General features: G+C 69.1%; 47 protein-coding genes, 1 tRNA gene and 1 riboswitch (2 of these 49 running past the window's edge). Of the genes, 30 read left to right on the top strand and 18 right to left on the bottom strand.

Annotation, left to right across the window (positions count from 1 at the left end):
* The 10 genes in view from BW730_RS11430 to BW730_RS11390 are tightly spaced (at most 49 nt apart) and all read left to right on the top strand, a layout consistent with a single transcriptional unit that may run on beyond the window.
* Positions 1 to 869 carry the 3' portion of an ABC transporter substrate-binding protein gene (locus BW730_RS11430; protein ID WP_226997223.1) on the top strand. It extends 421 nt beyond the left edge of the window, so the window shows 869 of its 1,290 coding nt (coding positions 422-1,290); its start codon lies off the left edge, out of view; it ends in the stop codon at positions 867 to 869.
* Positions 870 to 884: 15 nt separating this feature from the next.
* Positions 885 to 1,826: an ABC transporter permease gene (locus tag BW730_RS11425; RefSeq protein ID WP_077686345.1), complete on the top strand. Its 942-nt coding sequence runs from the start codon at positions 885 to 887 to the stop codon at positions 1,824 to 1,826.
* The gene (locus BW730_RS11420; protein ID WP_077686344.1) at positions 1,823 to 3,622 is read left to right on the top strand and encodes a dipeptide/oligopeptide/nickel ABC transporter permease/ATP-binding protein; all 1,800 of its coding nucleotides are present in this window, start codon (positions 1,823 to 1,825) and stop codon (positions 3,620 to 3,622) included. The genes BW730_RS11425 and BW730_RS11420 overlap by 4 nt, the downstream gene beginning before the upstream one ends.
* Positions 3,619 to 4,482, top strand: coding sequence for an ATP-binding cassette domain-containing protein (locus BW730_RS11415; protein WP_077686343.1), 864 nt, complete (start codon positions 3,619 to 3,621; stop codon positions 4,480 to 4,482). Before BW730_RS11420 ends, BW730_RS11415 begins: the two co-directional genes overlap by 4 nt.
* A 1-nt stretch (position 4,483) precedes the next feature.
* The gene (locus BW730_RS11410) at positions 4,484 to 5,836 is read left to right on the top strand and encodes a GH1 family beta-glucosidase (protein ID WP_077686342.1); all 1,353 of its coding nucleotides are present in this window, start codon (positions 4,484 to 4,486) and stop codon (positions 5,834 to 5,836) included.
* Positions 5,833 to 8,265: a beta-glucosidase family protein gene (locus BW730_RS11405; protein ID WP_077686341.1), complete on the top strand. Its 2,433-nt coding sequence runs from the start codon at positions 5,833 to 5,835 to the stop codon at positions 8,263 to 8,265. The genes BW730_RS11410 and BW730_RS11405 overlap by 4 nt, the downstream gene beginning before the upstream one ends.
* 49 nt (positions 8,266 to 8,314) lie before the next feature.
* Positions 8,315 to 9,754 (top strand): glycoside hydrolase family 43 protein, encoded by a 1,440-nt coding sequence (locus BW730_RS11400; RefSeq protein WP_237267962.1) that lies wholly within the window; start codon positions 8,315 to 8,317, stop codon positions 9,752 to 9,754.
* Entirely contained in the window at positions 9,754 to 12,588 is a 2,835-nt protein-coding gene (locus tag BW730_RS11395) for an alpha-L-rhamnosidase (RefSeq protein WP_077687638.1), read from the top strand. The genes BW730_RS11400 and BW730_RS11395 overlap by 1 nt, the downstream gene beginning before the upstream one ends.
* Positions 12,588 to 13,097 carry a nucleoside hydrolase-like domain-containing protein gene (locus BW730_RS19985; RefSeq protein ID WP_250637749.1) on the top strand — a complete coding sequence of 170 codons (510 nt, stop codon included), beginning with the start codon at positions 12,588 to 12,590 and terminating at the stop codon, positions 13,095 to 13,097. Before BW730_RS11395 ends, BW730_RS19985 begins: the two co-directional genes overlap by 1 nt.
* Complete coding sequence (locus BW730_RS11390; protein WP_250637748.1) at positions 13,094 to 14,014, top strand: nucleoside hydrolase-like domain-containing protein; 921 nt, start codon at positions 13,094 to 13,096, stop codon at positions 14,012 to 14,014. Before BW730_RS19985 ends, BW730_RS11390 begins: the two co-directional genes overlap by 4 nt.
* A 90-nt stretch (positions 14,015 to 14,104) precedes the next feature.
* Here the strand turns inward: BW730_RS11390 and BW730_RS19375 are convergent, their stop codons facing one another.
* Complete coding sequence (locus BW730_RS19375; protein WP_226996748.1) at positions 14,105 to 14,413, bottom strand: hypothetical protein; 309 nt, start codon at positions 14,411 to 14,413, stop codon at positions 14,105 to 14,107.
* A 69-nt stretch (positions 14,414 to 14,482) separates the two neighbouring features.
* Between BW730_RS19375 and BW730_RS11385 the strand changes: the two genes are divergently transcribed.
* Entirely contained in the window at positions 14,483 to 16,423 is a 1,941-nt protein-coding gene (locus BW730_RS11385; protein ID WP_226996746.1) for a heavy metal translocating P-type ATPase, read from the top strand.
* Between the two features lie 84 nt (positions 16,424 to 16,507).
* Complete coding sequence (locus BW730_RS11380) at positions 16,508 to 17,728, top strand: NAD(P)/FAD-dependent oxidoreductase (protein WP_077686338.1); 1,221 nt, start codon at positions 16,508 to 16,510, stop codon at positions 17,726 to 17,728.
* Here the strand turns inward: BW730_RS11380 and BW730_RS18585 are convergent.
* The 3 genes from BW730_RS18585 to BW730_RS11370 all read right to left on the bottom strand — a co-directional run bounded on the left by BW730_RS18585 (position 17,715) and on the right by BW730_RS11370 (position 18,981).
* A complete protein-coding gene (locus tag BW730_RS18585; RefSeq protein ID WP_237267961.1) occupies positions 17,715 to 17,882 on the bottom strand; it encodes a DUF805 domain-containing protein in 168 nt (55 codons plus the stop codon). The two genes, BW730_RS11380 and BW730_RS18585, sit on opposite strands and share 14 nt — an antisense overlap.
* Positions 17,816 to 18,382, bottom strand: a complete 567-nt coding sequence (locus tag BW730_RS18580) for a DUF805 domain-containing protein (RefSeq protein ID WP_158522621.1) — start codon at positions 18,380 to 18,382, stop codon at positions 17,816 to 17,818. Before BW730_RS18580 ends, BW730_RS18585 begins: the two co-directional genes overlap by 67 nt.
* Before the next feature lie 119 nt (positions 18,383 to 18,501).
* A complete protein-coding gene (locus BW730_RS11370; protein ID WP_158522619.1) occupies positions 18,502 to 18,981 on the bottom strand; it encodes a flavin reductase family protein in 480 nt (159 codons plus the stop codon).
* Positions 18,982 to 19,142: 161 nt separating this feature from the next.
* Here BW730_RS11370 and BW730_RS11365 point away from each other — a divergent pair, with 161 nt between their 5' ends.
* Complete coding sequence (locus tag BW730_RS11365) at positions 19,143 to 20,540, top strand: sodium:proton antiporter (RefSeq protein ID WP_077686335.1); 1,398 nt, start codon at positions 19,143 to 19,145, stop codon at positions 20,538 to 20,540.
* A gap of 26 nt (positions 20,541 to 20,566) precedes the next feature.
* Here the strand turns inward: BW730_RS11365 and BW730_RS11360 are convergent, their stop codons facing one another.
* The 5 genes from BW730_RS11360 to BW730_RS11340 form a co-directional block, all read right to left on the bottom strand.
* On the bottom strand, positions 20,567 to 22,615 hold the full coding sequence (locus tag BW730_RS11360; RefSeq protein WP_077686334.1) for a hypothetical protein: 2,049 nt from the start codon (positions 22,613 to 22,615) through the stop codon (positions 20,567 to 20,569).
* Between the two features lie 30 nt (positions 22,616 to 22,645).
* Positions 22,646 to 23,461, bottom strand: a complete 816-nt coding sequence (locus BW730_RS11355) for a carbohydrate ABC transporter permease (RefSeq protein ID WP_077686333.1) — start codon at positions 23,459 to 23,461, stop codon at positions 22,646 to 22,648.
* Entirely contained in the window at positions 23,461 to 24,363 is a 903-nt protein-coding gene (locus BW730_RS11350) for a carbohydrate ABC transporter permease (RefSeq protein WP_077686332.1), read from the bottom strand. The genes BW730_RS11355 and BW730_RS11350 overlap by 1 nt, the downstream gene beginning before the upstream one ends.
* Positions 24,364 to 24,452: 89 nt before the next feature.
* Positions 24,453 to 25,748: an ABC transporter substrate-binding protein gene (locus BW730_RS11345; protein ID WP_077686331.1), complete on the bottom strand. Its 1,296-nt coding sequence runs from the start codon at positions 25,746 to 25,748 to the stop codon at positions 24,453 to 24,455.
* Positions 25,749 to 25,763: 15 nt separating this feature from the next.
* The gene (locus tag BW730_RS11340; protein WP_077687637.1) at positions 25,764 to 26,903 is read right to left on the bottom strand and encodes a DUF4185 domain-containing protein; all 1,140 of its coding nucleotides are present in this window, start codon (positions 26,901 to 26,903) and stop codon (positions 25,764 to 25,766) included.
* 104 nt (positions 26,904 to 27,007) lie between these two features.
* Between BW730_RS11340 and BW730_RS11335 the strand changes: the two genes are divergently transcribed.
* From BW730_RS11335 to BW730_RS11325, 3 genes are all read left to right on the top strand, one after another.
* Positions 27,008 to 28,057, top strand: coding sequence for a LacI family DNA-binding transcriptional regulator (locus BW730_RS11335; protein WP_077686330.1), 1,050 nt, complete (start codon positions 27,008 to 27,010; stop codon positions 28,055 to 28,057).
* 94 nt (positions 28,058 to 28,151) lie between these two features.
* Positions 28,152 to 29,906, top strand: coding sequence for a class I mannose-6-phosphate isomerase (locus BW730_RS11330; RefSeq protein WP_077686329.1), 1,755 nt, complete (start codon positions 28,152 to 28,154; stop codon positions 29,904 to 29,906).
* Positions 29,906 to 30,769, top strand: coding sequence for an ROK family protein (locus BW730_RS11325; RefSeq protein ID WP_077686328.1), 864 nt, complete (start codon positions 29,906 to 29,908; stop codon positions 30,767 to 30,769). Before BW730_RS11330 ends, BW730_RS11325 begins: the two co-directional genes overlap by 1 nt.
* 84 nt (positions 30,770 to 30,853) lie before the next feature.
* Here BW730_RS11325 and BW730_RS11320 read toward each other — a convergent pair whose 3' ends face one another.
* Positions 30,854 to 32,305 (bottom strand): uracil-xanthine permease family protein, encoded by a 1,452-nt coding sequence (locus tag BW730_RS11320; RefSeq protein ID WP_077686327.1) that lies wholly within the window; start codon positions 32,303 to 32,305, stop codon positions 30,854 to 30,856.
* A 248-nt stretch (positions 32,306 to 32,553) separates the two neighbouring features.
* Between BW730_RS11320 and BW730_RS11315 the strand changes: the two genes are divergently transcribed.
* Complete coding sequence (locus tag BW730_RS11315) at positions 32,554 to 33,627, top strand: FAD-dependent oxidoreductase (RefSeq protein WP_077686326.1); 1,074 nt, start codon at positions 32,554 to 32,556, stop codon at positions 33,625 to 33,627.
* A gap of 351 nt (positions 33,628 to 33,978) precedes the next feature.
* Here BW730_RS11315 and BW730_RS11310 read toward each other — a convergent pair whose 3' ends face one another.
* Positions 33,979 to 35,532 (bottom strand): dolichyl-phosphate-mannose--protein mannosyltransferase, encoded by a 1,554-nt coding sequence (locus BW730_RS11310; protein ID WP_193432340.1) that lies wholly within the window; start codon positions 35,530 to 35,532, stop codon positions 33,979 to 33,981.
* 26 nt (positions 35,533 to 35,558) lie between these two features.
* Here BW730_RS11310 and rsmI point away from each other — a divergent pair, with 26 nt between their 5' ends.
* Genes rsmI through BW730_RS11285 form a run of 5 tightly spaced genes read left to right on the top strand, consistent with a single transcriptional unit; the run spans position 35,559 to position 39,545 of the window.
* Positions 35,559 to 36,407, top strand: coding sequence for a 16S rRNA (cytidine(1402)-2'-O)-methyltransferase (gene rsmI, locus BW730_RS11305; RefSeq protein ID WP_077686325.1), 849 nt, complete (start codon positions 35,559 to 35,561; stop codon positions 36,405 to 36,407).
* Complete coding sequence (locus BW730_RS11300; RefSeq protein WP_077686324.1) at positions 36,404 to 37,270, top strand: TatD family hydrolase; 867 nt, start codon at positions 36,404 to 36,406, stop codon at positions 37,268 to 37,270. Before rsmI ends, BW730_RS11300 begins: the two co-directional genes overlap by 4 nt.
* The gene (gene rsmA, locus BW730_RS11295; RefSeq protein WP_077686323.1) at positions 37,263 to 38,147 is read left to right on the top strand and encodes a 16S rRNA (adenine(1518)-N(6)/adenine(1519)-N(6))-dimethyltransferase RsmA; all 885 of its coding nucleotides are present in this window, start codon (positions 37,263 to 37,265) and stop codon (positions 38,145 to 38,147) included. The genes BW730_RS11300 and rsmA overlap by 8 nt, the downstream gene beginning before the upstream one ends.
* 10 nt (positions 38,148 to 38,157) lie before the next feature.
* Entirely contained in the window at positions 38,158 to 39,060 is a 903-nt protein-coding gene (locus BW730_RS11290; RefSeq protein WP_077686322.1) for a 4-(cytidine 5'-diphospho)-2-C-methyl-D-erythritol kinase, read from the top strand.
* A complete protein-coding gene (locus BW730_RS11285) occupies positions 39,057 to 39,545 on the top strand; it encodes a MarR family winged helix-turn-helix transcriptional regulator (RefSeq protein WP_077686321.1) in 489 nt (162 codons plus the stop codon). The genes BW730_RS11290 and BW730_RS11285 overlap by 4 nt, the downstream gene beginning before the upstream one ends.
* Before the next feature lies 1 nt (position 39,546).
* Here the strand turns inward: BW730_RS11285 and BW730_RS11280 are convergent, their stop codons facing one another.
* Complete coding sequence (locus BW730_RS11280; protein ID WP_077686320.1) at positions 39,547 to 40,254, bottom strand: TetR/AcrR family transcriptional regulator; 708 nt, start codon at positions 40,252 to 40,254, stop codon at positions 39,547 to 39,549.
* 1,217 nt (positions 40,255 to 41,471) lie between these two features.
* The gene (locus BW730_RS11275; protein WP_077686319.1) at positions 41,472 to 42,056 is read right to left on the bottom strand and encodes a DNA-3-methyladenine glycosylase I; all 585 of its coding nucleotides are present in this window, start codon (positions 42,054 to 42,056) and stop codon (positions 41,472 to 41,474) included.
* A 148-nt stretch (positions 42,057 to 42,204) separates the two neighbouring features.
* Between BW730_RS11275 and BW730_RS11270 the strand changes: the two genes are divergently transcribed.
* The 4 genes from BW730_RS11270 (at position 42,205) to BW730_RS11255 (ending at position 45,445) form a co-directional block, all read left to right on the top strand.
* Positions 42,205 to 42,286 (top strand) — tRNA-Gln (locus BW730_RS11270).
* Positions 42,287 to 42,313: 27 nt separating this feature from the next.
* A complete protein-coding gene (locus BW730_RS20175; RefSeq protein WP_158522731.1) occupies positions 42,314 to 42,838 on the top strand; it encodes a hypothetical protein in 525 nt (174 codons plus the stop codon).
* A 221-nt stretch (positions 42,839 to 43,059) separates the two neighbouring features.
* A complete protein-coding gene (glmU, locus tag BW730_RS11260) occupies positions 43,060 to 44,466 on the top strand; it encodes a bifunctional UDP-N-acetylglucosamine diphosphorylase/glucosamine-1-phosphate N-acetyltransferase GlmU (RefSeq protein WP_237267960.1) in 1,407 nt (468 codons plus the stop codon).
* A 37-nt stretch (positions 44,467 to 44,503) separates the two neighbouring features.
* Positions 44,504 to 45,445, top strand: a complete 942-nt coding sequence (locus tag BW730_RS11255; protein ID WP_237268047.1) for a ribose-phosphate diphosphokinase — start codon at positions 44,504 to 44,506, stop codon at positions 45,443 to 45,445.
* A gap of 36 nt (positions 45,446 to 45,481) precedes the next feature.
* Here the strand turns inward: BW730_RS11255 and BW730_RS11250 are convergent, their stop codons facing one another.
* Entirely contained in the window at positions 45,482 to 45,733 is a 252-nt protein-coding gene (locus BW730_RS11250) for a DUF6457 domain-containing protein (protein WP_077686316.1), read from the bottom strand.
* 245 nt (positions 45,734 to 45,978) lie between these two features.
* Positions 45,979 to 47,181 (bottom strand): Nramp family divalent metal transporter, encoded by a 1,203-nt coding sequence (locus BW730_RS11245; RefSeq protein ID WP_077686315.1) that lies wholly within the window; start codon positions 47,179 to 47,181, stop codon positions 45,979 to 45,981.
* Here BW730_RS11245 and BW730_RS11240 point away from each other — a divergent pair.
* From BW730_RS11240 to BW730_RS11230, 3 genes are read left to right on the top strand one after another with little or no spacing between them, the layout of a single operon-like run.
* Complete coding sequence (locus tag BW730_RS11240) at positions 47,165 to 48,076, top strand: ABC transporter ATP-binding protein (protein WP_418082015.1); 912 nt, start codon at positions 47,165 to 47,167, stop codon at positions 48,074 to 48,076. The two genes, BW730_RS11245 and BW730_RS11240, sit on opposite strands and share 17 nt — an antisense overlap.
* Complete coding sequence (locus tag BW730_RS11235) at positions 48,076 to 49,728, top strand: FtsX-like permease family protein (RefSeq protein WP_077686313.1); 1,653 nt, start codon at positions 48,076 to 48,078, stop codon at positions 49,726 to 49,728. Before BW730_RS11240 ends, BW730_RS11235 begins: the two co-directional genes overlap by 1 nt.
* A 41-nt stretch (positions 49,729 to 49,769) precedes the next feature.
* A complete protein-coding gene (locus tag BW730_RS11230; protein WP_077686312.1) occupies positions 49,770 to 50,480 on the top strand; it encodes an ABC transporter permease in 711 nt (236 codons plus the stop codon).
* A 754-nt stretch (positions 50,481 to 51,234) separates the two neighbouring features.
* Here BW730_RS11230 and BW730_RS18570 read toward each other — a convergent pair.
* The 3 genes from BW730_RS18570 to BW730_RS11215 form a co-directional block, all read right to left on the bottom strand.
* Positions 51,235 to 53,799: an FGGY-family carbohydrate kinase gene (locus tag BW730_RS18570; RefSeq protein ID WP_226996742.1), complete on the bottom strand. Its 2,565-nt coding sequence runs from the start codon at positions 53,797 to 53,799 to the stop codon at positions 51,235 to 51,237.
* Between the two features lies 1 nt (position 53,800).
* Positions 53,801 to 54,967, bottom strand: coding sequence for an L-rhamnose isomerase (rhaI, locus tag BW730_RS11220; RefSeq protein WP_077686310.1), 1,167 nt, complete (start codon positions 54,965 to 54,967; stop codon positions 53,801 to 53,803).
* Between the two features lie 220 nt (positions 54,968 to 55,187).
* Complete coding sequence (locus BW730_RS11215; RefSeq protein WP_077686309.1) at positions 55,188 to 56,207, bottom strand: LacI family DNA-binding transcriptional regulator; 1,020 nt, start codon at positions 56,205 to 56,207, stop codon at positions 55,188 to 55,190.
* Between the two features lie 229 nt (positions 56,208 to 56,436).
* Positions 56,437 to 56,631, top strand: a riboswitch (cobalamin riboswitch).
* A 118-nt stretch (positions 56,632 to 56,749) separates the two neighbouring features.
* Between BW730_RS11215 and BW730_RS11210 the strand changes: the two genes are divergently transcribed.
* A protein-coding gene (locus BW730_RS11210) for a ribonucleoside-diphosphate reductase subunit alpha (protein WP_077686308.1) crosses the window boundary here: on the top strand, positions 56,750 to 57,671 show its beginning. The gene runs 1,661 nt beyond the window's last position; only the first 922 of its 2,583 coding nucleotides appear in the window; the start codon lies at positions 56,750 to 56,752; its stop codon lies beyond the right edge, outside the window.

The raw sequence follows: 57,671 nt of genomic DNA, 5'->3' as shown, positions 1-57,671 counted from the left end.
AGCACTACGAGAAGATCGTGATGCGCGTCTTCCAGGATCCGACGTCGATGCTCAACGCGCTGCGCGCCAACGAACTCAACTACGCCAAGCTCGCCGTCGCCGACACCTTCGACCAGGCGAAGGCGGCAGGCTGGACGCTGAACAAGAACGAGCTCGACTTCCAGGGCCTGCTGCTGTTCGACCGCGCGGGCACCCAGGTCAAGGAACTCGGCGACGTCCGCGTCCGCCAGGCCATCAACCACGCGATCGACCGGCCGGCGTTGCTGCAGGCCGTCGCGCTCGGCTTCGGCACCGTCTCCACGCAGGTCTTTCCGACCACCTCGGTCGCCTACGACAAGTCGCTCGACGAGCGCTACCCCTACGACGTGGCGAAGGCGAAGTCCCTGATGAAGGAGGCCGGCTACGAGGCCGGGTTCAACATCACGATGCCCAGCTCTGCGGTGCTCGGGACCACCGTGTACGCGCTGATCACCCAAGCCCTGGGCGAGATCGGCATCCGGGTCACGAATGAGGACCCCGGCTCCAACTTCATCGCCGACATGCTCGCTCCCAAGTGGTCAGCCTGTTTCATGGCGCTCGAGCAGAACCCGGACTGGCAATTGACGCAGTTCATGATCGCGAAGGACGCGGTGTTCAACCCGTTCAAGTACGCCGATCCGGACGTCGACGCGATGCTCAACGAGTACCGCACCGCCGCACAGGACCGCCGAACCGAGATCATCAAGGAGCTCAACAAGCACATCGTCGAGCAGGCCTGGTTCGCGCCGTTCTACCGGGTCGAGGGCGTCGTGGCCACCGACCCCAAGACGGCGGTCAAGATGCTGCCGACGAACACCCTTCCCAACATCTACGACATCACCCCCGCCTGAGCCAGGGTCACACTGATGCTCGGATTCCTTGGACGCAGGATCGTCTCAGGGGTGGTGCTGGTGTTCGCCATCACCACCCTCGCGTTCCTGCTGCTCTACCTCGGCAGCGGCGACATCGCGCGCCGCATTCTCGGACAGACCGCCACCCAGGAACAGGTGACGGCAAAGGCGCACGAGCTAGGACTCGATCGTCCCATCTGGGAGCAGTACACGGGCTGGTTGGGCAACGCTCTCTCCGGCAACCTCGGCCGCTCCTGGTTCTCCGGCCAACTCGTCATTGACGGCGTGACAAACCGTCTGACGGTCACCCTCTCGCTCGTCATCGGGGCCACGATCATCACGGCGCTCATCGCCGTCGTGCTCGGGGTCTGGGCGGCGCTTGCAGGGGGCTGGGTCGACCGCACCATCCAGTTCCTCACCGTCCTGGGCATGGCCGTCCCCGGCTTCCTGATCGCCGTGGCCCTCGTGGTGGTGTTCGCCATCAACCTTGGCTGGTTCAACGCGACGGGCTATACGAGCATCGCCGACGACGCGTTCGCTTGGGCGCGCTCGGTCACGCTCCCCATCGTGGCCCTGTCGATCGGCGGCGCGTCCGCCGTCACACAGCAGATCCGCGGCTCCGTCGTCGACGCGCTGCAGCGCGACTACGTCCGCACCCTCCGTTCGCGGGGGCTCAGCACCCGCAGCGTCGTCTTCAAGCACGTCCTGCGTAACGCCGTCGGGCCAGCGTTGGCAGTGCTCAATGTGCAGTTCGTCGGCATGCTCGGCGGCGCCGTGATCGTGGAGCAGGTCTTCCAGATGCCTGGCCTCGGCCAACTGGCGGTCGGTGCGACCACCCAGGGCGATGTCCCCATCGTGATGGGGTTGGTCGTCACCACGGCGATCATCGTCATCGTCGTCAACCTGGTGATCGACATCGCCCAGGGTCTGCTCAATCCGAAGGTGAGGCTCGCATGAGTGAGGTTCCAGTCCTGGCGGTCCCAGTGACGCCCGTGCGCAAGGCGGGCCTCGTGCGCCGAGTGCTCCGCAACCCCGTCGGTCTCGCGGCGGTCGCCGTGCTGGCCGTCATCGGCCTTGCCGCGCTCCTCGGAGGAGTGCTGGCCCCCTTCGACGCCAACCAGGCCGACGCCTACAAGATCCTGGCCGACCCCGGCGATGGTTCGCTGCTCGGCCGCGACAGCGCTGGGCGCGACATCTTGTCCCGGTTGCTTGTCTCTACTCAGATCTCCGTCGGCGCCTCCATCGTCGCGCTCGTCGTGGCGCTGATCATCGGGGTCACCGCGGGACTGTACGCCGGCTACTACAAGGGATGGGTCGACTCGGTGTTCAGCTGGGTCGCCTCCCTGACGATGGCGCTGCCTGGCATCATCGTCCTGCTCGCCGCCCGCTCCGTCGTCGGCCCGTCGGTCTGGTGGGCCATGGTGATCTTCGGTGTGCTGATGAGCCCGGGCTTCTATCGGCTCGTCTACGCCTCCGTCAGCACCGTCCGCGAGGAACTCTATGTCGACGCCGCACGGGTCGCGGGTCTCTCGGACACTCGCATCATCGCGCGCCACATCCTCGGCGTCGTCAGGGCACCCATCATCATCCAGGCGGCCATGGTGCTCGGCATCGCGATCGCCATCCAGTCCGGGCTCGAGTTCCTCGGCATCGGCGACAGCCAGACGCCCACCTGGGGCTCGATGCTGAAGGATGCGTTCGACTCGATGTACCGCAAGCCCCTCAACATGTTGTGGCCCGCGCTTGCCATCGGGCTCGCCACGGTGTCGCTCACGCTGCTGGCCAACGTCATGCGTGACGCGTTGGAGCGCACCGTCTCCAGGGTCAAGCGACGCAAGCGGCAGGCCGCGGGCGACAAGGTCGCCGCTCGCAATGCCGCGGTCCTCACGCATCAGGACGACGCCCGCGCCGCCGTCCGCCAAGGCGAGGTGCTGCTGGCCGTCGACGACCTGCGCGTCGGCTACGACCAGCCGAACGGCTCGGTAACCGAGGTCGTGCACGGGGTTGGCCTGACGATCCGCCGCGGCGAGGTCCACGGGCTGATCGGCGAATCAGGCTCCGGCAAGTCGCAGACGTCGTTCGCAGTGCTCGGCCTCCTGCCGACAGGTGGGCGGGTGCTGTCCGGCTCGATCGTGTTCGAGGGCGTGGACCTGGTGGACGGGTCCGCGCGCCAGCACGCAGCGGTCAGGGGAAAGAAGATCGCCTACATCCCGCAGGAGCCGATGAGCAACCTCGACCCGATGTTCACGATCGGCAGCCAGCTCACCGAGCCGCTGCGCGTCACCATGGGCCTCAGCAAGGCCGACGCCAGGCGTCGCGCCCTCGACCTGCTCGCGCGGGTCGGCATTCCCGACCCGGAGCGCACCTTCAACGCCTACCCGCACCAGGTCTCCGGCGGCATGGCGCAACGAGTCCTGATCGCCGGCGCAGTGTCCTGCGACCCCGACCTTCTCATCGCCGACGAGCCCACCACGGCGCTCGACGTCACCATCCAGGCCGAGGTGCTCGACCTGATCCGCGACCTGCAGGAAGAACTGCAGATGGCGGTGTTACTCGTCACGCACAACTTCGGCGTCGTCGCTGATCTGTGCGACCGGGTCTCGGTGATGAAGGACGGACTGATCGTCGAGACGGGCCCCGTCCGGTCGATCTTTGCCAACCCCTTGCACGACTACACCCGTTCACTCCTCGACGCGATGCTCGACGAGGACGGCCCGGTCAGGGCTCCACTCACGGAAGGAGAAGCGTCATGACGGCACCTCTGCTCGAGGTCTCCGACCTCGACGTCATCTATCCGGGCGGCCGCGGGCGCAAGCCGTTCCACGCGCTCAAGAAGGTCTCACTGGAGATCCGACCAGGCGAGACCGTGGGGCTCGTCGGGGAGTCGGGGAGTGGCAAGACGACGCTTGGACGCGCGGTACTTGGGCTCGCCCCGGTCAGCTCGGGCGCCATCACGTTCGACGGGAACGACATCTCGCACCTGACGCGCCGCGAGCGCAGGGCCGTCGCCCGCGACATCCAGGTCGTCTTCCAGGACCCGTACTCGTCGCTGAATCCTTCGATGACGATCGAGCAGATCCTCGCCGAACCACTCACCGCGAACGGCGTCGACTCGAAGGCCGCGCGGGCAAAGGTCAAGGACCTGCTCGACAAGGTGCGGCTGCCTGCCGATGCGGCCGGTCGGCTCCCGAAGGAGTTCTCCGGCGGCCAACGTCAGCGCATCGCGATCGCCCGGGCGCTCGCCCTCGATCCGCGGTTGATCGTTGCCGACGAGGCGGTCTCGGCCCTGGACCTCTCGACTCAGGCACGCGTCCTCGACCTGTTCGTCGAGATCCAGGAGGCGACCGGGGTCGCCTACCTCTTCGTCACGCACGACCTGGCGGTGGTGCGCCATGTCAGCCATCGCGTCGCTGTGCTGTACCGCGGCGAGATCGTCGAGCAGGGCAACGCCGACCAGGTGACGAAGCGGCCGGAACACCCGTACACCCAGCGGCTGTTCATGGCCGCGCCCGTTCCGGACCCCGACCTTCAAGAGCAACGCCGGGCCGAGCGGCTGCGGCTACACGAACAACAGCGCGAACAGGCCGAGCAGGCCGGCGCGGGAGGGATGTGACATGTCGATCACCTGGGGCGTCGCGACCGCGGCCTTTCAGATCGAGGGCGCGACGGCGGAAGGGGACCGCGGCCCATCGCATTGGGACACGTTCCAGAAGAAGCCGGGAGCGATCTTCCATGGCGAGGACGCCGACGTCGCATGCGACCACTACCACCGCTGGGCGGCGGACCTGGACCTGATGGCGGAACTCGGTATTCCGGCGTATCGGCTCTCCCTGTCGTGGGCGAGGCTCCAGCCTGCCGGCCGTGGCCCGCTGAACCCGGAAGGGGTCCGGTTCTACCGGGACCTGCTGATCGGCTGCCGGGAGCGAGGTATCGAGCCATACGTGACGCTCTACCACTGGGACCTGCCCCAACCGCTCGCCGACGAGGGTGGCTGGCCAGAGCGCTCGACCGCCGAGGCGTTCGGCGCCTACAGCGCCATGGTGATCGACGAACTCGGGGGTCTCGCCGAGAACTGGATCACCATCAACGAGGCCATCTGCGCGTCCTTCCTGTCCTACGACTGGGGCATGCAGGCGCCCGGGCACACGGATGAGGACGAGGCGATCCGCGCCGCTCACCACCTGCTGCTCGCCCATGGCCTCGCCCTGGCCGAGTTCAGGGCAAGGCGGCCCGAGGCGAAGGTCGGGATCACCAACCTGCTCTCCCGGATCCGCCCGTACTCGCAGGAGGCGGCCGACATCACGAAGGCCACTGAGGCGCGGGCGCGGATGAATGAGGTGTTCATGAACCCCGTCTACCGCGGGGCCTATGGCGAGGCCGTCGAGGCGCTGTTTCCGCAACTGCGCGACCCAGACCTGGTCCGCGATGGTGACCTCGCACTGATCTCAGCACCCGGCGACTTCGCCGGCGTCAACCACTACACGAACGTGCTCATCAAGGCCGATCCGGCATCGCCCTTCCACGGTTACCAGATGATCCAGGTGGAGCCGACCCCGACCAGCTTCGGCTGGTCCGACACCCCGGAGGCGCTGCACGCACTCCTGGTGCACGTGGCGGAGGACTACACGGGTCTGCCGCTGATCGTCACGGAGAACGGCGCCACCTTTCACGACTACGTGACGCCGGACGGCGAGGTCCACGACCCCGAGCGGGTCCAGTACCTCGCCGGCTACACCGATGCGGTGCTCAAAGCCAGGGCGGACGGCGTCGACGTCGTCGGCTACTTCTGCTGGTCCTTCATGGACAACTTCGAGTGGTCCTGGGGCTACTCGATGCGCTTCGGGCTGGTCTACGTCGACTTCGCCACCCAACAACGAATCCCCAAGGACAGCGCCCACTGGTACCGCGAGTTCATCGCGGCTCAGCGCGACGCCACCCACACCCACGAAACAGGAGAACCCGCATGACCGCCACCGCCGATCGGCAGACCCACATCGACGCCCTCGTCGCCGCGCTGGATCTCGAGACCAAGGTGCGGTTGCTCACCGGTGAGGACTTCTGGACGACCAAGGAGGTCCCCGAGATCGGCCTGCGCGCGATGACGCTCTCCGACGGCCCCTCAGGAGTCCGCGGCCCCGTCTGGGACGAGCGCTCGCCGTCGCTGAACCTGCCGTCGGCCACGGCCCTCGCCTCCTCGTGGGACGTCGCGCTCGCGCATGAGTTCGGCGCGGCGGCTGCGTCCGAGGCCCGACGCAAGGGGGTCGACTGGGTGCTCGGCCCGACGATCAACATCCATCGCTCGCCGCTGGGCGGGCGCCACTTCGAATGCTTCAGCGAGGACCCCGCCCTGACGGGCGACCTCGCGTTCGAGTATGTGAGGGGGCTGCAGGACAACGGAGTAGCCGCCACCCCCAAGCACTACGTCGCCAACGACTTCGAGACCGACCGGTTCACCGTCGACGTCGTCGTCGACGAGCGCACGCTGCGGGAGGTGTACCTCGCGCCGTTCGAGCGGGCCGTCGAGGCGGGCGCCTGGTCGATCATGAGCTCCTACAACAGCGTCAACGGCGTCACCATGACCGAGAACGACCTGCTGCGTGACCCGTTGCGCACCGAATGGGGCTGGGACGGCGTGGTCGTCTCGGACTGGACCGCCGTCCGCTCGACCGCGGCGGCGAACGCCGAGCAGGACCTCGAGATGCCCGGCCCTGGCGTCTGGGGCGACGCGCTCCTCAGGGCGGTGCGGGCAGGTGACGTCGAGGAAGCGGCGATCGACCGCCACGTCGCCCGGCTGTTGCTGCTGGCCGACCGCGTCGGGGCCCTCGGAGGCTCGCACGTGCAGCCGGTTGCCGCGCTGGACGGCGTTGAGTTTGTGCGGCGCGCCGCGGCCGAGGGCAGCGTGCTGCTCTCCAACGCTGGCCTCCTCCCGCTCGACCCGCAAGGGCTCTCACGGGTCGCTGTGATCGGCCACAACGCCGACGAGGCGCGCACCCAGGGTGGCGGCAGCGCCACGGTCGTGCCCGAGCACGTGGTCAACCCGCTCGACGGTCTGCGCCAGGTACTGCCCGGCGTCGACGTGGTCTACTCCCTCGGCGCGATCGTCCAGGAGGGCGTCGGCCCGCTCGACCCGCGACGACTGACCAATCCCACCACCGGTGGCGCGGGGCTGACCGCGACGTTCGTGGCGCCCGACGGCACGCGGATCCACAGCGAGGACCGCTTCGCCACCTCGCTCACCTGGTTCGGCGGCGGAGAGGAGTACATCGCCAGCGCGGCCATGCTCGTGCTGGAGACGATCTTCACGCCCGCCGCGACCGAGGTTCGGGAGCTGGGGTTCGCCACCTCCATGCGGGGCCGGGTCTTCGTCGACGACGAACTCCTCTTCGAGGATCAGCCGAAGGCGACCGGGGCCGACCTCGGCGCCGCGCTGCTTGCGCCCCCGTCTGAGACCCGACCGGTGTCGCTTACCGCAGACGTCCCCGTCCGACTGCGCGTCGAGTTCGACCTGGGCTCCTCGCAGTTCCAGGTCGCGGGTGCCATCGGCCTCACCTTCGGCACCGCGCCCCTCTCACTCGATCCGACGGCGCTGATTCAGGAGGCGGCCGCGAACGCGGCGGCCTCGGAGATCGCCATTGTGGTGGTGGGGACCAACTCGCGGGTCGAGTCCGAGGGCTATGACCGCGACGACCTCGACCTGCCCGGCCATCAGGACGACCTCGTCAGGGCCGTGGCGGCCGCGAACCCCAACACGATCGTGGTGGTGAACTCGGGATCGCCAGTGCTGATGCCCTGGCGCGACGAGGTAGCGGCCATCCTGGTTGGCTACTTCGGAGGGCAGGAGTTCGGCAACGCCATCGCCGACATGCTCACCGGCGCCGTCGAGCCCGGCGGCAGGCTCCCCACCACCTGGCCGGCCAGCATCGAGGACGTCCCGGTGCTTGACTGCACGCCGACGGACGAGGGCAAGGTGGCCTACTCCGAAGGGATCCACGTCGGCTACCGCGCGTGGCTGAAGGCGGGACGCAAGCCCGCGTTCCCGTTCGGGTTCGGGTTGGGCTACACCACGTGGAAGATCGCAGACGTCCAGTGCCAGGTCGAGGGCGACGAGGCCGTGCTGACGGCAACGGCCACCAACACCGGCACGCGCGCAGGAAAGCACGTCGTGCAGGTCTACGCGTCCCGGCCAGGGAGCACCGTCGATCGGCCGGCCCGCTGGCTCGTCGGCTTCGCGGTCGCAAGGGCTGGCGCAGGGGAGGCGAGCGAGGTGTCGATCCGGGTACCCCGGCGACGCTTCGAGCACTACGCGGACGGCTGGCAGGTGGAGCCGGGCGGGTTCGCACTGCACGTCGGCGGAAGCGTCGCAAGCACCGAGGCTGATGCGGAGGTGACCTGGTGACGACGCTCCCAAACCCCTGATCCCGGGCTTCAACCCCGACCCGAGCGTCGTGCGCGTCGGCGACGACTTCTACCTGGCCACCTCCACGTTCGAGTACCTGCCTGGCATCCCCATCTACCACTCCACCGACATGGAGAACTGGACCCAGATCGGCAACGTCGCCACCCGCGACGGGCAACTGGGGGTGCCGGATGCGCCGACCAACCTTGGTGTGTGGGCGCCGACGATCCGCCACCGCGACGGCGTCTTCTATGTCATCGTCACCGACACGGCGGGTCGCGGCACTTGCGTCTTCACGGCCAGCGACCCCGCCGGCCCGTGGAGCGACGGAGTCGTCATCGATCTGGAGGGCATCGACCCTGACCTGGCGTGGGACGATGCCGGCACCGCGTACGTGACCTACTCAGGCCTCGTGCTGTCCGGTCCCGACATCGGGGCGCATCGCGGGATCGAGCAGGTCACGGTCGATCTCGACACCGGTGCCGTGCTCGGAGCGAAGCGATCCTTGTGGTCCGGTGATGGGGGCATGTTCCCCGAGGCTCCACACCTGTACCGCCATGGCGGATTCTGGTATCTGCTTGTCGCGGAGGGCGGCACCGAGCGGGGCCACTCGGTCTCGATCGCGCGGGGAGGCGCCCCCGATGGCCCGTTCACGTCCTGCCCGTCGAACCCGCTCGTCACGGCCCGCGGCACCGCCCGGCCGGTGCAGTGCACCGGCCACGGGGACCTCGTCGAGGGCCCGGACGGCCGCTGGGTCGTGGTGCTGCTCGGCACCCGTCCACGAGGAATGGTCCGATCGTTTTCTGCCCTCGGCCGGGAGACCTTCGCCACACCGGCCCGTTGGACGAGCGACGGTTGGCTCGAGATTGACCCGGTCGAACTGTCCCCGCGCGCCGCGTTCGGCTGGGAGGCTCCACTCGACGCGGCCCCCGGTCCGGAATGGATCGGGGTGCGTCGCCGACCCGATCAGGTCTGGGACAACAGCCCGAGGCCCGGCTGGCTGACCCTTCGTGGGCAGGACGAGGGAATGGGGGCGCTGCGCCCCGTCTTCGTCGGCCGCAGGCAGCAGCACCAGACCTGCGAGGCGCGAGTCGTTGTGGATGCAGCCGTCGGAGTTGGGGGACTTGCGGTGCGCTACGACGAGGGACTGCACTACGAGGTCGAGGCGAGCGACGGCGTCGTCACGGCGCGCGCCGTGATCCCAGGGTTCACCCGGGAGGCGTCGGCGAGGGTGCCCTCCGGCGCCGTCGAACTGGTCCTCGGGTCGCGGGTGCCGCCCGCTGAGGGGTTGGGTCACGTCTCGTCCGACCTGGTGTACCTCGGATATGTCTCGCCGGATGACGGGCAGCCACGGGTGCTGCTCGAGGTGGACGGACGCTACCTGTCGAACGAGACGGCAGGTTCGTTCACCGGGCGAGTGTTCGGGCTCTACACCGTCAGCGGGCGGGTCGACTTCCAGCGGCTGAAGTACACGGGAAGCAACCAGTGATGGCCACCATCTCGACACTCACCGCCGAGTTGCGCGGCGACACCGAGTTCGTGGCGACCACAAGGCCCCGGCTGAGCTGGCAGGTCACCGACGCCGAGCCTGGCTGGCTTCAGGCCTGGGCCGAGATCCGGCTCGGCGACGACGTGGTGCGGGTCGAGGGGCGGGAGTCCAACCTGGTCGCCTGGCCCTTCGCCCCGCTTGAGCCCGGCCGCGTGGCAGGGATCCGCGTCCGGGCGGTCGGGATCTCAGGGGAAGCGACCGAGTTCAGCGACGAGTTGCGCCTCCGTCTGGGGGCCGTCTCGGAGGACGCGCCGTGGGGTTCCCTCATCGGGCTGCCCCAGCCGCAGCGGCCCGCTCAGCCCTTCCTGTTGCGGGCCGAGTTCGAGGCGACCAGGGTCGCGCGGGCAACGCTGCACTGGACGGCCCTTGGCGTGGCAGAGGTCAGCCTGAACGGCGTGCGTATCGATGACGCGGTGCTTGCGCCCGGCTGGCCCACGTACCACCATCGCCTCCTCCACGAGACGACCGACGTGACGGATCTGGTCGTCGAAGGTGCCAACTGCGTGGCGGCCGTCGTCGCCGGTTGCTGGTTCACCGAGAGCTACGGCTTCCACGGCCAAGGCGCTCCCGTCTTCGGCAGCCAGCCGGCCTTCGCCATGCGGCTTGAGGTCAGCTACGCCGACGGCAGCACCGACGAGGTGCTGAGCGACGGCGGCTGGCGCGTCACCGGCGACGGGCCCCTCGTCGCGTCCGGCCTGTACGCAGGGGAGAGTTACGACGCGCGGCTCGCGGTGCCCGGCTGGGACCGCCCCGGGTTCGATGACGGCGCGTGGCCCCGCGCGGAGGTCATCGGCGCCCTTGACGGCGTGCAGTGGCCCCGGCCCGATCCTCAGACCGGGCCGCCAGTCAGGAGGATCCAGGAGGTCCCGGTCGCCTCCGTGCTGCGGTCTCCGTCCGGTTCCCTACTCCTCGACTTCGGGCAGAACCTCGTGGGGCGGCTGCGGATCACCGTCGATGGGCCCTCGGGTCAGGTCGTCACGCTTCGGCACGCCGAGGTGCTCGAGAATGGGGAACTGGGCACGCGCCCGCTGCGCGTCGCGGAGGCGACCGACCGTTACACGCTTGCGGGCGGGGCGCCCGAGACGTGGGAGCCTGCCTTCACGTTCCACGGCTTCCGGTATGCGCAGATCGACGGCTGGCCCGGGGAGTTCGACCCGGCCGCGGTGGTCGCGGTGGTGCTGCACAACGATCTGAACCGAACCGGAGAGTTCACCACCTCACACCAGCAGGTCGCACGGCTCCACGACAACGTGGTCTGGAGCATGCGCGGCAACTTCCTCGCCATCCCGACCGACTGCCCGCAGCGCGACGAGCGGCTCGGCTGGACCGGAGACATCGGGGTGTTCGCCCCAACGGCAGCCGGCCTCTACGACGTTCGGGGCTTCCTCGCCAACTGGCTGCGCGACCTCGCCGCGGATCAGCTCGCCGACGGCACCAACATCCCCCTCGTCATCCCCGATGTTCTCAAGGGGGCAGGCCCGTTCGGCCGGCCGACCGCCGCGTGGGGCGACGCGGCCACCATCGTGCCCTGGACCCTCTACCGCCGCTACGGCGACCTCGGCGTGCTTGCCGAGGCCTACCCGTCGATGGTGCAGTGGTGCGAGACGATCCTGCGAGAGAGCCAGGGAACCGGGCTGTGGCAGGGAAGGATGCAGCTCGGCGACTGGCTCGACCCGACGGCGCCTCCGGAGAACCCGGCGGCGGCCAAGACGTCCGGCGATGTGGTGGCAAGCGCCTACCTGGCCCACTCGCTCGACCTCACGGCCCGGACGGCGCGGCTGCTCGGACAAGACGAGGATGCCGAGCGGTTCGCCGCGGAGGCGGCCACCTCGAGGGCCGCGTTCCGCGCCGCCTATGTCACCGAGGGCGGCCGGATGATGTCGGACGCCCAGACAGCGTATGCGCTCGCCCTGGGGTTCGACCTGGTCAAGGAACCAGGGGAGGACCGCCTGGCGGAACTGCGCGCGCGGCTCGCCCGTCGGCTCGCGGAGTTGGTCCGCGAGGGCGGCTACCACATCGCCACCGGCTTCGTCGGCACGCCGCTCGTGATCGACGTGCTCAGCGCAACCGGCTACCTCGAAGAGGCCGAACGGCTGCTGCTGCAGACCCGCTGCCCCTCCTGGCTCTATCCGGTGACCATGGGGGCGACGACAATCTGGGAACGGTGGGACTCGATGCTGCCCGACGGCACGATCAACCCGGGTGAGATGACGTCGTTCAACCACTACGCGCTCGGAGCGGTCGCCGACTGGCTGCATCGCGTCGTCGCCGGGTTGGACGTCCTCGAGCCGGGCTACTCCCGGCTGCGGATCGCTCCGCGCCCCCTGCGACGGATGGGCGACGCACGGTACCGGCTCGACACGCCATACGGTCTGGCCGAGGTCGGCTGGCGACGCGGAGCCGACGGAGTCACCGTCGAGGCGCTGGTCCCGGCCAACACCACGGCGCTCGTCGAACTCCCGGGGGTCGAACCGGGCGAGGTCGGGTCCGGACGACATACTTGGACGATCCCCGAGGACCGGCGGCCCGTTGCGACGCGGCGGCCGTTGACCATCGAGTCGCCGGCCGCCGACATCATCGACGACGAGGAGGCCCTGGCGGCGGTGCTCGCGGTGCTCCGCGAACGCGACCCGGAGCGGGCCGCGACCCTCACCCGACAGGTCCTCTGGGGAGAGCGGCGGCCGTTCTCGCTCGCCTTCCTCTTCGCGCCACCGGAGTTGCTGCGGGCGGTCGACGCGGCCCTCGCCGGGCTGCCGGGCACGAGGGAGCCCTGATGGCGTCGCGCCCCCGCACCGTCATCACGACGGACCCCGAACTGGATGACCTCAACTCGATGCTGCGGTTGCTGCTCTACAGCAACGAGATCGACATCGTCGGCCTGGTCTACTCATCGAGCCGGTTCCACTTCTCCGGCGGGGCAGGCCGTGCCTCCCACCGCTGGCCGGCGGCAGGGAGCGTCTTCCACATCGACGCGGCGATCGACGCCTACGAGTCGGCGTACCCGAACCTGGTGCGCCACGACCCGCGCTATCCGGCCCCTGAGTACCTGCGGGGCATCACGGCGTGGGGCAACGTCGCCGATGTCGGCGACATGTCCGGCGACACGGCCGGCTCCGATCTCGTGCGCCACCTGCTGCTGGATGACCTGCCCGGGCCCCTGTTCCTGCAGGTGTGGGGCGGCCACAACACGATCGCCAGGGCGCTGATCTCCATCGAGGACGAGTTCCGCGACACGCCCGGCTGGGGGAACTGCACGCACGGATCTGCGCCAAGGCGGTCGTGACGAGCTTCGGGAAGCAGGACAGCACCTTCGACGACTACCTGCGCCCGCACTGGCCGGCCATCGAGAGCCGAGAGGTCGCCACCACTGTCTGGGGCTACTTCGCCCGTGAGGTCGTCGCCGACGAGGATCGCCGCTTCCTCGGCCCGGAGTGGACGCGCGAGAACATCACGGCGGCGGGCCCGATCGGTGCCGCCTACCGCGTGTGGGGTGATGGGCTGCAGATGGCGGAAGGCTTCGACGACGAGGACTACTTCGGGCTCTCGGGCCTGAGCGCTGGGGAGCTAGCCGAGCGCGGGTACACCGTCTGGATGCCGCCCCAGGAGCGGGGCGGCTTCATCTCGGAGGGCGACTCATCCAACTTCGCACTGCTCGTCGACAACGGCCTGCGGAGCTGGGAGCACCCCGGCTGGGGCGGCTGGGGCGGCAGGCAAGGGCCCGTCCCGGGGGACCCCGCGGGCTGGTCGAACGAGGAGGCCACCGATGCGGGGCCCGACGGTCGACCACGGAAGGACTGGTCGGCCGCCCGCTGGGCAGGCGAGTTCCACCAGGACTTCGCGGCCCGGCTGCGCTGGTCCACCAGTTCGGAGTTTGCTGCCGCGAACCATCACCCGTGCGTCGCCGTCGTGGAGGGAACCATGCTGACGGCGCAGCCCGGCGCGACCGTACGTCTCACGGCGGAGGTGAGCGACCCCGACGGTGACGCCGTCGGCGTCACGTGGTGGCAGTACCTGGAGGCCGGCACCTCACGGGCGGTGCTGGACCTACGCGCGGACCTCACGTCGGTGGAGTTCGAGATACCGGCGGACGCCACGCCTGGAGAGACACTCCACCTCATCTGCTCCGCCACCGACACGGGGGCGCCGCCGCTGACGCGCCATCAGCGGGTCGTCCTGACCGTGGTCGCGACTCAGGCCTAGACCTCGCGTCCCGGCGGCCGGTCGAGAACCGGTCACGTCATCTGTGAGCCTTGGGAGATACCCCCGGGGGTATACAGTGAGGGCATGGCATCACGCGAGCACTTCGATACCGAGCATCACCAGGCAACGCCAGACGGGGGTGCCCCATCGCATGGGCATCACGTCGAGGGCGCGACGGAACGGGGCACCCGCGGTCCTGTCGATGGGATTGCCACGCACACCGGTGAGGGCACTGCTCGTGCCTCGGCTCCAGGGCACCTGGGCGGTCACGCGGGTCACGAGGCGCATGCCGGTCACGCTGGCCACGAGGCTCATGCCGGTCACGCGGGCCACGAGGCTCATGCCGGTCAGGCGAGCCACGAGGCGCATGCCGGCCGCGCCGACCACGGTGATGGGCATGCGGGTCACGCGAACCACGCCGGTGGTCACGCAGGGCATGTCGCCCGATTCCGGCGGCTCTTCTGGATCATGCTGGTCCTCGCGGTGCCGGTGATCGGGTTCAGCTACATGTTCGCCCACCTCGTCGGCTACCACCTCCCCTCCGCCAGCGTCGTCGGATGGATCTCGCCCGTGCTCGGCACCGTGATGTACCTCTGGGGTGGATGGCCGTTCCTGACCGGCGCGGTCTCCGAGATCCGGCAGCGGAAGCCGGGCATGATGCTGCTCATCGGACTGGCCATCACGGTCGCCTTCGTGGCCTCGATGGGCTCGAGCCTCGGCCTCCTCGACCCGCAACTCGACTTCTGGTGGGAGTTGGCCCTCCTGATCGTCATCATGCTGCTCGGCCACTGGATCGAGATGCGTTCGCTCGCGCAGACCACCTCGGCGCTCGACTCTCTCGCGGCCCTGCTGCCCGACGAGGCCGACCTGGTCAGGGGAGACGAGACCGTCAAGGTGTCGCCAGCGGAACTCAGGGTCGGCGACGTCGTCGTGGTGCGTCCCGGAGCCTCGGTGCCTGCCGACGGGCGGATCGTGGCGGGCAGCGCGCATCTGGACGAGGCCATGATCACCGGTGAGTCGGCCACCGTGAAACGAGGCGTCGGCGATCAGGTCGTCGCGGGAACGGTCGCCACCGACTCGGGCCTGCGCGTCGAGGTCACCGCGACCGGCGAGGACACCGCGCTTGCGGGCATCCGCCGTCTGGTCGCCGACGCCCAGTCCTCGTCATCGCGCGCCCAGCGACTCGCGGACAAGGCCGCCGCGCTGCTGTTCTGGTTCGCCCTCGGCGCCGCGGTGCTCACCGCCATCGTCTGGACGCTGCTCGGTCGACCCGACGACGCGGTCGTGCGGACCATCACGGTGCTCGTGATCGCGTGCCCCCACGCGCTCGGGCTCGCCATCCCACTGGTGGTGTCCATCGCCACCGAGCGCGCGGCCCGCGGCGGCGTCCTGATCAAGGACAGGCTCGCGCTCGAACAGATGCGCACCATCGACACCGTCCTGTTCGACAAGACCGGCACCCTCACCAAGGGAGAGCCGACCGTCACCGCCGTCGAGGCGACGGCGGGGTTCAGTCGGGACGAGGTGCTCGCGTTGGCGGCCGCGGCGGAGTCCGACAGCGAGCATCCGCTCGCCCGCGCCATCGTCGGGGCGGCGGCCGCGCAGGAGTTGGCGGTCCCGTCGTCCAGCGGATTCTCGTCGTCTCCGGCCGTGGGAGTGACCGCGACGGTGGACGGCTCAACCATCGCCGTCGGCGGGCCCTACCTGTTGAGCGAGACGGGCACCTCCGAACTGCCGATCGCGGAGCGATGGCGTGCCGAGGGCGCCATCATCCTGCACGTGCTGCGAGAAGGGGCGGTCATCGGGTCGCTCCGGCTCGCCGACGAGGTCCGCGCCGACTCGCGTGAGGCCGTTGAGTCGCTCCAGGCCGCCGGGATACAGGTCGTGATGATCACCGGTGACGCGCAGGCGGTCGCCGACACCGTCGGAGCTGAGCTGGGTATCGACCGCATCTATGCGGGCGTCAAGCCCGAAGACAAGGCGGGGAAGGTCCAGGAACTGCAGTCCGAAGGCCGCCGCGTCGCGATGGTGGGCGACGGGGTCAACGATGCGCCTGCCCTGGCGAGCGCCGACGTCGGCATCGCCATCGGGGCGGGCACCGACGTCGCCATCGCCTCTGCGGGTGTGATCCTGGCATCCGACGACCCCCGCTCTGTCCTGTCGGTCATCGAACTCAGCCGCGCCACCTACCGCAAGATGAAGCAGAACCTGTGGTGGGCCGCGGGGTACAACCTGATCGCGGTGCCGCTCGCCGCTGGGGTGCTCGCGCCCGTCGGGTTCGTGCTCCCGATGAGCGTCGGGGCGATCCTGATGTCGGCCTCGACCGTCGTCGTCGCGCTCAACGCCCAACTGCTGCGCCGCCTCGACCTGCGCCCCGCGGCCAGCGCGCTCCGCTTCCTCCAACGCTGAGCCGTTCCGATCTGCCGGTTCGAGACCGCGCGACGCCACGCCGTCCTAGTCTCGAAACACAACGGCGATGCGGAGGAGCCAGGAATGAAGACGTACGTGGTGGTCGGTGGCGGGCTGGGCGGCGCGAAGGCCGTCGAGGAACTGCGGGACCTGGACGGCGAGGCGCGGATCGTGCTGATCGACGGCGAGGAACTGCTGCCCTACGAGCGGCCGCCGCTGTCGAAGGAGTACCTGCTCGGGGAGAAGAAGCTTGACGAGTTCACCCCGCTCTCGGCCGGCTGGTTCACCGACAACCAGGTCGAGGCGCGGGTCGGGATCTTCGCCACCGACCTGGATGCGGGCCAGCAGATCGTGCACCTGTCCGACGGCACCAGCATCCACTACGACGGTCTCGTGCTCGCCACCGGGTCGCGGCCCCGCACCGTCAACCTGCCGGGCGTGGCGCGGCAAGGGGTACAGGTGCTGCGGACCCTTGCAGAGTCGGATCAACTGAAGTCGGTGCTCGAATCCGGCGAACCGCTCGTCATCTACGGCGGCGGCTGGATCGGCCTTGAGGTGGCCGCTGCCGCGCGCACCCGCGACGTCCCCGTCACCGTCATCGTCCGCGAGGACAAGGTGCTGCGCCAACTCGGAGACGAGATCGGCGACCGCTTCCTCGCGATGCACCGCGACCACGGGGTCGTGTTCGAACTCAACGCCACCATCGCGTCGATCGACGGCGACGGCGACTCGGGTCCCGTCACGGGCGTCACGCTCGGCGACGGGCGGAAGGTCGACGCCTCGCACGTCCTGATCGCCGTCGGGGCCGACCCGCGCGTCGAACTGGCAAGCGCCGCAGGGCTGGACATCGACGACGGCGTCCTCGTCGACGACACCCTTGTCACCAGCGACCCCCACATCGTTGCGGTCGGGGACATCGCCAACGCGCAGAACACCTGGGTCGGCGACCGGATCCGGGTGCAGCACTGGGCGGCGGCGCTCAAGATGCCCGGGGTGGCGGCCCGCACGCTCGTCGGCGACGACGCGCACTACGACGATCCCCCGTACTTCTACACCGACCAGTACGACCTCGGCATGGAGTTCCGGGGCCTCATCCCCGACGGTGCACGGCTCGTCCAGCGCGGTGGGGACGACGAGTACATTGCGTTCTGGCTGCGCGACGACGGCGTGCTGCGGGCCGCGATGAACGTCAACGTGTGGGACCAGGGCGACGCGATCGAGGAGATCCTCACATCGGCCAAGCCTGTCGATCCCGACAAGTTGGCCGACCCGAACGTGCCGCTGGGGGAGGTCAGCGCTGGTTGATCTTGTCGTAGCGCTTGCCGGCGTCCTTGGGGCCCTGCGCCATCAGGATGATCATCACGATCGAGCCGAGCCACGGCACCAGGTTGATCAACTGAAGCAGGCCCGAGTTGTCCGTGTCGTGCAGACGACGGGTGCCGAGCGCGATGCCGGGCACGACCGCGGCAAGGATGTACAGCACGCCGACCGTGCTGAGGAGCCCGCCGAGCGCGCCCCCTCGAAGGCCGAGGACAAGATGCTGAAGCCCGCGAAGCCGACCGCGTGAACGAGGAACACCCACCAGTACTCGGCGAGGCTGGCGCGACCGGAGAACGTCAGGCCGCGCGTCCAGAACCGCTTGTACGACTCGACCACGTTGGCGCCCCGCAGCGGGGCGTCCGGCGCGGACAGGTCCTCCAGGAGCGGACGCCCGTAGAAGGGCTGCTGCACCATCGGCGCGTACGGCTGTGGCTGCTGCCCGTAGAACGGGACGCCGTAGGCCGCGTTGTTCTGCTGTGGCGGGCCATAGGCGTAGTCAGTGTTCGCGTCCTGGTACTGGTAGCCGAGCGGCTCCGGCTCCGGGGGAGCGCTCGGCTGCGGCTGGGCGACAGGCCTCGGGGTCACCTCAGCGCCCGCGTCGGTGGGCTGGTCCAGTGCGCCATAGGGATCGTCGGTCATGCTTGACAGTTTCTCACGACCGCAGCCCAGACCTCCATCGGCATCGGGCGGATCAGGGAGACGCGAGACGCAGGTCGGACGGCACCGCGATCGCGCTGCGGACCCTGGTCCGATGACTCTCAGCGCTGGGGACGAACGTCCTTGAATTCGCGCAGGTGATAGGCAAGCGACGAGTCGCCGTCGGTCTCCGCGGAGACCACCGTCGCGACGACGACCGTGTGGTCGCCGCCCGGCAGGAACTCGAGTTCCTCGCAGCGCAGCCACGCAGCGGCCTCCGTCAGCCGGGGAAGGTCGTGGTCGAGGGTCCAGTCGAGGTCGGCGAACCGGTCGGGGGTGTGCCTGCTTGCGAACTTGATGGCCGCGTCGGCCTGGTGGCCCGCGAGGATGTTGACGCCTGCCCGCCCCGAGGCGCGGAGCCGGTCGATCATGCCGCCCCGGTTATCAAGCGCGAACACCACCATCGGCGGGTCGATCGACAGCGACGCGAATGCCGAGACGGTGGTTCCGGTGGGCTGGCCGTCGGCGCTCGTCGTGATCACGGTCACCGGCGCCGGAACCCGGGCCATGGCGTCACGGAAGGAGGCCTCGAGTTCGTCCACGGCCCCACCGTATCCCCCTGCCGAAGCCGCGGACATCTCGTCCAGCCAGGCCCTCTTCAGGGAACGTCATTGTCCCGGGTGAGCCGCCTGGGCTACCGCCGTCCGATATTTTGGCCAGGACGCATCCCCCGCAGCGGGGATTGCGTCGATCGGAGGCGGCAGTGCAGGTCGAGTGGTGGAGCATCGTCCCGTTCGTCGTGCTGCTCGGCTGCATCGCCGTCCTGCCGCTTGTTCCCGCCACGTCGCACGCCTGGGAGCGGAACCCGGTCAAGCTGACCCTCGCCCTGGTGCTCGGCCTGCCGATCGCCGCGTGGTTCGTGATCGCGGGCGCAGGCGGCGAGGTCGTCCATGCGCTCGTCGAGTACGGCCAGTTCATCATCCTGCTGCTGGCGCTGTTCGTCGTCTCCGGCGGGATCTTCCTCTCGGGCGACATCCGGGCCACCCCGCGCAACAACACCATCTTCCTGGCGATCGGCGGCGCCATCGCCTCGTTCATCGGCACCACGGGCGCCGCGATGCTGCTGATCCGGCCCCTGCTCAACACCAACAGCGAACGACGCCACAAGGCGCACACCGTCGTGTTCACGATCTTCATCGTGGCCAACTGCGGCGGCATCCTCACGCCGCTCGGCGACCCGCCGCTGTTCCTCGGCATGCTCCGCGGAGTGCCGTTTGAGTGGACGCTCGGACTGTTCAAGGAGTGGCTGTTCGTCAACGCGCTGCTGCTGATCGCCTACTACGCCCTCGACCGGCGCGCCTATGCCGCGGAGGACCCCTCCGCGATCCAGGCCGACGACTCACAGCGCACGTCGCTAGGGCTGCGGGGCGCCGTCAACATCGTCTTCTTCGCGGCGATCATCGTCTCCGTTGCCTTCCTGCCGTCGATCGATCTGCACGCCATCGAGACGGGGCACGCCACCTGGGCGGAGGCGGTGCCGTGGCGGGAACTCGTGATGTTGGCGGCCGCCGCAGCGTCGTACTTCCTGGGCGACAGGGTCGCCCGCTTCGAACTGAACCAGTTCTCCTGGACGCCGATCCTGGAGGTCGCCGCGCTGTTCATCGGCATCTTCCTGACGATGATCCCCGCGCTGAACTACCTCGGCCAGGTCGCGGACAAGTTCCCGCTGAACCGGATCACGCTTTTCGTCTTCACCGGCGGCATCTCGGGCGTGCTGGACAACGCGCCCACCTACGCCACGTTCTTCGAGATCTCCTCGATGCTGCCGGGCGACCCGCGCGTCGCCGGCGTCCCGGAGGTGCTGCTGATCTCCGTCGCGCTGGGCGCCGTGTTCGGCGGGGCGCTGACCTATATCGGCAACGGGCCCAACTTCATGGTCAAGTCGGTCGCCGACTCGGCGGGCGTCGAGACGCCGTCGTTCGGCGGCTACATCGTGCAGAGCCTGACGCACCTGGTCCCGGTGCTCGCCGCGATGGCGCTGATCTTCCTCACCGACGGCTGGCTGTGGCGGGGCCTCGGGATCGGCGTCGCCGCGGTGCTGGTCGCCCGCTCGCTGCTGATGATCGCCAGGACCCCCAAGCCGAAGGAACTGGCCGGCTGAGGCTGGTCGACCCCGGCGACCGCAGGTCAGGCGGGAGGTGACGACAGGACGGTGTCTCCCGAGGCCGTCGAGATCGTCAGGGAGCCCGCCACGTCGGAGGGCCACTCGGCCGTCACGGCACCGTCGATGCCGACCTCGACGCCGAGCACGCCGCCGACGATGAACTCGCACCACGACCCGGCCGACGAGCAGGCCCAGTCGATCAGGTACGGGTACTGGCCCGGGGCCTTGCGGGCGCCGCCGTCGACAGTCGGGGCGGCCTCCTCGACGAAGTGTGCCTGCCCCGGCGGGCCCTGGCGCGTGGTGCGGCGCAGCCCCTCGACCCACTCCATCACCCCGGCGCGACCGCCCAGCGCGATCGACGCGCGGCCGGCATCGGCGGGCCAGGCGGGGTAGGCGCCGTTCCACTGGTGGTCGGGTCGCACGGAGAAGCCGGCGTCGCCGTCCTTCGGGCTGAGCGCCCGCATCCAACTCGGGCTGCGCAACTCGGCCTCGAAGAAACGCACCATCTCGGCGCGCTGCTCCTCCGGCAGGTCTGCCGCGATCGTGGTGCCGACCGTCGCGAAGTCGTAGCAGTGCCGGGTGGCATGCCGCGTGCCGTCGGGATACCTCGCGTCGAAGAAGCCGTCGCCCGGACGGTACAACTCCAGCACCTTGGGCAGCAGCGCCTCCGCCTCCGCCTCGAGTCGCTCTGCCTCGGCCGTCTCGCCGCGCAGCCTGCTGAGCTCGGCGGCGGTGCGCATCGACCACACGTTGGCGGCCTGCAGGCTCGCGACCTCGTGCACATAGGTGCTGACGCATTCGAGCAGGTTGTCGATGCCGCCGTAGTCGGCCAGGCCGGACGGGTTGCGCTTGTCCTGCCAGGCGAGCGACCAGTCGCGCACGTGGTCGATCATGCTGCGGGTCGAGCCGTCCGGGCCCTCCACCTCGACGTCGAGGAAGTCGACGTCGCCGGTGAACCGCACGTAGTCGGCGGTCAGCCGGACCAGGGCGTACTGGTTGACGGAGTACCAGTAGCCGACGGGGTGCCCCGTGACCCATTCGGTGCCGAAGTGCGAGTTGATGTCGAGCCCGACCCAGTGCAGGATCTGGCGGCGCATCACGTCTGGCTCCAACTGCGCGTGCACCCAGGAGCTGAGCGAGTAGTCCCAGATGAAGGTGGTGGTCTGCCAGTAGCGCGGCATCAGGGTGTCGTAGACGGTGCCGAGCACCGACGCGGGGTTGGTGCGGCGGAACCAGAGCGTCCCCATCGCGCCCCACCAGTACAACTCGCGCAGCGCGTCGTTGTCCGTCTCCAGTGCGGGCAGATGCCCCTCGAAGATCTCGTTGTCCGGCGTGAACATCGCGGCCAACTCGTGATTCCAGGTCTCGCGCGCCGCCTCGACGGCACCCTCCGGGTCGGCTTCGATGGCGTCCCAGGCCGCGAGAGCCGCGTCGCGGTCCCCTGCGATCGCGTGCGCGTACCAGTACGTGGCGTGCTGGCCCGACGCGAGGTCGACGGCCACCTCGATCACCCGGCCTCCGTCGGTGACCAGCCCATCGGGCGAGCCGAGCAGGCCCTGCAGGCTGACGGCGTCGTCCCCGTCAGGGATGCCCCAGCGGCGTGCCCCGTCGGCCTCCAGCCGGTTCGGGGCCTGCGGCGGCTCGGCGCGCAGCCACGGCTTGCCGCTGCGGGTCACGGTCGAGTCGATCCACAGCCCGAGCCGCAGTTCACGGTCGGGGCCGTCGTTGGTGACGTCGATCCGCACCAGCACCGCCGGCTGCCCAGGTGGGCACACCGTCACCGTCTCGACGCGCCACCCGTTGACGGCGGTGGAGCGCGTCACGCGGTCGGGACGCCACGCGACGTCGACGCCCTGGCCCGACGCCTGTGCCAGAGCCCCGTCCAGGTACAGCCTGGCGCTGACGGAGTCGCCCTGCGAGATCGGCGGCACGTTCAGCGACCGGACCGCGACCACGTCGTGGTCGACCTGGGCGACGGCCCAGTGGTTCGTGAGGCCGGGCGGGCTGATCATGTCGTCGTAGGTGTCGGTGACGGTCGCGCTCGTGAAGTCGTCGACGGTGGGCAGTCGCATGGTCGGTGAGGCCTTCTTCTCGTGGAGGGATCAGTACTGGCCGAGGGCGAGGCCCTTGGTGAAGTAGCGCTGGGTGAGGAGGAAGAGGATGACGGTGGGGATCGACACGATCAGGCCGCCGGAGAGCACCGTCGGCATCGTCGAGCCGCCATAGGTGGTCTGCAGGGCCGCGAGCGCGGGCATCACCGGTCGAACCGTTTCGGACTGGCTGAGCGTGAGGCCGAGCAGCAGGTCGTTCCAGATGAACGTGGCCTGCAGGATGAAGATCGCCACCAACGCGCTGACGGCGTTTGGCAGGTAGATCCGCCAGAAGATCCGCCAGGCGCTCGCGCCGTCCACCGTGGCCGCCTCGAACAGCGAGTAGGCGAAGTTGGAGAAGAAGTTGCGCATCACGAATGCCGAGAAGGGCACCGAGATCACCATGTAGATCAGCAGCATGCCGACGTGGGTGTCGAAGATGTTCAACTCGACGTAGGCGATAAACAGCGGCATCAACACCATCTGGATCGGGAACACCGTCGAGCAGAAGATCACCACGAACCAGGCGAAGCCGTTGCGCAGCTTCAGCGCGATGATCGCGAAGCCTGCCATGGCGCCGATCACCACGGCGATCAGCGGGGCCACGAGGGCGTACAGCAGGGTCGACCAGATGCCGTCGGAGATCCGGCCGCGGGTCCAGGCGTCGGTGAAGTTCGAGGCGAGCCCCTGCAGGCCGCCGGGCAGCCAGACGCTGATGGCGCCGTACTGGTCGACGTTCTTCGATGCGTTGGCGACCATCAGGTAGATGGGTAACAGCCAGATGAGCCCCATCACGATGAGGATGGCGCGTCGGATGAAGCCGGACATCACAGCTCCTTGTCGCGGGACAACTGCTGGCGCAGATAGATGATGCTCGCCAGCATGGTGATCACAGTCAGCAGGATCGCGAGCGCGGCGCCGAGGCCGTAGTTGCCAGCGCTGAACGTCTGCTTGTACATGTTCAGGGCGAGCGTCTCGGAGTCGCGCCCCGGGCCGCCCTTCGTCATGCCCCAGACGATGTCGAAGGTCTTCAGCGAGCCGACGATCGACAGCCCGACCACGACCGCGGTGAGCGGGCGGAGCATCGGCCAGGTGACGTAGCGGAACATCTTCCAGCCGCTCGCGCCGTCGAGGCGGGCGGCCTCGACGGGTTCCTTGGGGATCGACTGCAGCCCGACGCCGAACAGCAACGCGTTGACGCCCGCGCCCTGCCAGGCCGCCGCGATGATCATCATGATGGTGTTGAGCGGCCAGTCGAGCAGCCACCTGGAGTTCGCGCCCGGCAGGTGCAGGAAGGTCAGGAGTTGGGTGAGCGCGCCCTTGCTCTCCAGCAGGAAGCTCCACACCACGCCGACGGCGATGCCGGAGATCGCGTAGGGGAGCAGGAAGGGCAGCCGGAACCACACCCCGCCCTTGATCCCGTGCGTCAGCACCGCGATCAGCAGGCCGAGGCCGACGGGGAGGATCAGCGTCCCGACCACCCACATCAGCGTGTTCACGCCGGACTGGATGTTGTCGGCGTCCGTGAACATCTCGATGTAGTTGTCGAGGCCGACCCACTTCGGGTCGCCGAACCCGTTGAACTCGGTGAAGCTGAGATAGCCAGTCCAGAGGAAGGGCAGGTACAGCACCACGACCGTCAGGACGATCGCGGGCGCGGCGAACGTGTGCGCGCTCAACTGGTTGCGGGGCCGATCCCTGCGGAGGTCGTCGGCGGGTGGTGCGGTCACGAAAGACTCCTTCGTCCGGGCGGGGCGTCGCCCCGGTCAGTGGAGGGCGACCAACGTCCCCCGGGCCGTTGGCCCGGGGGACGCGGTCACTACTTCGAACTCCAGTACTCGTCGGCCGCGGCCTGGATCTTCTGGAGTCCCGGCATCGGGTCCCCACCGTCGGTGACGAGCTTGCCGAACACCTCGGAGGCGACCGTGTAGATCGCGTTCGGGGTGGCCTCGAGGTAGCGGGTGTGCACCTGGAAGTCTTTGCCCTTGTCTGCGATGTCCTTGACGATCGGGCCGATCTCCGGGTCGTCGCTCGGCACCTCCGGGTTGAAGGAGATGTCGCCGCGAGACGTCGACCAGGCCTTCTGCGCCTCCGTGGACATCCACCATTCGCTGTAGGCGAGCGCGGCGGCCTCGTTGGCCGCGCCCTTGCCCGCCAGGAGCGGGCCGGTCTCGAGGGCCATCTGGGGCCGGGCGACGGCGGGATCCATGTTGGGGAAGACGAACGCCCCGTAGTCCTTGCCCGAGGTCATCTCGCTCGCGGTGAGCTGGCCCGTGAAGAAGGTGCCCATGTAGATCATCGCGATCTGGCCGGTCTTGAGCAGCGTCTGGGGATCGGTCGTCGACCCAGGGTCGATGAAGTACTTCTTGCCGATCATGTCGCTCCACTGCTGGGCGACCTTCACCACCGCGTCGTCGGTGTACTTCGCCTCGCCGCGCGAGAGCTTGTCGTAGACGTCGGGGTTGGAACCCATCAGCAGCGCCTGGAACCAGACGAACTCGAAGATGATGTTCATCTGATGGAACGGGGTCACGCCCGCCGCGACGAGGGTGTCGGCCATCGCGAGCAGGTCGGCGAAGCTCGTCGGCGGCGTCAGGTTGTGCTTCTCGAAGACGGACTTCGAGTAGTACATCACCCAGTAGGCGATGTTCAGCGGGACGCCGTACTGCTTGTCCTCGATCGTGTAGTTGTCCTTGATCCCCGGGGGCACGAGACCATCCGTCTCGGCCTTCGCCCACAGCGCAGAGGTCTCGGCGATGAGCCCCTGCTCGACCAGTTCCTGGGTCTGGCTTCCCGTGTGCCAGGTGAACAGGTCGGGGATCTTCTTGGTGCGGAACGACTGCTTGATGAACGTGTCATAGGCGGTCGGATCCGAGTAGCCGGTGAACTTCAGCGACATGTTCTGGCCCGCTGAGGCCGTGTTCATGTCCTTGAAGCTCGGCTCCCAGGCGGCCTTGTCTGTGAAGAAGTTGAGGGTCACCGGTTCGGCGGGCTTCGACGGGACCGTGGTGGCACCGCCTCCGCCACCGCCCGGCTCGGTGTTGCCCGAACAGGCGGCGAGCGTCAGCGCGGCCGCCGAGCCAAGCGTGCCTGCAATGAAGTGGCGTCGTTTCATGATGGGTGTGTCCTCTCAGCGGTGGGTGAAGGTGGCGCGGATGAACCGCGGTCGGTAGATCGTGACGTCGTCGTAGATCGCCATGTTGTCGAAGGTGTTGATGTTGTAGCTGATGACCAACTCGTTGCCCCGACGGAGCTCGGGATGCTCGTGCGGGTTGTAGCCGAAGATGTTCGGGTCGCCGTAGCTGCCGAACGGGCCGACCTCAGGCATCCGGTAAACCTCGATCGGGTCGACGAACGGGCCGGTCAGCGAGTCGCTGCGGTAGGCGAGGATCCGGCTCGAGAACAGCTCGTTGGTGTCCTGGGTGATCAGGAGGTAGCCGCCGCCGAACGCGGTGACGCTGTACTCGTTCGACACCCCGACGATGATGCGGGCCGAGTCCGTCTCGGTGCGGGACCACCCGGAGCCGGTCCAGTACTCCCACTTGCCGGTGGAACTGAGGTCGCCCGAGCGGACCCGGGCCAGGTGCATGTACTTGCTCGCGCCGAGGTCCTCGACGCCGTAGACGTAGGTGACGCCCGGCTGCTGCAGGAACCAGGAGGCCCACTGGACACCGGCGGCCGACGGGAGCGGCGTCACGGAGCGGGGCTTCAGGGTCCGGCGGTCGAGCGTGACGAGCCGGTTCGACTTCCAGCCCCAGTCCCAGGCGCCGGTGCCGAAGCGTTCGAAGCGGAGCACCCCGATCTGGACGTCTCCGTTGGGGCGGGTCTGGGCGGCGCCGAACCAGTGCCACGCGTCGCCGTCCATGCCGACGATGGCCTCGGGGTGATCGGACGTCCCCCCGGTGACGGTGCTGAGCTTCTGGCCGTCCTGCACGATGATTGAGTTGTTGATGAAGAACGAGTCGGTGGGAGAAAGAGTCCCGTTGACGACGTCGCCGTAGATGGTGTCCGAGAAGACCCATGCGGTGCGACCGTCCTTCAGCCGGACGGAGTAGGTGCTGTCGGCTCCCACCCACTGCCCGCCCGTGTTGCCGTAGTTGGTGAACATGGCGTTGAGCTGGGTGTCGGGCGTTGCGGTGACGCTGAGCGGCCCGAGCCCGGACGGGCGGGGCGCAGCGTGCGCAACGGACGGAATCGCGATGGCCCCGAGCCCGGCGGCCGCGAGCACGGCGCGACGCGACGGTCCTGGCAGGTTGGTGGTTCCGGTCATGATCACTCCCTCGTGAACGCAAGCGTTGAGAGGAGTGTGACACATTGCGCTATCGATAACGTAGTGTTTCGGCGAAAATTCTCGCGAAGAGTTACGGTATTGATATGAATCGGGCGCGCAAGGCGGGGGAACAGCAGAAGCGCCCCACCGTCTACGACGTCGCCGCGGAGGCGGGGGTCTCCGCGATGACCGTCTCTCGCGTCCTCAACGGATCGCCCGGCGCCGGCCCCGACGCCCGCAGGCGCGTCGAGAAGGCCGTCGTGAAACTCGGCTACCGACGCAACGAGAACGCCAGACGGCTCCGCGCGGGCGACCGGACCGGCCTTGTCGGTGTCATCATCACCAACATCGAAAACCCCTACTACGCGCAACTGCTGCTCGGCGTGGAGGAGGTCATGGACAAGGCGGGCACCCGGCTTCTCGTCGGCATGAGCCACGCCGACTCGGAGCGTGAGGCGCGACTGGTCGCCGACTTCGTCTCACGCCAGGTCGACGCCCTCATCGTGGTGCCAGGCGGCGGTGACGCGTCCCACCTCGCGGCCGACCAGGTGCGCCAGACCCCCATCGTCTTCGCGTCGCGCTCGAGCGATTCGATCCAGGCCGACAGTGTGCTCATCGACGACGCGGGCGGCTCCCGGCGCGGCGTCGAGACCATGATCGAGGCGGGGCACCGGCGGATCGCCTTCCTGGGCAATGCCAAGCACGTCACCACCGCCCAGCGCCGCTACGAGGGCTACGTTGCCGCGCACTCGGCGGCAGGGCTGCCCGTCGACCCGGCGCTGGTGTCGCGGTCCTGTTCCGATTCGGAGACCTCCCGGGTGGCGCTGGAGCAGATGGTCGCGAGCGACGACCCGCCGACCGCGGTGTTCGCCGCCAACAACCAGGTGACGATCGGCATCATCGAGACACTGCTGCGGCTCTCCCGCGAGGGGCGCCAGATGGCGCTGGTCGGCGTCGACGACTTCCCGCTGTCAGCGCTCGTGCCGCTTCCGGTCCTGCTCGTCGACCACGACCCGCGCGCGATGGGTCGCACCGCTGCCCGTCGTGTCCTGCAGCGCCTTGAGAACGCCGAGGAGAAGCAGCCGCCCATGACGCTCACCCTCGCGACCTCGCTGCGCTGGCCGGGGGACGCCAAGCAGCATCCCCGCCCTTGATGCGGCGACTTCCGCGTACCGGGTAGACAACGACCAGACCCACCGTTATCGTTATCGTCATTCTCGGCGGTTCTGCACTGAGCGGAGTGACTCGATGTACGGCTTTGGCAACTACGACCTTCGGCCAACGGTGGCCATCCCTGGCGCACCGGGAGGGTGGAGCGGGGCGGGCGTCTTCGACGAGATCGCCGCCAGGACCGCGGCGGAACGTTCGGTCACGGTCGTCGACTGCTACCCGGGCGTCGACGTCGAGGCACTGGTCGCGGTGCTCGCGGCCCGATTCCCGGATCGGCGGGTGCTCAACGTCGAGGAGGCCGCCCGGTCGATGGCCGAGATCGACGCCCGCATCGAGCCGCACCTGACCGACGACCGCGTCTTCGGGGTGCTCGCTCACATCGGCCTAGGCGAGTTCTACGACGAGGCGGCGCTCGCCGCGATCTCCGGAGAGGTCGAGGGCCGCGACGGCCCCGTCGTCCTGGTCGGCTGGGGCGCGAGCCTCGCAGCCCCCGAACCCGACCTGCTGGTGCTTGCCGACCTGCCCCGCTGGGAGGCCCAACTGCGGTTCCGCGCAGGAGTCCCGAACTGGCGCTGCGACAACAACGACGGGGACGTGCTGCGCAAGTACAAGCGCGCCTTCTTCGTCGAGTGGCGCACCGCAGACATTCACAAGCGCGCCATCTGGGACGACGTCGACCTGCTGCTCGACACCGTCGAGAGCGTCGAGGAGCCAAGAGCCATCACCGGAGAGGCGCTGCGCGCGGGCCTCGCCGCGGCCGTCGGGCAGCCGTTCCGGGTGGTGCCCTACTTCGACCCCGGCACCTGGGGCGGCCAATGGATGCGCGAGGTGTGTGGCCTCGACGACGAGGCGCCCAACTACGCCTGGTGCTTCGACTGCGTCCCCGAGGAGAACAGCCTGCTGCTCGACGCGGGCGGCGTCACCGTCGAGATCCCCGCGATGGACCTCGTCATGACCCACCCGCGGGAACTGCTTGGCGAGAAGACCTTCTCGCGCTTCGGCCCCGAGTTTCCGATCCGCTTCGACCTGCTCGACACGATGGGCGGCGGCAACCTCTCGCTGCAGGTGCACCCACTCACCGGGTACATCCAGGAGCACTTCGGGATGCACTACACGCAGGACGAGAGCTACTACATCCTGGACGCCGATCCCGACGCCGTCGTGTACCTCGGCACCCGCACCGGCGTCGACCGCACCGCGATGTTCGACGACCTGCGCCGCGCGGAGCAGGGTGGCTTCTCGTTCCCGGCCGAGGACTACGTCAACACCTTCCCGGCCCGCAAGCACGACCACTTCCCGATCCCGGCTGGCACGGTGCACTGCTCGGGTGCCAATTCGCTGGTGCTCGAGATCTCCGCGACCCCCTACATCTTCACGTTCAAGATGTGGGACTGGGACCGACTCGGCTTGGACGGACTGCCGCGGCCCATCAGCCTCGACCACGCCGAGGCCAACGTGCAGTGGTCCCGCGACACCGAGTGGGTCACGGCGAACCTCGTCGACCAGGTCGAGCCGCTCGCCGAGGGCGACGGGTGGCGCGAGGAGCGCACCGGGCTGCACGAACTGGAGTTCATCGAGGTGCGGCGCACCTGGGTGAGCGGCACCCGCACGATGGACACGCAGGGCACGGTGCGGGTCTGTCACCTCGTCGAGGGCGCCGAGGCGGTCATCGAGTCGCCGAGCGGGGCGTTCGAGCCGTTCGTCGTGCACTACGCGGAGACCTTCATCATCCCGGCCGACGTGGGCGCCTACACGGTCCGCCCGCACGGCCAGGCGGAGGGTTCGGAGGTCGCCATCGTCACCGCGTCCGTGCGCGGCAGCGAACGCGACTGATGAGATACGTCCCCGTCCTGGAGGTCGGTGGCACGCACGTGGCCGCTGCGCTCGTCGATCCTGTCGGCGGTGTCGTGGGGGAGCGGTTGCGTGAGTCACTGGACTCGGCGGGGTCGAAGGAGGTGGTGGTCGGCCGTCTGGCGGATCTCGCCAGGCGGCTGCCACTGCCCGAACCAACCCGATGGGCCGTCGCGATGCCTGGCCCGTTCGACTACGCGCGAGGCATCGGTGACTTTCGGGGCGCGGACAAGTTCCACTCGCTGGAGGACGTCGACCTGGGGGCGGCGCTCGTCGAGCGGGTCGACACGATGACCGGCTGCGGCTTCCTCAACGACGCCGCGGCCTTCGGGCTTGGCGAGGCCAAGTTCGGCGCCGGGGGCGGCGCCGACCGGGTGCTGTTCGTGACGCTCGGCACCGGTCTAGGCTCAGCCTTCATTGACCACGGGCGGGTCGTCGAGTCGGGCGACCGCGTCCCGCCGCACGGATGGCTGTTCCTCGCCAGCCTCGACGGGCGGCCCTTGGAGGACGCGTTCTCCAGGCGGGCCCTCATCGAGCGTTACCGTGCCAGGACGGGGCGCCTCGTCGACGTCGGCGACATCGCGGCAGCCGTCGAGTCCGAGCCCGACGCGCGGGCCGTCTTCTTCGACGCGTACCGCGACCTCGCCCGTGGCCTCACCCCCTGGCTGGACAGCTTCGCCCCGGAGGCCCTGGTGCTCGGCGGGTCGATCGCCCGCTCCTGGGGCCTCATCGACGATTTCTTCGTGCCGCTGCTCGGGGAGTCACATCCCGACGTGCTGGTGCGCGGGGCCGAACTCGGCGACGACGCCCCGATGCTCGGCGCCGCCCACTGGCTGCACGCCTGAACTGCCGCCCCGTCCTTCGCCTGGGCGCTTGGATCCGGGACGCAGAAGGGCCCAGCCCGCATGCTGCGGACCGGGCCCAGGAGATCAGCGGCCCTTAGGGCCCTCTACGGGTTCGACGACCGGGTCGTCGTCGGGGTCGCCCGCGTAGATGCCGGGCGAGGAGTAGATGAGGCTCGCGCCGTCGGCATCGTCCTTCATCTGCTTGGGGGCGATCAGGCGCGCCAGGTGGTAGATGCCGATCGTGACGATGGTGCCGAGCGCGATGCCGCCGAGTTCGAACCCGCCGCCGAGCGGCACGGACACGTTGCCGACGCCGATGATGATGCCCGCAGCGGCCGGAATGAGGTTCAGCGGGTTGCCGAAGTCGACGTTGTTCTCGCGCCAGATCTTGGCGCCGAGCAGGCCGATCATGCCGTACAGCACCACGGTGATGCCGCCGAGCACCGCCGACGGGGTTGCGGAGATGACGGCGCCGAACTTGGGCGAGAAGCCGAACAGGATCGCCACGACAGACGCGACCACGTAGGCGGCCGTCGAGTAGACGCGCGAGGCGGCCATCACGCCGATGTTCTCGGCGTAGGTGGTGGTCGGGCCGGCGCCGACCACGGTCGCCAGCATCGAGGTCGCACCGTCGGTGGCGATGGCTCGGCCCATCATCGGGTCGAGATCCTCCTTGGTCATCTCCGCGACGGCCTTGACGTGTCCCGCGTTCTCCGCGATCAGGGCGATCACGACGGGCAGGGCGATGACGATGGCGCCGAGGCTGAACTGGGGAAGGTGGAAGCCGACCACGTTGGTGGGGGAGTTCAGCGCCCAGTTGGCCAGGTCGGTGACGGGAGGCAGGCCGAACCAGTCGGCCTCGATGACCTTCGACCAGTTCACGCGGTAGGCCTCGGAACCGTCTGCGGCGGTCAGCGGGCCGAACGTGAGGTCGACCAGCCAGCTCAGCACGTAGCCGATCACCAGCGAAAGGAAGATCGCGATGCGGCCCATGAAGCCGCGCAGGCCGATCGACAGCGCGACGACGATCAGCATCACGACGAAGGCCAGCCACGGGTCGACCGGCCAGTACACCGTCGCGACGACGGGGGCAAGGTTGAAGCCGATCAGCATCACGACGGCGCCGGTGACCACCGGCGGCAGGGCCTTGTGGATGACGCGGGCGCCTGCGAAGTGGATGATCAGGCCGACCATGAACAGCGTCAGGCCGACGACGAACAGCGCGCCGGTCAGCGTCGCAGGGTTACCGCCGTTGGCGTAGATCGCGGTGGCGACACCCACGAACGAGGCGGACGAGCCGAGGTAGCTGGGGATCCGGTGCTTGACGACGAACAGGAAGATCAGCGTCGCGACGCCGGACATCATCACCGCGAGTTGCGGGTTGAGGCCCATCAGGAGCGGGAAGACGAAGGTCGCCCCGAACATGGCGACGACGTGCTGGGCGCCGAGGCCGATGGTCCTTCCCCAGGTGAGTCGTTCGGTCGGTTTCACGACGGCGCCGGGTTCGAGAACGCCGTGGTTGTGCAGCTTCCACATGGGGGAGGTTCCTTTCGTCCGCCGCATGCTACTGGTCCGCGAGGGGTCCGCGTCGCGCGGCCCGCGGATGGTGGGTCCTTGAGCATGCTTGGTTGCTCGTTTGCGTCTGGGGCTGGGTTGAACGTTCAAGTCGGCAACGAGTTACCAAACATGCTCAAGGCAAGGCCCTCGACGGGTTCAATGGCGGGCCTCGACGGCGAACGGCGGGGCCGCGTCGACGACGGGAAATGCCCAGCTAGGGTGGAGATATGCCGCACGACGTCCTGGTTCTGGGGGCGAGCGTCGCCGGGCTCACCGCAGCCAGGCGCCTCGCCGAGACCGGCTACGACGTCGTCGTCCTCGACCCCAACCCGACGGGACGCAGCGCGGCGGTCGGCCACGGGGTCGCCGCGGTCGGCCACGCGTCGACCATCGCGAACATGGCCCACGCCTACGGCGTTGCCGCGGCGCGCGAGCACATCGAGCGCAACATCGCTGGCATGGCGGAGATCGAGACCACCGCGGATGCCGTCACCCGGATGCCCCTCAGGGACCGATCGCTCCCGGGCGCCGACGAGGAGGAGAACCGACGCATCGTCGCGCTGTTCCGCGAGGCGGGCGTCGAAGCCGACCTCCTGGTCGCACCCGACGGCGCGACCATCCTCACTCAGGCCCTCTGCGTCGACCCGGTCGCCTATGCGCAGTCGCTGCGCTCCGCGGCGGTGTCGGCAGGCGCACAGGTCGTCGACTCGGTCACCGTGACGCACCTGGTGCGCAGGGAGGGCATCACTCGGGTCCGGTTCCGTGACAACAGGGCTTGGGTGCGCGAGCCCGGCCAGACCACCGGGGTCGCGGTGATCGACACGCTGGGGATCAGCCCCTGGGGGCGCGCGGCGCGCGTCGGTCCTGTGCAGTGGGTGCCCGTCGTGCGCGGCGTCCCTGCCAAGCGCCGCGACGAGGTACGCCTCGAGGCCGACTCCCCGGCCTGGATGGTGCGCCCCGTCGACGACGACGTCCTGGTGCTCGGCCAGAAGACCTCGCTTTCGCGGATCGACGCGGCGAGCGAGGAACTGCGCTCCTACGCCGCTGACCGGTTGCGCGCAACCGACCTGGAGGTCGGACGGTTGGCGATCGACCCGAGCGACCACGGTCGCCCCATCGTCGGTGCCTCCGCGATCCCTGGCGGGTTCTACGCGCGCGGCAACGGTCGCGGCGAACTGATGAACGGGACGGCGAGCGGCTTCTACCTGTTCGGCCTCCTCTCCGACTACCGCGCCTCGGCCAACGCCCTGCCGCCGCTCAGCCAGTTGCGCGCCGCGACCGCCCGCCTCTGGCGCCGTTGACGCTTGGGTCGCGTCCTGCGTTGAGCAGTTTCCGCAACTCGTTGACGGCTTCGTCAGGGTTGAACGTTCGAATCGGGATCGAGCACCGGATGCTGCTCAATCGCGACGGTGGCAGCCTGCGCGACGCGCCCCAGCTCGTCCCGGTCCCGTCCGTGCACGCCCAGGCGATTCGCCGCCGTCGGGGGCTTGGGTCGCGCCGTGCGTTGAGCAGCATTCGCACGTGGTTGACGGTTCCGTCGGGGTTGCACGTTCGAATCGGGATCGAACCCAGAATGCTGCTCAAACGCTACGGTGACCGGACACCCGAGCGTCGCGGGAATCCCGGGACTGACTGGGGTGGTGAAACGGACGTCAGACCCAGGCGTTGCCGAGCCACATGCGCCACCACCACTGCGTCCTGGTGATGAGTTCGGCAGTCAGGATCGGGTAGATGAACGCGAAGTTGAAGATGATCAGCGCGACCAATGCCCCGACGGCGATCGCGCGCTGCATCCGGTGCGGGCTGAGCGCAGGGCCGAGCAGTTTGCCGAGCGCCATCGCAAGGATCGTCACGCTGAACGGGATGATCATGATGGCGTAGAAGAAGAACTGGGGACGGTCCGTGTACTGGAACCAGGGCAGCCACACGGCGGCGATCGCGACGAGCGGGAGGCCGAAGCGCCAGTCGCGCCCGCCGACCCACCAGACGATCGCCAGGACGATCGCCACCAGGGCCGCCCACCACAGGATCGGGGTGCCCATGCCTGAGATGATCCGCATGCACGTGGTGCCGACGGCCTGGCAGCCCTCGGTGCCCGGCTGGATGTCGTTGACCGCCTCGATCCCGATCGGGCGCAGCATCAGCAACCACCCCGCGGGGTTCGCGTCGTAGGGGTGGACCGACTCGCCCATCATGTACGAGCCGGTGTGGAAGCCGTAGATCTCCTGGTGGAAGTGGATCAGCGACCCGAATGCGTCCCCGAAGCGCAACACCCACGGGTCGGTCGGGTTCTTCTCGCCCCAGTCGCGGCTCCAGCCGCCCGTCGTCGTCAGCCACTTGTACCAGGACGCGATGTAGACGGGCACGGCCACGACAACCAACTGCACAAAGGCCGCGGGCGCATCGACCAGGAGGGAGAGCCATTGGCGCGACCCGGCTCCGGCCAGACGGCGTGCGCCCAGGTCCCAGAACACCACGAGGATGCCCATCGCGGCCAGCAGGTAGATCGAGTTCCATTTCACCGCGCACGAGGCGCCGAGCAGCGCACCCGCGACGATCCGCCACGGTCGCCACAGCATCAGCGGCCCGAAGCGGCCGCCGAGGTCGGGCAGGTCGTACCTGCGCAGGTAGTCGGCGAGTTTGTGCCGGAACCAGTCCCGGTCGGCCAGCAGCGCGGACACCGCCGCGACCGCGAACGTCGCCTGGAAGATGTCGAGCAGCGCCAAGCGGCTCATCACGAAGGCCAGGCCGTCGAAGGTGAGCAGGATGCCCGCGATCGCGCCGACGAGCGTCGAGCGCGACAGTCGGCGCGCCATCCGGATCGTGAAGAACACCAGCAGAGTTCCGAAGATCAGCGACGCGAACCTCCAACCGAACGCGTTCATGCCGAAGAGATGCTCGCCCGCGCCGATCAGGAGTTTCCCGAGTGGCGGGTGCACCATGAACTCGGCGGTGTCGAGCATGCCGCTCGTGTCACCCTTGACGAGGAGGTCGTTTGCGCCGTCCGTCCAGTTCCGCTCGTAGCCGCTCTGCAGGACGGACCATGCGTCCTTGGCGTAGTAGGTCTCGTCGAACAGGATCTTGTTCGGGAAGCCCAAGTTGTAGAACCGCAGCCCGAAGGCCAGCAGCGTGATCGTCAAAGTCACGACCCAGCCAGCGGCGCGGTCGCGGAGTCGGCCATCATCGAGCGCCTGCAGGGTCGTCACCACAGGAAGCATCATAGGCTGATGCCATGCAACCCCTGCTCAGTGGCGCCCTCATCCTGGCGGCTACGCCGATCGGATCCTCGACCGACGCGAGCGAGTCGCTGCGCTCGGTGCTCGCCGAGGCCGACCTGATCGCCGCCGAGGACACCCGACGGTTCGTGACGCTTACCAGACGCCTCGGCATCGAGCCCCAGGGACGTGTCGTCAGCTACTTCGAGGGCAACGAGGCCTCCCGCACGGCCGAACTGGTCGACGCCGTCGCCGCCGGACAACGCGTGGTGCTCGCCACCGACGCCGGGATGCCATCGGTGTCGGATCCCGGGTACCGCGCCGTGGTCGCGTGCATCGACGCCGGGCTGCGGGTCACCGCCGTCCCCGGCCCCTCCGCGGTCCTGACGGCGCTGGCCGTCTCCGGCCTTCCGGTCGACCGGTTCTGTTTCGAGGGCTTCCTACCGCGCAAGTCCGGTGAGCGAAGCCGCCGACTGCAGGAGATGGCCACCGAGCCGCGCACCATGGTCTTCTTCGAGGCGCCGCACCGGCTCGAGGCGTTCCTGCGCGACGCCGCCGCGCAACTGGGCGACGACCGCAGGGCCGCCGTGTGCCGCGAACTGACGAAGCCCTACGAGGAGATCCGCCGCGGCGGGCTGGCCGAGCTTGCCGATTGGGCCGCAGACGGCGTCCGCGGCGAGGTGACGGTGGTCGTCTCCGGCGCGGACCTTGCGCCCACCTCGGTCGAGGACGCGCTCGGCATGGTTCGGCAGCGCGTCGCCGAGGGTGCGAAACTGTCAGCCGCGGTCGGGGAGATCGCGAAGCTGACCGGTGCCAACCGGAAAGAACTGTATGCGGCCGCGTTGGCCGACAAGGAGGCGCGATGAGTGTGATCGAGCAACTGGGCCTGCCGCCGCTGCCTGAGCCGCTGCCACGCCCCGTCATCGACAACCACACCCACCTCGACTCCACCCGCGAGTACTCGTCGCTTCCGGTGGCAGAGAACCTGCGGCTCGCGCGGGAGGTCGGGGTGACAAGGGTCATCGAGGTGGGCTGCGACGTCGAGGGTGCCAGGTTCGCCGTCGACCTCGCGGAGAGCGACCCTCAGGTCCGCGCCGCGATCGCGCTGCACCCCAACGACGCCGCGCGCGCCTTCCTCCGGGGCGGGCAGGAGGCGCTCGACCGGGACCTCGCCGTCATCGATCAGTTGGTGGGACGCGACGCCGTGGTCGCCGTCGGCGAGACGGGGCTCGACTACTACCGCACCCGCGAACCCGAGGGTCGCGCCGCGCAGGAGCGATCGTTTCGCACCCACATCGGGTGGGCGAAGAGGCACGGCAAGACGCTCATGATCCACGACCGGGACGCCCACGACGACATCCTGCGGGTGGTCGACGACGAGGGCGTTCCCGAGACCATGGTGATGCACTGCTTCTCGGGCGATGCCGACTTCGCCGAGAGGTGCCTCGAGCGCGGCGCCTACCTCTCCTTCCCGGGCGTCGTGACCTTCGGTACCGCGGAGAACCTGCGGGAGGCTGCGCTCGCCACCCCCCTCGACCGGATCCTGGTCGAGACCGACGCCCCCTACCTGACCCCCAAGCCGCGGCGCGGGAAGCCGAACGCCCCGTATCTGCTGCCGCACACCGTCCGATTCCTCGCCGACCTGCTCGACGCCGACCTGCCGGATTTCTGCGACCGGGTGGTCGCCAACACCTTCGCCGCCTATGGAAAGTGGGGCAGCGATGCCTGAGACCGGCCTCCTCGACCCGGCTTCCGTCCGGAAGATCGCCGCGGAACTCGACCTGAAGCCGACCAAGCAGCGCGGCCAGAACTTCGTCGTCGACCCCAACACGGTGCGCCGCATCGTGACCCTCTCGGGCGTCACCGCCGACGACGTGGTGCTGGAGATCGGCCCGGGGCTGGGGTCGCTGACCCTCGGCCTGCTCGAGACGGGCGCGCGCGTGGTCGCCGTCGAGATCGAGGACCGGCTCGCCGAGCGGCTCGAGCGCACCGTCGCCGAACGGATGGGGCCTGAGGCGGCCGAGCGGCTCGACGTCGTCAACGCCGACGCCCTGCAGGTCGACTCGCTGCCCGTCGCGCCGACCGCGCTCGTGGCGAACCTGCCATACAACGTGTCCGTGCCGGTGCTGCTGCGCATGTTCGAACTCTTCCCCGACTGGACGCGCGGGCTGGTGATGGTCCAGTTGGAGGTCGCCGACCGGCTCGTCGCGCCGCCCGGGTCCAAGACCTACGGGGTGCCCTCGGCTAAGGCCGCCTGGTACGCGGAGACCTCGCGCGTCGGGACGGTGCCGCCGAAGGTGTTCTGGCCGGTTCCCAACGTCGACTCGGGCCTCGTCAGGATCGAGCGTCGCCCCGCACCAGACACCGAGGCCACCCGCGAGCAGACGTTCAGGGTGATCGACGCGGCCTTCGCGCAGCGCCGCAAGATGCTGCGCGCCGCGCTCTCCGGGGTGGTCGGTTCGGCCAGCGCCGCGGCCGAGGTGATCGAACGCGCGGGAGTCGAACCGACGCTGCGCGGGGAGATGCTTGACGTGGCCGCGTTCGCCGCGATCGCCGCCGAGTTGGCGAAGGTGTCAGGAGGCGACCAGGAACGTCGCGTGCGGTAGGTTCAGCGGTGTGACCAGAGCTGTGCGGGTTCGCGTGCCCGCAAAGGTGAATCTGGCCCTGCGTGTCGGCGGGACCGACCCCCAGGGTTTCCACGAATTGGGCACCGTCTTCCAAGCGGTCAGCCTCGGCGACGAGGTGCTGGCCGAGGCTGCACCCGCGGGCCAGTTCCGCCTCGCCTTCCACGGCGAGGGCGCCGCCTTCCTGCCCGTTGACGACACCAACCTCGCGATGCGGGCGGCCAAGTTGCTCGCCGAACGCTTCCAGGTCGCCGGAGCAGGCGTGGCCCTGACCATCCGCAAGCGCATCCCCGTCGCGGGCGGAATGGCGGGAGGGTCGGCCGACGCCGCGGCCGTGCTGGTCGCATGCAACGCGCTGTGGGATGTCGGCGCCATGCGCGACGAGTTGCAGCCCCTGGCCGCCGAGTTGGGCTCGGACGTGCCGTTCCTGCTGGTCGGCGGCACCGCGATCGGCACTGGACGCGGCGTCGACCTGACCTCTGTGATGACGTCGGGCACCTACCACTGGACCTTCGCGCTGTCACACGCCGGGCTCTCCACGCCCGCCGTGTTCAAGGAGTTCGACCGCACCACCGAGCCGCAGTCGACCGAGATCCCCTCGAGGCTTCTCGAGGGCCTCCGCGCCGGCGACGCGGCGGTCGTCGGCGCCAACCTGACCAACGACCTTGAGGCCGCCGCGATCGCGCTGCAGCCCGGACTCGAACACACGCTCAAGCTGGGGTTGGAGGCGGGCGCCCTCGGCGCGATCGTCAGCGGCTCCGGCCCCACCTGCGCATTCCTGGCCGGATCGGACGCCCACAGCATCGAACTGGCCGAGGCCCTGGCCGTGTTCAGCGGGGTGCGCGCCGTCCGACGGGCGTTCGGCCCGGTCGCTGGCGCCCAGGTGCTGCCGTGAGCGACGAGGTCGACGGCGTCGTCGAGGCATGGGCGACCGAGCGCCCCGACCTTGACCTCGGCTCCATGCAGATCTGGTCGCGCATCGACCGCCTCGCGGGCATCCTCGACGGGCACCGCAAGCGCGCCTTCGCCACGCACTCGATCGAGGCTTGGGAGTTCGACGTCCTGGCCGCGCTCCGTCGCGCGGGCGCCCCCCATCGGTTGTCGCCGGGACAGTTGCTGCGCGAGACACACGTGACCTCGGGGACCATGACGAACCGGGTCGACCGGCTGGTCGCCCGGGGCGCCGTCACGAGGGAGTCGGACCCCAACGACGGGCGCGGGGTGCAGGTCGCCCTGACCGCCAAGGGGCTGGCACTCGTCGACGCGGCGCTCGCGTCGCTGCTCGAGGTCGAGCAGGAACTGCTCGCTGGGTGGCCTGATGCGGACCGCGACCAGTTGGCGTCGCTGCTGCGCCGGCTGCTGCTTGGTAACGCGGGCTGACTCAGGCCTTGCGCTTGCGCTTGGCGTGGGTCGCCTCGTCCTCGGGCTCGGAGGCCGTCGCAGCGGCTGCGGTGCGGCGATCCATGTGCTCCATCACGAGCCGCGGATCGGGCTTGAGATGGGCCATGCCGTTCCAGGCCAGGTTGATCAGGTGCCGGGCGACCACCTCGCGGGACGGTTCCCGGTTGTCGAGCCAGAGTTGCCCGGTTTGTGCGACGAGGCCGACGAGGGCCTGCGCGTAGAGCCCTGCGAACTGCGGGTCGTGCCCCGTCTTGGTGAACTCGGCCGCCAGCAGGTCCTCCACCTGGACGGCGATGTCGCTGAGGATCGACGCGAACGAGCCGGTCGGCTGGCCAGGAGAGGGGACCGCCTGGGGATCGCGGGAGGGGTCGCGCGAGAGGATCCGGAAGCCGTCGGGGCGCTCGTCGATGTACTGCAGCAGCGCCATCGCGCCGCGCTCCAGCAGTTCCCGTGCGCCTGCGCCCGGGGTGGTCAGGGCGTCGCGGATCGCGGTGTGCAGCGTCTTGGTCTCCCGGTCAACGACGACGGCGTAGGCCCCCTCCTTGCCGCCGAAGTGCTCGTAGACGACGGGCTTGGAAACGCCCGCACGCGAGGCGATCTCCTCGACGGAGGTCCCCTCAAAGCCCCGCTCCGCAAAAAGTTCGCGGGCGATCTCGAGCAACTGCTCGCGCCGCTCGGCGGCGCTCATCCTGGTGCGAGGACGGCGGGCGCGAGGCGTGGTTGAGCGGGCTGACACGCCCCCTAGTCTCTCATGAGCGCCGCCGGGCTCGCCCGGAGGGAGGTTGCCATTCCTCCGCAGCCTCGCGAGGTACGCCCCCACGACGGTCAGCCCCACCTCGAGCGCCGAGGTCAGGACCGTTCGTCGAGCTTGTCGAGACGTCCGCAGGGTGAAGGGGGTTGGCCCCGCTCGCCGAGTTGGGTCGAGGCGTCCGGGCGTCGCGCTTGGCTGCGGTTCCGGACCCTTCGACTCGGGCGCGCGACTTCGTCGGCGGCCCGGCTCAGGGAACGGCGGTCGCGACCTCGCGAGCGACCCGGCTGAGGTGCCTCGGTGGTGGTCGGTGGTGGTCGTTCGTCGAGCTTGTCGAGACGTCCGAAGGTGGAGGGGGCTGGACCCGGTCGCCGAGCTTGTCGAGGCGTCCGAGCGTCGCGCTTGGCTGTTTGCTTCGGACCCTTCGACTCGGGCGCGACTTCGTCGGCGGCCCGGCTCAGGGAACGGTGGGCGCGATCTCGCGGGCGGCCCCGGCTGAGGTGCGTCTGTAGTGGTCGGTGGTGCGGCCCGTTCGTCGAGCTTGTCGAGACGTCCGAAAGGGTGGCGGGTGCTGGACCCGTTCGCCGAGTTGTTCAAGGCGTCCGTGCGTCGCGCTCGGCTGTTGTGTCGGACCCTTCGACTCGGGCGCGCGACTTCGTCGGCGGCCCGGCTCAGGGAACGGTGGCGCGACCTCGGTTGTCTGGCTCGGAGCGGGCGGGCGCGACGTCGGTTGCCCAGCTCTGGTGTGACTGGTGGTCGTGGTGCGGGTCGTTCGTCGAGCTTGTCGAGACGTCCGAAGGGTGGAGGGTGCTGGACCCGCTCGCCGAGTTGGGTCGAGGCGTCCGGGCGTCGCGCTTGGCTGTGGTTTCGGACCCTTCGACTCGGGCGCGCGACTTCGTCGGCGGCCCGGCTCAGGGAACGGCGGTCGCGACCTCGCGAGCGGCTCGGCTGAGGTGCGACTGTGGTGATCGGCGGTCCTTGGTCGTTCGTCGAGCTTGTCGAGGCGTCCGATTGGTGTGTTGGTTTCGGACCCTTCGACTCGGGCGCGCGACTTCGTCGGCGGCCCGAATCAGGGAACGGTGGTCGCAACTGCTTCCGTCCCCGCTCAAGGCGCCCCTTGGTCGGGCCGCTGGACCGTCGACGCCGCGGCCGTCAACTCAGGGGGCGGCCTGTGCGACCCGGTCCTTCGCTAACCAGCAGCCGTGGATGTGGTCGTCGACCGCTCCGATGGCCTGCAGCGTCGCGTACAGCGTCGTCGGGCCGACGAAGCGGAAGCCCCGCTTCTTCAACTCCTTACTCAGGGCGACCGACTCCGGGGTCTGTGCGGGCACGTCGGCGAACGTGAGCGGCGCGTGGTCGCGCGGCTCGGGGGTGTGCGCGGCGATCACGTCCGCCAACCGCTCGCCCTGTTCGTGCATCGCAAGCAGCGCCCGGGCGTTGCCGATCGTCGCCTCGATCTTCTGCCGGTTCCGCACGATGCCGGGATTGCCGAGCAACCTCTCCACATCGTCTGGGCCCATCGCGGCGATCTTCTCCGGATCGAAGCCGTGAAACGCCTCCCGGTATCCCTCGCGTTTGCGCAGGATGGTGATCCAACTGAGACCCGCCTGGGCGCCCTCCAGACACAGGCGCTCCAGCAGTCCCGCCTCGTCTGCGGTGTCGTCCACGGGGCGCGCCCACTCCTCGTCGTGGTAGGCGGCGTACAGTGCGTCACCGCTGCCGAAACAACGAACCTTGTCCATGCCGATTCCTCTCGTCGTGTGGCCCCATCATTGGACGGTGCTGCGCCGATTTTCCACCGACCCGACGGCCTGTGGAGAACCGCGCTTCGCGCAGTTGGCCCCTGCATCAGCCCTGACGATAGACTCATGGCTGGTCCGATGGGCCAGATCCCCGGTTGGTCTTTCGGCAGGGCCCGCCTGACTTTGAATCAGGATTAGCGAAGTAGGTTCGACTCCTACCCGGGGAGCCACCTCCCGAGCGCGCTCAGCGCCGGGCAATCACGCAATGCACATCACCGCAGGTAGGTGTTGAGCACCACGCCTGCCGGGAGCAACTGGGTCGACGCGAGCGTCAACTCACTTCCCCTCTCGCCTGCGATGGGGCTGATGCCAGCCCCCAGCAGGACCGGGCTCACCTTGAACTTGAACTCGACGACCTCGCCGCGATCGCCGAGCCGCGGGAGGCGCTCACCGCCTACGTCGGCTACGTCGTCGAGCGACTTCTGGCGCGACCGGCGCTGGCGCTCGCCCTCGTCGAACTCCGACTCGAGGCGGCCAGGACGCCAGCGCTGGCCGAGCGGATCGGCCCGTTCCTGAGGGCCGGGCTCGAGGCGGACGTGTCGTTCCACGTCCAGCGCGGCCTCCCGGGCGGCCGCGATGCCGTCGTCGCGCTGCACCACCTCGCCAACGGCCTCGTCCTGGACCGACTCACGATCAGCCTCGATCCGGCGGCAGATCCGTCGGAGACGGTCGCCTCCATCGCCGCGGCGCTCACGTCCGGCGGATTCGGCGCCGCCAGATAGCGTGCGCGGGGCTGTCGGCAAATCGGCGTGAACAGCCGGAACGCCGTATGATGCGAAACGACTCCGGTTGCGGACGACGGCACGCCGAGCGCCCAGCGCGCGGGTGCCAAGCAACCGGGGACGTCGCCCGTCGGCCACAGAAGGAGAAACCCGTGTCCACCGACAGCGAGCTCGCGCCAGTCGCAGCCGTTGTGGTTCTCGCCGCCGGAGGCGGGACCCGCATGAAGTCCTCGAAGTCCAAACTGCTGCACGAAGTGGCTGGCAAGCCGATGCTGAGCTTTGCCGTCTCGGCCGCCGCCGCGCTCGACCCCGAGCATCTGGTGGTCGTCGTCGGGCACCAGCGTGAACAGGTCGAGGCCCAACTCGAGCAACTCTCCGCCGCGGTCACGACCGCCGTCCAGGATCAGCAACTCGGCACCGGACACGCGGTGGCCTGCGGCCTCAACGGCCTCGGCGACCTGCAGGGCGAGGTCGTCGTGACCTACGCAGACGTGCCCATGCTCACCGGCGACACGCTGCGCCAACTCGTCGCCGTGCACCGCGGCAACGGCAACGCCGTCACCGTCCTGACCGCCATCGTCGACGACCCGACCGGCTACGGCCGCATCGTCCGCGACGGCGACACCGTCACTGGCATCGTCGAACACAAGGACGCCTCGGAGGCCCAGCGGGGGATCGACGAGATCAACTCGGGCATCTACGTCTTCGACGCGGCGACCCTGCGACAGGGGCTCGGTGCGCTCACCACCGACAACGCCCAGGGCGAGCAGTACCTCACCGACGTCGTCCACTTCGCCGCGCAGCGCTCGCAGCGCGTCGGCGCCCACATCATCGACGACGTCTGGCAGACCGAGGGCGTCAACGACCGCATCCAGCTCGCCAGGATGAACGCGGAGATGAACCGCCGGATCCGCGACACCTGGATGCTCAAGGGCGTCACCATGATCGACCCGACCAGCGTCTGGATCGACGTGGACGTCGACCTCGCCCAGGACGTGACTCTCCTTCCAGGGGTCATCCTGCAGGGCGCCACCACCATCAGCGAGGGCGCCACCATCGGCCCCGACACCACGCTGATGGACGTCGAGGTCGGCCCCGGCGCCGAGGTCGTCCGCACTCATGGTTCCTTCGCCGTGATCGGCGAGAACGCCACCGTCGGCCCCTTCTCCTACCTGCGCCCAGGCACCATCCTGGGCGTCGGCGGAAAGATCGGTGCCTTCGTCGAGACGAAGAACGCCCAGATCGGCGACGGCGCCAAGGTGCCGCACCTCGCCTACTGCGGCGACGCGGTCGTCGACGACGGTGCCAACATCGGCGCAGGCACGATCTTCGCCAACTACGACGGCATCAACAAGTCCACCTCACACGTCGGCAAGAACGCCTTCGTGGGCTCCAACTCCGTCCTCGTCGCACCAGTCGACATCGGCCCAGGCGCGCTCGTCGCGGCCGGTTCCGCCATCACCGACGACGTCCCCGCGGGGGCGCTCGGCGTCGCGCGCGGTCGACAGCGAAACGTCGAGGGATGGGTCAACGATCGTCGCCCCGAGTCCAAGCAGGCCGCCGCCGCGGCCGAGGCGGACGGGTCGATTCATCCAGCAGTTCTCGAGTCCCGAAAGAAGAAGGCCTGACCAGATGACCCAGATCGCCAAGAACGACAAGCACCTGATGCTTTTCAGCGGGCGTGCCTACCCCGAGCTGGCTCAGGAGGTGTCGTCGCTCATGGGGCAGGAACTGGTCCCCACTCGGGCCCTGACGTACGCCAACTCGGAGATCTACGTCCGCTTCGAGGAGTCGGTACGCGGCTGTGACGCCTTCGTCATCCAGTCGCACACGGCGCCCGTCAACGAGTGGATCATGGAACAGCTCATCATGGTGGACGCGCTCAAGCGTGCCTCCGCCAAGCGCATCACGGTCGTCGCACCGTTCTACCCGTACGCGCGACAGGACAAGAAGCATCTCGGCCGCGAGCCCATCTCGGCGCGACTGGTGGCGGACCTGTACAAGGCCGCGGGTGCGGACCGGATCATGTCGGTCGACCTGCACGCCGCGCAGATCCAGGGCTTCTTCGACGGCCCCGTCGACCACCTCTGGGGACTCCCGGTGCTCGCGGACTACGTCGCCGAGAAGTACGACCCCACCGAGATGTGCATCGTCTCGCCCGATGCCGGGCGAGTGCGCCTGGCCGACATGTGGACGGACAAGCTCGGCTGCCCGCTTGCCATCATCCACAAGCGTCGCGATCCGAACAAGGCCAACACCGTCGCGGTCCACGAGGTCGTCGGCGACGTGGCGGGCAAGACATGCCTGCTCGTCGACGACATGATCGACACGGCAGGGACCATCACGGAGGCCGCGCATGCGCTGCGCGAGCGTGGCGCGAAGCGCGTCATCGCCGCGGCCACGCACGCCGTGTTCTCGGGGCCGGCCGCCGAGCGACTCAACGGCAGCGGCATGGAGGAGATCATCGTCACCAACACGCTGCCGATCCTCCCGGAGCAGGGGATCGACAACCTCACGGTGCTGTCGATCGCTCCGCTGATCGCCAAGGCCATCAACGCCGTCTTTCTCGACGGATCGGTCACCTCGCTGTTCGGCGGGCAGGCCTGACGTAACCGTTGCCAGGCTGGTTCAGGCCGGGCTGGTTCAGGAGGCGAACTCCTGGGCCAGCCCGGTCAGCTTTTTGATGGCTTCTTCACGGTCGGCGCCGCGACCCATCGCGAGGCCGACGAGGAAGGCCGACACTGGTGCCATCGGGCGGTCGACGCCGTGCGCGATCACGGCGGTGAGCCGGAGCAGGTCGTCGACGGGGACGTCGTCGGGGGAGAGGCCAAGCTCGCCGGCGGCCAAGGTGATCCAGCGTCTCCACAGTTCGTGGTCGTCGTCAGGTCGCGCCATGGTGTCCTCCAGCCCTTGTCGCACCATCGTGGCACATGCCGCTTCGGGCCAGCCACGCACGGACGGGCGCAGTCGGGCCAGGGCACCAACGCCAACTGGGGCGCACCGGGGAGCGGTGCGGGGGATGCGGTTGAGCATGTTTGGTAACCCGTTGTCGATCTGAACGTTCAAACGAGGCGGCTGCGAGAACGAGCAGCCGAACATGCTCAACGCCGGACCCAGCCCAGGTCCCCATGCGGGGAACCTCAGGCGGTGGCGAGGACGGCGACGTTCAGCGCGATCACCGAGGCGACGACCACCCATGCGACGCCGGAGACGAGGCGCTTGCTGCGGTGCTCTCCCATCACGCCGCGGCTTGACGTCAGCAGCACCAGGGGGATCAGCGCAAACGCGATGCCGAAGCTCAGCACCAACTGCGACTGCACCAACGCCTGAGTCGGGTGCAGCCCAGCGACGAGCACCACCACGGCGGGCACCAGGGTGATCAGCCGCCGCACCGTCGGGGTGATCCTCGGGGAGACGAAGTCGCGCACCATGCCAGCGCCCGCGTCGGTGCCGACGATGGCGGAGCCAAGCCCGGAGACCAGCAGGCCGATCGCGAACACCGTCGCCGGAAGGGCTCCGACGAGTTGGTCGATCTGGGCGTAGGCGCCCTCGATCGAGTCGATCGACGCGCCGCGCAGGCCCGCAGCGGCGAACAGCAGCATCGACACGTTGACGGCCGCGGCGATCGTCAGCGCGACCGCGACGTCGATGCGCTGCACCTTCAGCAGTCGCTCGACGGTCTCGCCTGAGTCGTTGTGGCGAAGTTTGGCCAGTTCGGAGTGCAGGTAGATCGCGTGCGGCATCACGGTCGCGCCGAGCATCGCGGCGGCCAACTGCACCGATCCGGCGTCGGTGAACCGCGGAAGCATGCCTCCGAGCACGTCGACGGGGTCGGGCGGCAGCCAGAACAAGGTGGCCAGGAAGCCGATCGCGATCACGGCGAGGACGGCCGCCATCAGGATCTCGAAGAAGTGTTCGCCGCGGGCCCTCATCCAGTGCAGAGACGCGATGGCGACGCCGCCGACGATGATCGCGCCGAGCCACAGCGGCAGCCCGAAGAGCAGGTTCAGCGCGATCGCCCCGCCGACGACCTCGGCGAGGTCGGTCGCGATCGCCACCGCGACGGCCTGCGCCGCGTACAGCACGCGCCACACACCGCGGTGTCGGCGCGAGTCCAGGAAGTCGCGGATCAGGGCGCTCAGCGACTGTCCCGTCACGACGCCGAGCTTGGCCGACAGGTACTGCACCAGCATCGCCATCAGGCAGGCGAGCACGAGCGCCCACACCAGCAGGTAGCCGTACTGGGCGCCGGCGCTGAGGTTGGCGGCGACGTTTCCCGGGTCGACGTAAGCCAGGGCTGCGACGAAGGCGGGCCCAAGGAGGGTGATGGTTCGTCGCTGCATGTTGCCCGATATTAGGGGGCCGTACCCCTCCCCAGTCCAATACCGCTCCGACCGGAGTCTCATCCGCGGCCCGACATTGGTGACGACCAGCCGATCCGCCACGGCCGCGCCGCCGGTTAGGTTCGAGGAACTAGCGTCAGGAAGGACGAGCATGACCAACTACCCGAACCAGGTTCCCGCCTGCGGCACGGACCATCTGACCAAGGTCTACACCACGGGCGAGACACCGGTGGTTGCGGTGGACGACGTGTCGGTCGCGATCGAGCGCGGCAGCTTCACCGCCATCATGGGGCCCTCAGGTTCGGGCAAGTCGACGCTGATGCACTGCATGGCGGGCCTCGACAGGCCCACCAGCGGCGGCGTGTTCATCGGAACCGACAACATCGCGCTGCTTCCCGAGAAGACCGTCACGCGGGTGCGGCGCGACAAGATCGGCTTCGTCTTCCAGTCGTTCAACCTGCTTCCGACCCTGACCGCCGAGCAGAACATCGTGCTGCCCCTCGAACTCGCAGGCCGGAAGGTCGACAGGCAACTGCTCGACCAGGTGGTCTCGTCCCTTGGCATCGCCGACCGCCTCACGCACCGTCCGAGCCAGCTCTCCGGCGGCCAGCAGCAGCGCGTCGCCATCGCGCGGGCCCTCGTCACCCAGCCGGAGGTGATTTTCGCCGACGAACCAACCGGGGCGCTCGACCAGCGCACCGGGACTGCCCTGCTGGAGTACCTGCAGTCCTGCGCCCGTGACCAGGGTCGCACCATCATCATGGTCACCCACGATCCCAAGGCGGCCGGATACGCCGACCGGGCGCTGATGCTGCTGGACGGACGCATCGTCCAGGATGTCGCCGACCCCACCGCTGAGACGATGCTCTCGCTGCTTGGAGCGGTGGTGGCCTGATGTGGCGTCAAGCCTTCAGTGAGCTGAGGCTCCACCCAGGCCGCTTCGTCGCCACCCTGATCGCCATCGCGATCAGCGTCGGTTTCATCTCCGCCATCTCGGTGTTCGTCAACAGCCAGCGCACCGCGATGGGAGGGCTGTTCGCGCTGCCGATCAGCAAGGCCGACCTCGTCGTCACGACGGCGGAGGGCAGGACCGCCACCGCGGCAGAGGCAGCCGCAGGCGTGTCCGGAGTCGAGTCCGCTGCGCCGGTGCCGCTGGGGCAGGGCCGCTTCCTCAGCAAGGACGGGGCCTCCGTGATGGCCTCGCTCTACCAGCTTCCCCCGGAGCCGCTCAGGTGGTCGCACGTCGTCGACGGCCGACTCCCCGAGAAGCCGGGCGAGGTGGCCCTCTCCGCTGACGCGCTGAGCACCCTCAAGGCCAAGGTCGGCGACACCCTCGGCGACGATGGGGCGGCGGACGTGCTCGTCGTCGGCGAGACCAACGACCCCGCGTCGCTGTGGGGCGTCACCGGCTACACCGGCACCCCCGACGACCTCACCTTCGCCACCCAGGTCGCCGTCACACTCGCCCCCGGCGCTGACGAGGCGACGGTCGTCACGGCGCTCGAGGGCATGGCGGATGTGGCGAAGGTCGAACGGGCCGCCGACGTGCGGGAGGCATCACTGATCGAGGTCACCAACGGCTTCGACGTGTTCAAGAACCTGCTCTACGGCTTCGGCGCCATCGCGCTGCTGGTCGGCGCCATCACCATCGCCAACACGTTCACGATCCTCGCGACGCAACGGCGCAGGCAATTGGCGTTGCTGCGGGCCATCGGCGCGACGCCCGGCCAGGTCACGAAGCGGCTGCTCGCCGAGTCCTTCCTGCTCGGCGCGGTGGGCTCGCTGATCGGCCTGGGCATCGGATTCCTGGTCGCCTGGATCGGCGGTGCGGTGACGGGGTCGAACTTCTTCGGGATCACGGTTGAGCCGGTCGAGTTGCTGATCGCCTGGGCGGCGGGCGTAATTGCGACCGTCTTCGCGGCGGTCGCACCGTCCCTGAGGGCCGCAGGCGTCAAGCCGCTCGAGGCCCTCCAGGTCGTGCCGACGGCGGCGGAGGCGCGCAGGGCGAGCATCGCGCGGATCGTCGTCTGCAGCCTGGCGGCCGTCGCCGGGATCGGCCTCGTCGTGGTCAGCCGCACCGACACCGATCTCGGACTGCTGTGGGCCATCCTCGCAGGAGTGGCGTTGACGCTCGCAGTGCTGATCGCCGCCCCGCTGTACATCGCCCCGCTGTTGCGGCTCTGCGCGCGACTGTTCGGCTCTTCTGGGCCGACCGCGCGTTTGGCACTGACGAACGCGGCGCGCAACCCTCGCCGCGCCGCGTCGACGGCCACGGCGCTGATGCTCGCGGTCGGCCTGATCGTGACGCTCCAGGTCGCGCTGGCCACCGCCCGATCCTCGGGCATGGCCTACATCAACGAGCGCTATCCCGTCGACGTCGCCGTCGCGTTCCCGGTCCAGGGATCCGTGCCCGCCGACCTGGTCGGCAGGATCGAGGCCGTCGGGGGTGTCTCCAAGGTCACCGAGGTGGACTCGAAGCGGATCGAGGTCGGGGCGGCGATGCTGGACTTCTTCGCCCCGCCGACGCGTTCGGCGGGCTCGGGCTGAAGGCGCCCACGTCGCAGAGCCCCACCGACGGCACCGTCCTGGTGTCGCCCTTCGAGCCGGTCGACTCCGGCAGCATCGAGGTTCCCACGTCTGACGGCGCGCTCACGTTGACGGTGAAGGAGAGCGAGGGCGTGAGCCTCGGGCAGGCCATGGTCTCGCCAGCGACGTACTCCAGGATCTCCGCGGATCCCGCCGCGACCGGCGTCTGGGTTCAGTTCCACGACCGCAGTTCGACGGGAACCCTGAACTCCGTGCTGACGATCCTGAGTGACTACCCGGATGCCCTGACCGACGGCAGCGGCGCTGTGTTCGCAGGCATGCTCGGCCAGATCCTGGGCGTGCTGCTGATCGCCATGACGGCGCTGTTAGGCGTCGCGGTGCTCATCGCGCTCGTCGGGGTCGGGAACACGTTGGGGCTCTCGGTCCTGGAGCGGCAACGCGAGTCGGCCCTGCTGCGGGCGCTGGGCATGCAGCGGGCCAGCTTGCGGGTGATGCTGCTGATCGAGGCGGTAGCGCTGGTCGCGATCGGCACGGTGATCGGCCTGGCCGCAGGCATGTTCTTCGGCTGGTTGGGCGTGGACAGCACTCTCAGGATGATGCCGTCGGAGGACATCGCGCTGAAGTTCTCCCTCGACTGGCTCTACACCGCTGGCCTGATCGGGGTGTGCCTCCTGGCGGCGATCCTCGCGTCGATCCTGCCGGGACGCCGGGCAGCGAACGCGACACCGACGGAGGCTCTGGCCGTCGACTGAGACCGGGGGACGGAGGGGCGGTGGAGACCGATGCGGTCTCCACCGCCTTGCGCATCTTCGGGCTGGATGGGCAGGCCGGGCAGGCGCTGGTTGAGCCATGGCAGGCGCGGAGCGGCTGGCATCGGTCGAGACCTCGTGCGGTTCGCAGGGACCCCGTTCCCCGAGTTTGTCGAGGGGTCCGATTGAGGTCGGCTCTGCGCGCGGGCGGGAGTTGGTTTCGACGCGCGTTGCGGCGCTTCGCGCCTTGGCGCGGCTCAACCCGCGGTCGGCGGGCGCTGCGGCGCTTCGCGCCTTGGAGCCGTTGGTTGAGCCATGTCGGGCGCGGAGCGGCCGACATCGGTCGAAACCCTCGCGAGGCGTCCAGGGTCTAGGGTCGGGTCTCTGCGCGGGCGGAAGTTGGTTTCGACGCGCGTCGCGGCGCTGCGCGCCTAGGCGCGGCTCAACCCGCGGCGTGCTGGTTGAGCCATGTTGGGCGCGGAGCGGTCGACATCGGTCGAAACCTGGTGAGGTTCGCAGCGACCTCGTTCCCCGAGCTTGTCGAGGGGTCCGATTGTGGTCGGGTAGGCCTGTCGCTGGTGGTTGGTTTCGACGCGAGCTGCGGCGCTTCGCGCCTTGGCGCGGCTCAACCCACGGTCGGCGGGCGCTGCGGCGCTGCGCGCCTAGGCGCGGCTCAACCGGCGGTGGCGTGGCTCAACCCGCGGTCGGCGGCCGGCATCGGTCGAAACCTCGTGACCGCTCCGTTATCCAGTGCGCGTCAGGTGTTGGCGACCTGCTTGCGGTAGGCCTCGGCCTCCCACGTCTCGATGAAGGAGCGCTCCCGCTCGTCCATGGCGCGCACCGTGCCCAGCCGGTTGGCCGCCTCGACGACCGTCAGCGCGTCCGTGAAGACCTCCAAGGCAGTCGTCGCCGACTTCTCGGAATCGCCCGCGGCGATCACGCCGAGCCCGGGCGCGACGGCGATCACCGGCGCCGATCCACGCTCGGCCGCGAACCGGGCGACCGTCGTGGCGACCGGCTCGCCAGCCCGAAGCACAACGGGGAAGGAGCCGGAGTAGACGATCTGGTCGGGGATCAGCGGCCCGGCCGACAGGTAGGCGCCGCCCCTCTCCGTCGCGGGGTAGGTCGACGCGAGAGCGTCGCCGTCGAGCGCTACGTGGCTGGCGCCGACCGCCGCCTTGAAGGCGACCGCGAGCGCGATCAGGTCGTCGCTCCAGACGGCCCGAGTGGGATGGCCCTCATCGGCGGCCCGCTGGGTCTCGGCGGACGTCGAACGGCCGTCGTCTGCAACGGCCGGATCGTCGTCGGTAGCGGGGGCCTGCGCCAGCGCGTCGGTGATCCTGGCAAGGATGTCGCGGCTGATGGAGCGCACCTCCTCCGGGTCGTCGCTCGCGACGATCAGGCCGTGGTTCATCAGGAAGGTCGCCTTCGGCGGAACCTGGCCCGTGCGCTCCGTGAACTCGTCGCGGCGCTGCTTAACGAGCCGGGCCAGCGGCAGGCCGGGGTCCACGTACTCGACCCACAGCACGTCGTCGCCGAACAGCGAACGGGTCAGCGCGACCCCGTCCTCGTTGCAGGTGACGGCGTTGATGAGCAGCGGGTGCGTGTGCAGCACGTAGGTGTCGGGGATCAGCGCGTGGAAGAGGATCTCAACGGACGGGCGGCGGGGGCCGTCGTCGCGGCGGGCGAGGGCCGCGATGTGGTTGACGGGGTCGCCGAGTGCCGGGTCGGGGTCGGGCGCCGCGAGCGATCCGTTGAGGACGTCGAGGTCGAGGGGGACGAGGTCCTCGGCGGAGATGTCGGCCATCGAGACGCCGCTCGGCTTGATCCACATCACGCCATCGACCTTGGCCGAGGAGTTGCCGCCCCCGGCGCGCACGAAGGCGGGATCGGCGCCGAACTCGTTGCTGAGCCTGGTGATGGCCGCCTTAGGGTCCGGGAGGTGGGTGGTCAGTTCTGCGGAGGCCATGACGATCCTTCTGAGGTCGGTGAGGGTGCCCGTGACGAGGCCGACGGCGCGGGCCTGGATGAGTGCGTTGCCGATCGCGGTCGCCTCGGCGGGACCCGCGCTGACCTCCAGCCCGGTGCGGTCGGCCGTCAGTTGGTTCAGGAGCGCGTTGTGTGAGCCGCCGCCGACCACGACGAGCCGTCGGGGCCTGGTTCCCGTCAGGGCCTCGAGTTCGGCGAGCGTGTCGGCGTAGGCGTCGGCGAGTGACTCGAAGATGCTGCGGGCCAGGAACGCCGGATCCTCGAGTCGCGGGTCGTCGCCCGCGAGCGCCCGGATCCGGCCGGGCATGTCGCCTGGGTGGAGCAGCGAGGGGTCGGTCGCGTCGAAGTGGACCGCGTCGTCGATCTGGGCGGCCGCCGCGATCAGGTCGGCGACCGAGGTAGCGAGGCCTTGGTCGGCCCAGGTGCGCTGCGCCTCTGACAGCAGCCACATGCCCATCACGTTCTTGAGGTACCGGATGGTGGCGTCGACGCCTGCCTCGTTGGTGAGGTTCGACGCGCGGGAGGCCTCGGTGAGGATCGGCGCGTCGAGTTCCATGCCGATCAGCGACCAGGTGCCAGACGACAGGTAGGCGTCGGAGGGCCCCGTGAGCGGCGCGCCGACCACGGCGGATGCGGTGTCGTGCGAGCCGACCGCGATCAGGGGGATGCCTGCGGCGGGGCCGACGGTGATCGGCCCGACGACGGTGCCAGGGTCGACCAGTTCCGGGAAGATCCGACGCGGCAGCCCGAGCCGGTCGATCAGCGGCCAGTCCCAGCCGCGGCCGACCGGGTCCAGCAGCGAGGTGGTCGACGCGTTGGTGCGTTCGGCGACCGCGCGACCCGTCAGCCAATAGCCGATCAGGTCGGGCAGCAGCAGGAACATAGCGGCCGCGTCGAGCCTGCCCGCGAGCTTGTCGTCGGCCAGTTGGTTGACGGTATTGATGGCGTTGTCCTGGATCCCGACGCGGGCGTACAACTCGGCGGGGGAGATCAGCCGGTCGACCTCGGCCTTACCGCGGGTGGTGCGCTCGTCGCGGTAGTTGAACGGGTCGCCAAGCAGGCCGTCGGCTCCCAGCAGCCCGTAGTCGACGGCCCAGCAGTCGATGCCCACGGAGGCGACCCCGTCAGGCGCCGCCTCGAGCGCCTTACCGATGCCCTCCTGGACGTCGGCCAGCAGCGCGCCCGCGTCGAGCCGCAGCCCGTCGTCAGTGCGGCGGGCCGCGGTGGAGAAGCGATGGACCTCGGTCAGGCCGATCCTGGCGTCGCGCAGCGTGCACAGCACGACGCGGCCGCTCGTCGCGCCAAGGTCGACCGCGATGACCGAGGCGGGCAACTCAGGCGCCCCAGCCGGCCTGCGTGCCCCCGACGCGCTCCTCGGCGATCCTGGCCAGGTAGCCCGAGTCCGCGAAGGCATTCATGGGGTCGGCGGGGAAGCCGCGCGACGCGCGCCATTGGGCGAGCTGCGGCCGGACGTCTGTGTAGAACGCGTCCATCAGGATCTCGTTGGCGCCGAGCACATCGCCAGCCAGTTGAGCGGCCTCGAGGGCGTCGGCGTCGACCATCAGGGCCCGCGCCGTCATCTCCTGCACGTTGAGGACGGAGCGGATCTGGCCCGGGATCTTGTCCTCGATGTTGTGGCACTGATCCAGCATGAAGGCAACGCCGGTCGACTTCTCGAAGCCGCCGCCGCGGCGCACCTCCCACAGGATCCGGAACAACTGGAACGGGTCGGCCGCGCCGACGATCAGGTCGTCGTCCGCGTAGAACCGCGAGTTGAAGTCGAACGAGCCGAGCTTCCCGAGCCGCAGGAGTTGGGCGACGATGAACTCGATGTTGGTGCCGGGTGCGTGATGGCCCGTGTCGAGGCAGACGACGGCGCGCTCACCCAGCGCGGCGACCTGCGTGTACGACGTGCCCCAGTCGGGGACGTCGGTGTGGTAGAACGACGGCTCGAAGAACTTGTACTCGAGCACGAGGCGCTGTTCGGGGCCGATGTGGGCGTAGATCTTGGCGAGCGAGTCGGCGAGCCAGTCCTGGCGGCGGCGGATGTCGCCCTGCCCGGGGTAGTTGGTGCCGTCGGCGAGCCAGATCTTCAGGTCGCGTGAGCCGATCTTGTCCATGATCTCGATGCACTCGAGGTGGTGGTCGATCGCCTTCTGCCTAACGGCCGGGTCGTGGTGGGCGAGGCTGCCGAACTTGTAGTCCTCGTCCTGGAAGGTGTTCGAGTTGACCGTGCCGAGCCCGACGCCGACCTCGGCCGCAAAGTCGACGACCTCGCTCCAGTCGTCGACCTTGTCCCAGGGATAGTGCAGCGCGACCTTCGGCGCCAGACCCGTGTAGGCGTTCACCTGGGCCGCGTCTGCGAGTTTCTCGAAGACGGTTCGGGGCGTGCCGGGCGTCGTGAAGACCCGGAAGCGGGTCCCCGAGTTGCCGTACGCCCACGAGGGCACCTCGATGGCCTGTTCGGCCAACTGGTCGGTGATGGAATCGAAGTCGGTCATCTGCACTCCCGCGCTGGAGGTTGAATCGTTTCAATAGAGCACACGCTACAGCCCATCTCGGGAGCGCGTCAAGCGTGCCTTCGTGGCGGTGGGGATGGCAGGGGAAGGCGTTGAGCAGTAGTCCTGGTTCGTTGCTCTAGAGAGCGGTTTCTCTCGGCGTGTCGTCGATCGAGGCCGGAATGCTGCTCAACGCGAGACCCGCGGGCCAGCCTTTCCGGTGCTAGCGGGTGAGGGCGCTGGAGGCCCGGACGACAAGGGTGGGGGTGAAGCTCACTGACGTGTGCACGTGGTCGCGGTCCGCGTCGGCGTCGGCGATCTCGGCGAGCAGGAGGTCGGCTGCGGTCCTGCCGAGATCCTGGCGTGGCTGGGCGACAGAAGAGAGAGGGACGGCGGCCGCCGCGGCGAAGTCGATGTTGTCGTAGCCGACGATGGCGATGTCGTCCGGGACGCGGAGTCCCTGCGCGGTGAGCCCCTGCAGGAACGCGATCGCCACCAGGTCGTTGGCGCAGAAGACCCCGGTCGGCCGGGCGCGGGGGTCCATCAGAACGACCTGATCGGCAGCCAGGCGGCCAGAGGCGAAGTCCAACTGCGGGACGGAGATGGACAGCAGGTCGGCGCCGCCGTCGAGCGCCGCGGCCTGCGCCCCCTCGAGGCGGTCCTGGATCTGTTTCAACGAACTGGGCCCGCCGACGAAGGCGACCCTGCGGTGCCCCTGGGAGACGAGATGTTCGACGGCGATCCTGCCGCCCGCCACGTCGTCGACGCCGACGGCGCAGCACTCGACCGAGTCGGCCGCGCGGTCGACGAGCACCGTCGGGATGTGCGCCTTTGCGAGCGCCGCCACCTCCAACGGTTGCGGCCCGATCGGGCCGAGGATCACGCCTCGCACCCTCTGCTGCAGGAAGGTGCGCAGAATCGCGGTCTGGCGCGCCTCGTCGATGTTGGCATCGCCGATGGTCGCGTGGAAGCCGTGGGCGAACAACACGTCCTGAGCGGCCCGCAGCAGGTCCGCGAAGAATGGGTTGGTGACGTCCATCACGGCCAGGCCGATCGTCCGCCCTCGCCCTGCCCGCAGTTGCTGGGCCTGCTGGTTTGGGACCCAGCCCAGATCGGCGATGGCCTGCTGCACCTTCTCGCGCGTGGCGGGAAGGACGATGTCGGGGTTGTTGACGACATTGGAGACCGTGCCGATGGAGACCTGTGCGCGTGCCGCGACGTCACGCATGCTCAGCCGTGCCATCGCGCCTCCCCAGGTCTGTCGTGTACGGCGTCACTCTAGGGTCATGTCGGTGCCAGACGCATCCGGCCCAGGGGTGCGTCCACCTCCGCACCCGGCGTGATGGTCGGCGCGGCCAAAGGCGGCGCTGCGGAGTGGGCGGTGTTCCCGATGGGCCCAGGACGTCGATCGCCGCCCCCAGAACGGCGGCAAATCTACATGTAGTAGTGGACAGGTGGTCGAAGTGGCATATATGCTCAATCTCGCACTTGGTTCCACCGAAGGGTGGCCAAGAGGGAATCCGGTGAGAGTCCGGAACTGCCCCGCAGCGGTGAATGAGAACGACCGCCGTCAGAAGCACTGGGACCACGTCCCGGGAAGCGACGGCCAGTAGGTGCCTCAGGGTGTGCTCGTGAGTCCGAAGACCTGCCAGGTGTGGCCCCGAAACCTCGGGGTCTGATTCGTGGCCTCGTGGGAAAGGCGCGTGTCGGCCGCGCCGTGAGGCGGGCGCCGGTGGGCGACGAGACGGGTCGCGGGTCGCGGCTAACGACTCTCGAGGAACGTCCATGAGCACACCGACCGATATCCGCGTCCTCAAGAGGGACGGATCGCTGACCCCGTACGACGGCGCCGAGGTCGCCACCTCCATCGCCGACGCCGCGCGCGGCCTTGACGATGCCGTCACGCAGGCCGTCCAGCTTCGCTCCGAGGTCGAGATCACCCTCTTCGACGGCATCTCCACAAGCCAGCTCGACGAGGCCGTCATCCAGGTGGCGCTCGGCAACGTCAAGGACGATCCCGCCTTCGACACCATCGCGGCGCGGCTGTTGACCAAGCACCTCTACAAGCAGGTCTTCGGCGACACGCACGACCTCTTCGGTGACGGCGCCCCCGAGACGGTCCGCGCGCTGCACGTCGAGCACTTTCCCGGCTGCATCGAGCGAGGCGTCGCGAGCGGTCTCCTCGACACGCGGCTCGCCGAGATGTTCGACCTGCCCGCGCTCGCGTCGGCGCTGCGCCCCGAGCGCGACGACCTGCTGCGCTACATCGGCGTCCAGACGATGCGCAACAGGTACCTCCTGCAGGGCGAAGGGCGGCAGGTGCTCGAGGTCCCGCAGTTCTTCTGGATGCGAGTGGCCATGGGGCTCTCCCTCAACGAGATCGACCCGACCGCCACCGCGCTTGGCTTCTACGAGGCGATGAGCAGACTGCGCTACCTTGCGGCCGGATCGACCCTCGTCAACGCCGGTACCGCTTACGCGCAGCTCTCCAACTGCTTCGTGATGCAGATGGAGGACGACATCGAGCACATCGCCAAGTCGGTGCGCGACGTGATGTGGCTGACGAAGGGCACCGGCGGCATCGGGCTCTCGGTGTCGAAGCTGCGCAGCGAGGGGTCGCCGATCCGCTCCAACAACACCACCTCGACCGGGCCGATCCCGTTCATGCACACCATCGACTCGACGCTGCGGGCCGTGTCGCGGGGCG

Origin of the sequence: Tessaracoccus aquimaris, from assembly GCF_001997345.1 — a bacterium.
GTDB lineage: Bacteria > Actinomycetota > Actinomycetes > Propionibacteriales > Propionibacteriaceae > Arachnia > Arachnia aquimaris.
Note: the sequence above shows the minus strand (reverse complement) of the source record. Positions and strands in the feature narration are given on the sequence as shown.

Excerpts from the sequence above, each read along its gene's own strand:
- BW730_RS11415 (WP_077686343.1), top strand. The coding sequence starts at position 3,619 with ATGACGGCACCTCTGCTCGAGGTCTCCGACCTCGACGTCATCTATCCG.
- BW730_RS11345 (WP_077686331.1), bottom strand. The coding sequence starts at position 25,748 with ATGAAACGACGCCACTTCATTGCAGGCACGCTTGGCTCGGCGGCCGCG.
- BW730_RS19985 (WP_250637749.1), top strand. The coding sequence starts at position 12,588 with ATGGCGTCGCGCCCCCGCACCGTCATCACGACGGACCCCGAACTGGAT.
- BW730_RS11325 (WP_077686328.1), top strand. The coding sequence starts at position 29,906 with ATGAGATACGTCCCCGTCCTGGAGGTCGGTGGCACGCACGTGGCCGCT.
- rhaI (WP_077686310.1), bottom strand. The coding sequence starts at position 54,967 with ATGACCGACTTCGATTCCATCACCGACCAGTTGGCCGAACAGGCCATC.
- BW730_RS11275 (WP_077686319.1), bottom strand. The coding sequence starts at position 42,056 with ATGGACAAGGTTCGTTGTTTCGGCAGCGGTGACGCACTGTACGCCGCC.
- BW730_RS11405 (WP_077686341.1), top strand. The coding sequence starts at position 5,833 with ATGACCGCCACCGCCGATCGGCAGACCCACATCGACGCCCTCGTCGCC.
- BW730_RS11425 (WP_077686345.1), top strand. The coding sequence starts at position 885 with ATGCTCGGATTCCTTGGACGCAGGATCGTCTCAGGGGTGGTGCTGGTG.
- BW730_RS11420 (WP_077686344.1), top strand. The coding sequence starts at position 1,823 with ATGAGTGAGGTTCCAGTCCTGGCGGTCCCAGTGACGCCCGTGCGCAAG.
- BW730_RS11360 (WP_077686334.1), bottom strand. The coding sequence starts at position 22,615 with ATGCGACTGCCCACCGTCGACGACTTCACGAGCGCGACCGTCACCGAC.
- BW730_RS11380 (WP_077686338.1), top strand. The coding sequence starts at position 16,508 with ATGAAGACGTACGTGGTGGTCGGTGGCGGGCTGGGCGGCGCGAAGGCC.
- BW730_RS11215 (WP_077686309.1), bottom strand. The coding sequence starts at position 56,207 with ATGGCACGGCTGAGCATGCGTGACGTCGCGGCACGCGCACAGGTCTCC.
- BW730_RS11410 (WP_077686342.1), top strand. The coding sequence starts at position 4,484 with ATGTCGATCACCTGGGGCGTCGCGACCGCGGCCTTTCAGATCGAGGGC.
- BW730_RS11255 (WP_237268047.1), top strand. The coding sequence starts at position 44,504 with ATGCTTTTCAGCGGGCGTGCCTACCCCGAGCTGGCTCAGGAGGTGTCG.
- BW730_RS11315 (WP_077686326.1), top strand. The coding sequence starts at position 32,554 with ATGCCGCACGACGTCCTGGTTCTGGGGGCGAGCGTCGCCGGGCTCACC.
- BW730_RS11235 (WP_077686313.1), top strand. The coding sequence starts at position 48,076 with ATGTGGCGTCAAGCCTTCAGTGAGCTGAGGCTCCACCCAGGCCGCTTC.
- BW730_RS11300 (WP_077686324.1), top strand. The coding sequence starts at position 36,404 with ATGAGTGTGATCGAGCAACTGGGCCTGCCGCCGCTGCCTGAGCCGCTG.
- rsmI (WP_077686325.1), top strand. The coding sequence starts at position 35,559 with ATGCAACCCCTGCTCAGTGGCGCCCTCATCCTGGCGGCTACGCCGATC.
- BW730_RS11395 (WP_077687638.1), top strand. The coding sequence starts at position 9,754 with ATGGCCACCATCTCGACACTCACCGCCGAGTTGCGCGGCGACACCGAG.
- rsmA (WP_077686323.1), top strand. The coding sequence starts at position 37,263 with ATGCCTGAGACCGGCCTCCTCGACCCGGCTTCCGTCCGGAAGATCGCC.
- BW730_RS11320 (WP_077686327.1), bottom strand. The coding sequence starts at position 32,305 with ATGTGGAAGCTGCACAACCACGGCGTTCTCGAACCCGGCGCCGTCGTG.
- glmU (WP_237267960.1), top strand. The coding sequence starts at position 43,060 with ATGAAGTCCTCGAAGTCCAAACTGCTGCACGAAGTGGCTGGCAAGCCG.
- BW730_RS11280 (WP_077686320.1), bottom strand. The coding sequence starts at position 40,254 with ATGAGCGCCGCCGAGCGGCGCGAGCAGTTGCTCGAGATCGCCCGCGAA.
- BW730_RS11330 (WP_077686329.1), top strand. The coding sequence starts at position 28,152 with ATGTACGGCTTTGGCAACTACGACCTTCGGCCAACGGTGGCCATCCCT.
- BW730_RS11340 (WP_077687637.1), bottom strand. The coding sequence starts at position 26,903 with ATGACCGGAACCACCAACCTGCCAGGACCGTCGCGTCGCGCCGTGCTC.
- BW730_RS19375 (WP_226996748.1), bottom strand. The coding sequence starts at position 14,413 with ATGCCCATCACCGTGGTCGGCGCGGCCGGCATGCGCCTCGTGGCTCGC.
- BW730_RS11240 (WP_418082015.1), top strand. The coding sequence starts at position 47,165 with ATGGTTCGTCGCTGCATGTTGCCCGATATTAGGGGGCCGTACCCCTCC.
- BW730_RS11385 (WP_226996746.1), top strand. The coding sequence starts at position 14,483 with ATGCTGGTCCTCGCGGTGCCGGTGATCGGGTTCAGCTACATGTTCGCC.
- BW730_RS11245 (WP_077686315.1), bottom strand. The coding sequence starts at position 47,181 with ATGCAGCGACGAACCATCACCCTCCTTGGGCCCGCCTTCGTCGCAGCC.
- BW730_RS11355 (WP_077686333.1), bottom strand. The coding sequence starts at position 23,461 with ATGTCCGGCTTCATCCGACGCGCCATCCTCATCGTGATGGGGCTCATC.
- BW730_RS11250 (WP_077686316.1), bottom strand. The coding sequence starts at position 45,733 with ATGGCGCGACCTGACGACGACCACGAACTGTGGAGACGCTGGATCACC.
- BW730_RS18580 (WP_158522621.1), bottom strand. The coding sequence starts at position 18,382 with ATGACCGACGATCCCTATGGCGCACTGGACCAGCCCACCGACGCGGGC.
- BW730_RS11335 (WP_077686330.1), top strand. The coding sequence starts at position 27,008 with ATGAATCGGGCGCGCAAGGCGGGGGAACAGCAGAAGCGCCCCACCGTC.